The following is a 57,061-nucleotide window of genomic DNA, read 5'->3' as shown; positions in this document are numbered from 1 at the left end:
CGCTGCCTGATCCGTTACGCGCGCACGGTAAAAATCTGGCGGGCGAGACGCAGCTGGAGCAGGCGGTGATCCTGCTCGCCCATTGTCGTGCCGTGGTCAGCAACGATTCCGGTCTGATGCACATTGCAGCTGCGCTCAACCGGCCGCTGGTCGCGCTGTATGGCCCGAGCAGCCCGGACTTCACGCCGCCACTTTCCCGCCAGGCACGCGTTATCCGGTTGATCAGCGGCTATCACAAGGTGCGTAAAGGCGATGCCGCTGAAGGGTATCATCAGAGTCTGATCGACATCACGCCTGCGCGCGTGCATCAGACCCTGAGCGCGCTGCTGCAGCCGGCGCAGGAGCAGACATGCGCGTTTTAATCGTTAAAACCTCTTCGATGGGGGATGTCCTTCATACGCTGCCCGCGCTTACCGATGCGATGCAGGCACTGCCAGGCATACGCTTTGACTGGGTCGTCGAAGAAAATTTTGCTCAGATCCCCGGCTGGCATCCTGCTGTAGATAAGGTGCTGCCGGTCGCGATCCGGCGCTGGCGCAAACACTGGTTTGGCAGCCAGCAGCGCGAAGAGCGCGTCGCGTTTAAGCGCAATTTGCAGTCGCGCCAGTATGATGTGGTCATTGATGCACAGGGCTTAATTAAAAGCGCCGCACTGGTGACGCGTCTGGCAACCGGCACAAAACATGGCCTGGACAGCCGCAGCGCGCGCGAGCCTTTTGCCAGCTGGTGGTACGACAGGCGCCATGAGATCAGCAAGCAACAGCACGCCGTTGAGCGCACGCGCGAGCTGTTTGCGAAAAGTCTCGGCTATGAAAAACCCGCCACCCAGGGTGATTATGCCATTGCGGCACATTTTCTGACTCCCCGGCCCGCAACAGTACAGCCCTGGCTGGTGTTTTTACACGCCACAACCCGCGACAACAAACACTGGCCGGAAGCACACTGGCGTGAGCTGATTACGCTGCTGCAGCCGACCGGCCTGCAGATCAGGCTGCCGTGGGGCGCAATACATGAACAGCAGCGTGCGCAGCGGCTGGCGGAAGGCTTTTCCCATGTGGAAGTCTTGCCAAAACTGACGCTGGAACAGGTGGCTCAGCAGCTGGCCGGCGCGCGCGCGGTAGTCTCTGTGGACACCGGGCTCAGCCATCTGACCGCCGCACTGGACAGACCCAATATTACGCTGTTTGGTCCGACCGATCCGGGGCTGATTGGCGGCTACGGCAGAAACCAGCACGCGCTGCGCCCGGTTCAGGGTGACAGGATGGCAGATATCCAACCTGACACGGTGCTGGAGACGTTAAAGCAGGTGTTAGCATGAAGAAATTGCACATTATCAATTTAGGCAAAATGGGCGGCGTTGAACGGCTGTTTCTTCAGTACATCAATGATGTTTCTGACGGAAACGATGACGTTATCTGCATCAGTAATCAGATCGACCCGGATATTTTGCAGCAGATGCCCCGGCAGCACGTTACCTTTGCTAACCGGCTGTTTCCGCACTTTCCTTTAAAAAGCCCGCAGTTCCTGCGCAAGCATCTGCTGCAAAAACGCGTAAATGCCAGTAATGCCGATATGATTATTGTGTGGGATCTGGTTCCCCGGCTTACCGCTAAACCCCGCAAGGCGAAACTGGTTTATTACGATCACGGCTGTTCATGGCGTTATCCAAAGAACGGTAAAACGCTTGCGTTTATGGCCATGCTGGATGGGGTTATTTCAGCCTCCGGAGCGTCGTCCAGAGTAATGCAGCACCGTTTCAATCTGCCCTGCCTGCATAAAGTTGTGATTAACCGTCTGGTCACGCCTCAGGGAATCGATCCTGCAGTGCGGCAACTCCGCCAGCCGATCAGAATCGGAACCGCATCGCGTCAGGTTGGCCTGAAGGGGATCTCTGTTTCGCTTTTGATGACGAAAGAGCTGCTAACGCGCGGGCATAATGTCACGCTTGAAGTTGCCGGAAAAGGCCCCGATCGTGAAGCATTTGAAGATTTAGCGCAGCGGCTTGGCATATCAGAGCATGTCAGATTCAGCGGTTTTCAGCATAATATTGCCGACTTTTTCAATCGCGTTGATATTTATATGAGTACGCCAGTGACCGAGCCTTTTGGTCTGTCCTGTATGGAAGCCCTTTATTTTGGCGTACCTGTGATTTTCCCTTTTGTCGACGGGCAGCCTGAAGTGATTGCCGACAAAATTTGTGGCATTGGCTTATCACCCCGGGTTTCTTTAAGTGAACACCAGCAGCTTACGGGGATTGACGTTGACTTTCCTTATCAGGTATACGATCCGATAAAAGATGCCATGACTGAACCGATGCTGCTTTCTCATATCGATTGTGCCGATGCGTTTGAATTTCTGATACAAAAAGAGAACTATCAGGCATACAGTGAAAACGCTAAAAACTGGACAATGACTCACTTTGATTATGCGTATTTCAGAGATGAAATAGAAAGTTCCTTAAACGAAATTGCGAATATAAAAAATGCACATCAGTAATTACCTGGCAAGGCGCGAAGCCCCCCACGCTGCAATAAGTACCCTGATATTTTTTGGATGCGCAACGGCACTGCTCACCGCGCCCTTTGGCGGCAGCTTTGGCCGCAATGTATTTTATATAACCAGTTATATTGCTTTCATTGTCATAGCTACCCATGCCTTGTATTACGCTAAATTGCGAATAAATATCGCGTTACCTGCGGCCATGTTGCTGGTGGGCATCGCCAGTATCATCTGGACTGTGGTTTATAAGCAGCCAGGCGATTTTATCAGTCTCTATCGCCAGTATCAGTCAACGGGCCGCTTACAGATATCGGCCGCACTTATTCTCTTTTTTGTCTTAAATGATAAAAGTGACCTACGCAGCAAGGCTATTCTTGCCGCAATTCTGACTGGCCTGGCGGTTAATACCTATGCTATCTATCAGGGCGCATGGCTGCATCTGCGTCGCGTAGAGCTGAACTTTGACCGGGCGACTATGGCCGCCTATATCATCAGCGCTGTCAATTTAGTTTTCCTCAAGGCAATTTTACTGCAGAAAAATAAATTGAAGCTTTTCCTTTTTCCTGCGGCTTTTTTGTTTAGTTATCTTGCTATTATTCTGACCGGTACGCGCGCGGCAATGCTTGTTTTTCCTGTACTGGCCCTGATACTCATCTTATTTTCAAAAAATGTTATCAGCAGAAGCTATAAAGTTGCGCTTTTTGTCATTATTCCCGTACTTTTTATCGCAGGTTCGCTGATATTTAAAGACAAGATAGCTAATCGCATCGATGAGTTTCAGCAAAATATTGCGGATATGCATAAAAACCGCGGAGAAAATTCAGTTGTCTCCCGCTTAAGCATGCAGATTATCGCGCTGAAAACCGGCATACATTCCCCTGCGGGCCAGTCAGCAGAACATCGGGCTTTGCTGGCAAAACAGATTATTCAGCAACAGCCGCAGCTGTATGGCGCATTACCTTACCTGACTGTTCATATGCATAATGAAGTACTGGAAACCTTTTCGATAAAAGGGATAGCAGGCGCGCTGGCACTGGTGAACTTCTATATTATGCTGCTGGTTTATGCATTCAGACGTGGCGGAAATGCGCTTTTACTGACCCTGACGCTGGCGCTGATAGGTTATGGGCTAAGTGATGTGATTTTCTTTAGTACAGAATGTACCCTCATCTACTGTCTGACAATTATATTTGTTTTCTTCATGATGAAAGGTTCGCATCATCAGGAAAAACATCAATGACAAAATCGAGCCCGCCCGTTCTGAGCATCATTATCCCCTGCTTTAATGCAGGGGAGTTTATTCTTCCCTGCCTGCAGTCGCTGTTTACGCAGCTTGAACCTGATATTGAAGTCATCATTATTGATGATGGTTCAGAGGATAACTCAGCGGGCATAATTGGCACTTTTTTGCAGACCCAACAGCATGAAGCAGTGCTGTTTCTGCAGCAGAAAAACTGCGGCATTGCTGATACGCGTAATATCGGTCTGCAGCACGCCAGGGGAACGTTTGTCACATTTATCGATGCAGACGATATGATCAGCAGGCACTATATTGCTGTTATCAGGCCGCTGTTGCTGACTGATAATGATGATTTAATCGATTTCAACTATGCGCGTTTTGAACGACAGCCACCTGAGGAGATGGAAACCCTCGATGTGAAACGTATCGCCTATGACTTTCAGTCCTCGGGCGTGAACTGCCTTGAGCCTCTGTTTAAAAAATCGATGTGGCATTTGTGGAACCGGGTTTACCGTCGTGCTCTGCTGAGTGATGAACGTTTTGCATCGGGCAGGCGCTACGAAGATGTGATTTTTACACCTTTTATCTATTTCAAAACAGACAACATTGCGCATCTGGATAATACGCTTTATTTCTATCGCGATAATAAAAGCGGTATAACACGCAATGTCAGAAAAAGTGATATCGCCGATCTTACCTTTGCCATGCAGAAAATGCTCATCTGGGCAGAAAAGAAAGATAAAGCTCATCAGCGTCTGGCGTCATTTATGGTGCTGGACTGCTTTAATGAAATAAAGAGCATGTCGAAAATTGTCTACGGCTATTACTATTACGAGCACTCTACTCTCGCGCTTTTCCGCTCAGCGGCAGTGATTTGCCAGGGCAACTGCAGGACAAAAAAATATCTGCAGTTGCGCTTTCCTCAGGTTGATACCTTTTTCTCATACCTGAACGGCCTGTTCAGAAAGCGCCGCTCTGAAACGCATCAGCGTGCCTGACCTTTTTTATGTAAGGCATACTCGGTCAGCGTCATGCCCTGTACACGTGGCTGGAGCCAGATAAACAGCTGCTCCAGATCGCTGTACAGCCTGTCGATGTCCGCCTCAGTTTTAAATGTAGGGCTGCCGTCTGGCATGAACTCAGAAGAGTGAAGCATAAACTCGATATAATCACTGCCCTGATCGAGCGTCTGTGCGGCAACCTTTTTCATTTCATTCAGGTTGCCACCGGTCGGGCGCAGCCAGTTGACAGAAGGTCCGCGCGGCTTACCACGCAGCTGATTCCACGCCTTTTTGAACCGATTGGTCATTGGGCCATAGCGATACTGAATGCTCATGGGCAATTCAAGCAGCGGACTGTCGCCGGGCTTTGAGATATCGCTGGTGTCTATATAGTAAGCGCGATCGGGGAAGCGACTGTAGTCAGAGCCTCCGTTCCCCTGCGGGGCGCCGGATGAATGACGCCAGCTAACCCGCGGGGTGACGGAGCAGTCCACCAGATACCCGTTATCGATTAAGGCCTGAGCATACACTTCGTTAAAGGCCCAGCGGCCAGCGCGATGACTGGTCATTTTTTGCTGAAATGCCTTCTCCAGCAACGCCGTCATAAAAGCGACTTTATCGCGTAAAACGGCCTCGGGATACTCAATCAGATAGGGTTGATAACGCCAGTCGTCCTGCGTTAGTTTATATTCCGGTGGGCTATACCAGGCGTGAAGATGCATACCAATCTCCCCCTGTCCGCGGGCCAGCAAATCCCGCCCGAACTCCACATAGGCAGGGTCGCTCGCCATTTCGTAATTGGTCAGCCAGGTAGGCCTGAAGCCGTACTTTTCGCATAGCATCTGAAAGCGGGGCAGGAAACTGACGTTATGCGTTGTTACCTTTCCGCTGCGGTTGCGCCACAGGTTATCACCTTCAGTATCCAGGGTAATCAAAAAGGCAGGCTTTTCCATAACTTGTCCGGTATATTTCACTATTATCGTCACTATGTTACGCACCGTCCGTGGCAGGCGCAAACTTTTCCAGCGCAGCTGTCTGAGCCAGGGAAGAGCACTCCGGTGCTGGTTAAACCAGACCAGTCCGGATAAAAAGCAGGCTGAATTTATCTGTAGCGGCCAGCAGCACGCTGTTATGGCTGGATTTTTATATAATCCATGTGTTTTACGATAAATTGATCGTATCGGAAAGATAGCAGCGCAGTTTCATTAGCAAGCTGACAGGCAGGCAGAGGTATATAATTTGTCGAAACGCATTTTAATGGTGATCGATGGTTTGCCCGGTGGCGGCGCCGAAAAAGTCGTCTTAACGCTGGCTGAGGGTTTCGTTTCGCTGGGACACCGGGTCTCGATCTTCTCTCTGCGAAAAATTTGCGATTACCCTATTCCTGCAGGCGTGGATTATCAGGTGGTATGCGATCACAGCTCCCGTCCGTGGCGAAGAATGACAGAAACCGTGCGCCGTGCGCGGTTACTTGACGATGCGGTACGCCAGAGTGAAGCGCTGAACGGCAAATTTGATTTAATATTTTCGCATTTACATAAGACCGATCGTATTGTCAGACGGGCCCGCTCGCTGGATTCAGCGAAAACCTGGTACTGCCTGCACGGTGTTTTTTCTGCCTCCTATCTGGGCCGGAAAACAGGTTTTTCCCGCTGGCTGAAACAGATAAAAATACGTTACGTCTATCAGGGCCGACAGCTGGTGGGCGTATCGCAGCATGTTATTAATGATCTGGTAGAGAACGTCGGCGTCACACCGCGCCTGACCCGCGTTATTTTCAATCCTTTCGATTTTGAACAGCTCGACCGGCTGGCAGCTGAGCCCTGCCCGCTGGCGGGCCAGGATTATCTTGTCCACGTAGGACGTATTCATGAGGCAAAACGTCAGGACCGTTTGCTCGACGCCTATGCGCGTAGCGGCATAACGGCGCCTCTGATTTTGCTGGGACAGGGCAGCGCGAAACTCCTGGATGCGTTACGCCAGCAGGCGCGGGACTTAGGCATTTCAGAGCGCGTCCGTTTTGAAGGCTTTCAGCAAAACCCTTATCCGTGGATCCGCCATGCTCATATGCTGATTGTGAGCTCAGATAGCGAAGGGTTTGGTAATGTGCTGGTTGAAGCGTTGCATTGTGGCACGGCGGTGGTCAGTACACGCTGTCCCGGTGGCCCTGCTGAAATCCTGACCGGCCCACTGTCCCGGTGCCTGGCTGATATGAATGCCGCGTCGCTGGCAGAAAAAATGCACGATGTGTATACCAATCCCCCTGATTTGCAACATATCGATTTGAGCATTTATAGTCTGGCTAACATTTGTCAGCAATATCTGCAGCTGGATCCTGTAACAGAAAAATCATTTTCAAAGGCACGCCATGTTTCGAATTAAGACATCCCCACCGGGGTGCGGCCAGAATATGGGGATAATTGCTTGACCTACATTATTATATTTATCATTTTTTGCCCGATTAAATGGGTAATGAAGCTGTTTCAGTCGCGTAGCGGAAAAAACCTGGTGATTCAGACCGCCAAGATAGGCGATTTTATTAATATCACTCCATTGCTAACGCATCTGGGAAAAAGCGATGCGCTGCTGAGCAAGAGTGTTGCGCCGCTCGCCAGCCATGACGCCACCCTTGAACACATCTGGTATATCGAAGAGTATCGTTCCGGCCTGCTTAAAAAGCTCAAATTAGTCTGGCATTTGCTCAATCGCTACGACAATGTATATCTGCTGCACCCGACTAACCTGAATCTGTTTATTGCCGCCTGCTGCAATGCGGGTAATAAACAGTTTCTCTCCAGCTATCGCCGTAAGGGGTATCAGAATCTTTTCTATTACACTGCAAGCGGCGAGGTGCAGCATGAGAAAAATACGCTGACCCTTGAAAACTATCTGAAGTTAGCCGACCGCACTTTCACTAAAGAGAGCTACCCTAAACACGCGACGCTGCCGCTATGGCAACCTGATGCCCTGCCGGCAGAGATTACAGCGTGTGCAGGAACACGCATCGGTATCAGCGTAACCGCCGGTAATCAGGCAAAAACCATTCCGCCTGCTATCTGGCAACGCCTGTTTGACCACCTGAGCGATCTTCACTGCACCTTTTTTGCTTTCGGTGCACCGAATGAACAGTCGCGCGTTCAGGAGTTGTTCAAAATAGCGGGGCATCGCGATAACCTGATCAGTCTGGTGGGGAAAGTATCACTGGAAGCCCTGCCGGCCGTTATCAGCGAAATGGATTTCTATATCGCTTCCGATTCTGGCAATGTGTACATTGCCGATGCGCAGCGGGTACCGGTTATTCTGATTTATGGCCCCTGCTGTGTAGAGGAGCAGAGACCGCTGGGCGATGTGCTGCTGATTGGTCCCGACCATATCGCGCCCTCATCTTTTGTCTTTGATGCGCAATATGAATTCGCGCATCCGGTTGAACAGCTTTTCAGCCTGGATCAGCGTAAGCTGAGCGATATCCACGACTTTATTCGCACCCGACAGCAGCAGCGTCTGGCGCGCCGAAACAATGAAATGACCTCATGACAGCCCAGCCAGAAAATTCCGCACCATTACTCAGTCTTATCATTCCGATGTTCAATGCCGGCACTGAATTTACTGCCTGCCTTGAGGCGCTGTTAGCGCAGACGCTGACCAGCCTTGAGATTATCATTGTCGATGATGGCTCAACCGACGGTTCCGGCGAGCAGGCGGACGCTTACGCCGCACGTTATCCGCACATCCGCGTGATCCATCAGGCCAACGGTGGCGTGTCACGGGCAAGAAATGCCGGTCTGGCCATTGCACGCGGTAAGTACGTCAGCTTTCCCGATGCCGATGACACCATGGATGCGGCAATGTATCAGACGCTGGTGGAGATGGCAGAGCGCGATGAGCTGGATGCGGCGCAATGCAATGCCGAGTGGTATTTCAAAGCGAGCCAGCGTACCAGACCGCTTATTCCTCTTGAGCGCCTTACCAGCACCGCGGTGCTGAGCGGTCCTGAGTGGCTTAACACCGCGCTTAAAACGCGGCGTTACATGCACGTTGTCTGGCTGGGCATCTATCGCCGTGAGCTGATTACGCGCTGCAATCTGCTGTTTGAGCCCGGCCTGCATCATCAGGACATTCCCTGGACCACTGAATTTATGTTTAACGCAACGCGCGTGCGTTATACCGATCGCGTGCTTTATCGCTATTACATGCATGATGCCTCCATCAGCAACCGCAAACGCACCGGCCAGCGCAACGTAGAGTATCAGCGTCACTACCTGAAAATTGCCCGGATGCTGGAGGAGCTGAACCAGCGTTATCGCCGCCGTATCCGCATCTATCCGGTCTTTCACTACCAGATCACGCATGAAGCGCTTAGCGTCTGTCACGCTATCCGGCGCGAACCTGAAGCAGATGCGCGACAGGCGATGCTGGCCGATCTGTTCAGTACAGGGACGCATAAACGTATGCTGCGCAACGCGCGCGGCCTGAAGCAGTGGTATCAGCTGCTGCTGTGGCTGAGCCGTATTTACCGATGGCGCCAGAAATAAGCACCACTGCTCGCTTTAACCCCTTTCGGGTTTGCCCTACAATCGGCTCACTGAATCCTGAGATCAATAAGTATGGCAAGCCCGATTCCAGCCCGGTTCACACCACAATCTATTTTAGTGATCAAACTGCGTCATCATGGTGACATGTTGCTGACAACACCTGTCATCAATGCGCTGCGCGCGCGTTATCCTGATGCGCATATCGATGTTCTGCTCTACAAAGAAACCCGGCCGATGCTGGAAGCGCATCCGGCAATTCGGCAGCTGCATATTATCGATCGCAGCTGGAAAAAAGAGGGCAGCTTACAGAAACTGCGCCATGAACTGGCGCTACTCTCCGCCGTGCGCGCCTGCCGCTACGATCTGGTGGTCAACCTGGCCGATCAGTGGCGCAGTGCCATTATTACCGGCCTGTCGGGTGCCGCAGTGCGTATCGGCTTTGCCTACCGCAAACGTGATAACGCCTTATGGCGCTGGTGCCACAATCAGCGGGTACCTACAACGCAGCATCATCAGCTGCATACGGTCGAGCAAAATATGAGCGCGCTGGCGCCGCTCGGTATCGACGTAACGGACGCAGTTGCGTCAATGCATTTCAGCGAGGCGGATCGACAGAAAGTAGCTGCTTTGCTGGCGCAGCAGCAGATCGCCGGCCCGTTTATTGTGCTGCAGCCTACGTCGCGCTGGGTATTTAAATGCTGGGACGATGAAAAGATGGCGCAGCTGATCGCGGCGCTCTCTGATGAAGGGCACACCCTGGTACTGACTGCTGCACCGGATAAAAAAGAGCTGGCGATGATAGCGCATATTCAGTCGCTCTGTTCCACCTCACGCGTGGTGTCACTCGCAGGCCAGCTGTCACTGCCGCAGCTGGCTGCGCTGATCGACGCGGCGCAACTGTTTATTGGTGTCGACTCTGCGCCGATGCATATGGCAGCGGCTCTGGATACGCCCTGCCTGGCGCTGTTTGGGCCGACGAAGCTGCAGCACTGGCGCCCGTGGGGCAATAATAACCGGGTGATCTGGGCGGGTGATTATGCACCGCTGCCGTCGCCCGACTCGATCGATACCCGCACGGAGCAGCGCTATCTTTCCGCGATTCCGGTCGCCGATGTGCTGACCGCTGCAAGGAGCTATTTGCATGAATAAAATACGTCTGGCTATCGTCCGGCAGAAATATCGTCCGGACGGCGGGGCCGAACGCTTTATTTCACGCGCGCTGGAGGCGCTGGATAGCGAGCAGCTGGATCTCAATATCATTACCCGCAGCTGGCAGGGCACGCCCAATCCCGCCTGGCATCTGCACATCTGCAATCCGGTAAAGTTTGGCCGTATCTCCCGCGAGCGCGGCTTCGCACGTGCAGCACGCGCCTGCTGGGAGCGGGAGCAATTTGACCTTGTTCAGAGCCACGAGCGCATCGCCGGGTGCGATATTTTTCGTGCCGGTGACGGCGTACATCGGGTCTGGTTAGAGCAGCGCTCGCGCATTGTCTCCCCGTGGCAGCGTCTGAGCGCCACCCTCAGCCCTTATCATCGCTATGTGCTGCAGGCTGAAGCGGAGATGTTTAATGCTCCGTCGCTCAAAGCGGTGATCTGTAATTCAGAGATGGTGAAGCGGGATATCCTGCGCCATTTCACGCTGGATGCCGGCAACATTCATGTGATCCACAATGCTATTGACAGCAAACGCTTTCAGCCCGCGACACCCAGCCTGCGCCATGCGGCACGCCAGCAGCTGCGGCTGCCGCAGGACGCTCATGTGCTGATCTACGTCGGCTCCGGTTTTGAGCGCAAGGGGCTGAAAGCGGCGATCGAAGCTGTCGCACAAACCGATCGCTACCTGATTGTGGTAGGCCAGGATAAGCAGCTGTCGCGCTATCAGCAGCTGGCAAACCAGCTTAACTGTCTCGACCGTCTGCGCTTTGCCGGTGTCCAGCAGGATGTGCAGCCGTTCTATCACGCCGCCGATGCGCTGCTGCTGCCAACGCTGTACGACCCGTTTCCTAATGTAGTGCTGGAAGCAATGGCCTGCGGACTGGCGGTGATCACCAGCACCGGCTGCGGCGGGGCAGAGTTTATCCGCAACGGTGAAGAGGGCTTTGTCTGTGATGCGCTGGATATCCGCGCGTTGAAAGAGGCGGTGCTGGCGGTGCCTGCGCTGTCAGTCGACAACCGCATGGGTGCGGCCGCCCGCCGCCGGGTGGAACCTTACGGGCCTGAGCGGCTGGCAGCTGCGCTGACCTCACTCTATCAGCATGTGCTGAGCCAGCGCTGACGAAGTGATGTGAGCAGGCGGTGAATTTCTGATAGTATGCCGCCTTTCTCCGGTTTTTTGACGCGAATATGTCGTAACGATAACTATGACGACTCTGTATACCGCCCTGCTCTATCTGATTCAGCCATTTATCTGGCTGCGCCTGTGGCTGCGCGGTCGTAAAGCGCCGGCCTATCGTAAACGCTGGGCAGAGCGGTATGGCTACTGCACCGGCAAGGTTGAGCCGCACGGTATCGTGCTGCATTCAGTATCGGTAGGTGAAACGCTGGCTGCAGTACCGCTGGTGCGGGCGCTGCGCCATCGCTATCCGTCCCTGCCTATCACCGTGACCACCATGACGCCCACCGGCTCAGAACGCGCACAGTCCGCGTTTGGTAAAGATGTGCACCATGTTTACCTGCCTTACGATTTGCCCGGTGCCATTAACCGTTTTCTGGATACGGTCGATCCGCGCCTGGTGATCATCATGGAAACCGAGCTGTGGCCAAATATCATTCGCATCCTGCACCAGCGCGACATTCCGCTGGTTATCGCCAACGCCCGTCTCTCCGAGCGTTCCGCCCGCGGCTATAAAAAGCTGGGCGGTTTTATGCGCGATCTGCTGCAGAGCATCACCCTTATTGCGGCGCAGAATAGCGAAGATGGCGATCGCTTTCTTAGCCTGGGCCTGAAACGATCGCATCTGGCGGTCACCGGCAGCCTGAAATTTGATATCTCCGTGACGCCAGAGCTGGCGGCCAGAGCCGTTACGCTGCGGCGTCAGTGGGCATCGCGCCGCCCGGTCTGGATTGCGACCAGCACGCACGAAGGTGAAGAAGCCATTGTGCTGGATGCGCATCGCCAGCTGCTGCAGCAGTTTCCCGATCTGCTGCTGATTCTGGTCCCGCGTCACCCCGAACGTTTTAAAGATGCGTGCCATCTGACGCAAAAGCGCGGTTTTACTTTTACCCTGCGCAGCAGCGGTGCGGTTCCTTCTGCCGATACAGAAGTGGTGATTGGCGATACTATGGGTGAGCTGATGCTGCTGTATGGCATCGCCGATCTCGCCTTTGTCGGCGGTAGCCTGGTTGAACGCGGCGGTCATAACCCGCTGGAGCCTGCCGCGCATGCCATCCCGGTGCTGATGGGACCGCACACCTGGAACTTCAAAGATATCTGCGCCAAATTACAGCAGGCTGAAGGGCTGATCACAGTCAGCGATGCCGCTGCACTGGAAAAAGAGGTCGCCAACCTGCTGCAGGATGATGACTATCGTCGCTATTATGGCCGTCACGCCGTTGAAGTTTTACATCAGAATCAGGGCGCGCTGCAGCGCCTGCTGCAGCTGCTGGAGCCTCATCTGCCACCGCGAGCACACTAATTTATGTCACAACGCCAACGTCTTTCGGTCGTGATGATCGCCCGGAATGAAGCTGAACTTCTGCCTGATGCGCTGGCATCCGTTGCCTGGGCCGATGAAATTATCCTGCTTGATTCAGGCAGCAGTGACGCCACGGCAGAGATTGCCCGGGCGCAGGGTGCGCAGGTCTATGAAGCCCCGCCGTGGGCAGGCTATGGCAAACAGCGCCAGCGCGCGCAGGCCTTCGCCACCGGAGAGATGATCCTGATGCTGGATGCTGACGAGCGCGTGACCCCGGCACTGCGCCACGCCATTGAACAGGTGCTGTGCCAGCCGCCTTCTGCCACGGTCTATAGCCTCAGCCGCAGCAATTTTTTCCTCGGCCGTTTCATGCGTCACAGCGGCTGGTATCCGGATCGCGTGATGCGCCTCTATCCGCGCCATCTCAGCTATAACGACAATCTGGTGCATGAGTCGCTGGAAACGCAGGGTGCGCCTGTAGTGACGCTGCCCGGCGATCTGGCACACCTTACCTGCCGCGATCTGATAACGTTTCAGCGTAAACAGATGAACTATGCCGAAGCCTGGGCGCAGGAGCGTTTTCAGCGCGGCAAGCGCTGCGGTCTGTTCGCCATTTTCTCTCATACGCTGGGGGCTTTTGCCAAAACGCTGCTGCTGCGTGCCGGCTTTCTTGATGGTAAACAGGGCTGGATCCTGGCAGTGGTTAACGCGCAGTATACGTTCAATAAATATGCCGCGCTCTGGGCGCTGCACCATACTTCTGCACAAGGTCGCGTATGAGTACGAAAGCGATATATCCCGGCACGTTTGACCCGATGACGCTCGGACACCTTGATATCGTCACGCGCGCGGCCCGCATGTTTGATCGGCTGGTGGTGGCGATTGCCGCCAGCCCCGGTAAGAAACCGCTGTTTACGCTGGATGAACGCGTCGATTTAGCGCGTCAGGCCACTGCACATCTGACTAACGTTGAGGTGGTGGGCTTTAACGAGCTGATGGCTGATTTTGCCCGGGCGCAGCAGGCGAACGTGCTGGTACGCGGCGTGCGGGCGGTGGCTGACTTTGAGTATGAATCACAGCTGGCACAGATGAATCGTCACCTGCTGCCCGCGCTGGAGACGGTGTTTCTGCTGCCGTCGCAGGGCTTCTCGTTTGTGTCATCATCGCTGGTAAAAGAGGTGGCGCGTCACGGCGGCGACGTGCAGGCATTCCTGCCTGCCGTCATTCATCAGGCGCTGCTGACCAGACTGCAGCAGCCGTGATCAGTGCTGGCAGTGCGGACACCAGAAGGTGCTGCGCTGTCCATGCCGGCCGCTGAGGATCGGCGTGCCGCAGGCGCGGCAGGGCTCGCCGGCGCGGCCATAGACCTGCAGCTGCTGGGCAAAATAGCCTGGCTTACCGTCAGTCTGTAAAAAGTCGCGCAGCGTGGTGCCTCCCTGCTCAATGGAGCGCAGCAGCACCGCTTTTATTGTGTCCGCCAGCAGCGTGGTTTCCGCTTCACTCAGGCTTCCCGCCGCCCGATCCGGCAGTATACCGGCGGTAAACAGCGACTCACTGGCGTAAATATTGCCTACCCCGACCACAATCTTGTTGTCCATCAGCCACTGCTTGATGGCGGTACGCTTGCCGCGCGATCGGGTAAACAGATAGTCACCGCTGAAGGCGTCACTCAGCGGCTCCGGTCCGAGATGAGACAGCACGCTGCTGGCTGCCGGATCGGCGCTCCAGAGCCACGCACCAAAACGTCGGGGATCGGTATAGCGCAGCACTTTGCCGTTACTCATGACCAGATCGACGTGGTCATGCTTTTCAGCCGGCTGTTCACCGGGCAGAATGCGCAGGCTGCCGGACATGCCGAGATGAATGATGATCCAGCCATGCGGCAGCTCCAGCAGCAGATACTTTGCCCGCCGCTGCACGCTCAGCACCGGCTGATCGCTCAGAGCATGGATTTCACTGGAAACCGGCCAGCGCAGGCGCGCATTGCGCACAATAGCGTGCAGAATGGTTTCCCCCACCAGGTGAGGCTCAATACCGCGTCGGCTGGTTTCTACCTCAGGTAATTCAGGCATCGCATCTCCTCAACGTGTTGACATAGCGCACAAACAAAAAACCCGGCCGGAGCCGGGTTTTTCGCAAGAACACCAAAATTACTTAATTTTGGCTTCTTTGTAGATCACGTGCTGACGTACAACCGGATCGAACTTTTTCAGTTCCAGTTTCTCAGGTTTAGTACGCTTGTTCTTCGTGGTGGTATAGAAGTGACCTGTACCAGCAGAGGAAACCAGCTTGATCTTCTCACGAATACCTTTAGCCATGATTCAGTTCCTTAGTACTTCTCACCACGGGCGCGGATTTCGGCCAGAACCGTATCGATGCCCTTTTTATCAATAACACGCATACCTTTAGCAGATACACGCAGAGTAACGAAGCGCTTCTCGCTCTCAACCCAGAAACGGTGAGAGTGCAGGTTCGGCAGGAAACGGCGTTTCGTCGCGTTCATTGCGTGGGAACGGTTGTTACCGGTCACCGGACGCTTTCCAGTTACCTGGCAGACTCGTGACATTTCTATTCTCCAAAAATCAAATCAGCTCGAGCTTTAAAAACATAGGTTTTGGCCGCCTCGTCAGGCCTTAGCCCGCCAGGCGAGTTCCATGTGAACCCGCTAAGCTGGCCCAAACGCCAAACCCGAGATTCTCAAAGGTGGCGTAGTATACGCCGCTCAGCTCAAGTGCTCAAGTCCCGAACAGATAAAGATCCCTCTGGATCGTGCAAAAACGCCGCATTTTTGCCCGGTTGAGGCGCAAAACTATAGCCAGCCGCGCTCGGCGAATGAGGTAAACTCGCCGTGACCGATCACCAGATGGTCCAGCAGGCGGATACTCAGCAGCGCACAGGCCTGAGCAATTTTTGTGGTGATCTCGCGATCGGCACGGCTGGGATCAGCCTGTCCCGAAGGATGATTGTGCGCCAGAATCACCGCCGCAGCGTTGAGTTTCAGCGCCTCCCGCACAATTTCACGCGGATGCACCTCTACGCTGCTGATTGAGCCGGCAAACATCTTCTGCGCCTGCAGTACACGATGCTGGTTATCAAGAAACAGCACCATAAAAATTTCCCGCTTCTCATGCGCGAGCACGCTTTGCAGATAGTGACGCGTGACCTGCGGATTCTCCATCACATTTTCCCGCGCCAGCTGGCTGGCAAAAAAACGCCGTCCCAGCTCTGCTATCGCGTGCAGCTGGGTCAGCTTTGCTCTGCCAACGCCTTTAATCAGGCTCAGTTCGCGCTCGCTGGCGGTCATGATGCGGTAAAGTGAGCCAAACTCATTGAGCATCTGCCGGGCCAGCGCCATAACGCTGACGCCGCGCGTACCGGTACGCAGAAAGATGGCCAGCAGTTCAGCATCACTTAGCGCTTCTGCGCCCGCCTGTATCAGTTTTTCCCGTGGTGCCAGTTTATTCATTGCACTGCTCCCTGTGGCTGATAGTCAGGATGCGCGCCAGCGGTCAGCAATGCCAGTCCTGCATTCGTCTTTTCAGAGACGCTTCGCAAAGGGCACGGCCGGTGAACAGGCGGCCGGACGGTTTTATGATAAAGTTGCCCTGTCTGCTGCGCCGGGTGCGGCATCATGCGTTAAGTTGAGGCAAACAACATGACTGGATTAGCCGGAAAAAAAATTCTGCTGGGCGTCAGCGGCGGTATCGCTGCATATAAAGCGCCGGAGCTGGTGCGACGTCTGCGCGATCGCGGTGCCGAGGTGCGTGTCATGATGACCTCCGCAGCCCGCGCCTTTATTACTCCGCTCAGCCTGCAGGCGGTCTCCGGCTATCCGGTGTTTGATGACCTGCTCGATCCCGCTGCTGAAGCCGCGATGGGCCATATCGAGCTGGCTAAATGGGCGGACCTGATTGTACTGGCTCCCGCCTCGGCTGATTTAATCGCCCGCATAACTGCCGGTATGGCTAACGATCTGGTGACCACTGCCTGTCTCGCCAGCGACGCGCCGCTGGCGCTGGTACCCGCCATGAATCAGCAGATGTACCGTGCCGCCATTACGCAGGAGAATCTGCAGCGTCTGCAGCAGCGCGGCGTCATGATCTGGGGGCCGGATAGCGGCAGCCAGGCGTGCGGCGATACCGGGCCGGGCCGTATGCTCGATCCGCTGGCGATTGTGGCGCATGCGCTGGAGTGGGCCGAACCGGTCAGCGATCTGCAGCATCTCAGTATTATGGTTACCGCAGGTCCGACGCGCGAAGCGCTGGATCCGGTGCGCTATATCAGCAACCACAGCTCAGGCAAAATGGGCTATGCCATCGCCGCGGCCGCGGCCCGACGCGGTGCCCGCGTCACGCTGGTTTCCGGTCCGGTAACGCTGCCGGTGCCCGCCGGCGTGCAGCGTATCGACGTCACAACCGCGCTGGAGATGCAGGCGGCAGTGATGGCGCATATTAGTCAGCAGCATATCTTCATCGCCAGTGCCGCCGTGGCGGACTATCGCGCGGCAACCGTGGCAGCAGAAAAAATGAAAAAACAGGGCGACGACGATAATGTCACGCTGCAGCTGGTGAAGAACCCGGACATTGTTGCCGGCGTGGCAGCACTGCAGGAAAATCGCCCTTATGTGGTGGGATTTGCCGCCGAAACCCGGAATGTGGAAGAATACGCGCGGCAAAAACGCGTACGGAAAAATCTGGATCTGATTTGCGCTAACGATGTCGCGCAGGCGGGTCAGGGATTTAACAGCGACACCAATGCGCTTCACCTTTTCTGGCAGGAGGGCGAAAAGCGCTTACCGCTCAGCGATAAGTCGCTCCTTGGCCAACAGTTAATAGACGAGATAGTCAGCCGTTATGATGAAAAAAATAGACGTTAAAATTCTTGATGCGCGCGTAGGCAGCGACTTTCCGCTGCCCGCTTACGCCACCTCTGGTTCTGCAGGTCTCGACTTACGCGCCTGTCTTGATGAGGCGCTGGAGATTACGCCAGGCATGACCACGCTGGTACCCACCGGTTTGGCAATTCACATCGCTGACCCGACGCTGGCCGCGGTGATCCTGCCGCGCTCCGGCCTCGGCCACAAGCACGGTATCGTGCTCGGTAATCTGGTCGGCCTGATCGATTCTGACTACCAGGGACAGCTTATGGTTTCAGTCTGGAACCGCGGTCAGGAGAGCTTTACCCTGCAGCCGGGCGATCGTCTGGCGCAACTGGTGTTTGTGCCGGTGGTACAGGCGGAATTTAATCTGGTCGAGGATTTTGACGCCAGCGATCGCGGTGCAGGCGGTTTTGGCCACTCCGGCCGTCAGTAAGTTACCACTCTTCATTTAGCCATCTTGTTAACGCATGTCGCTGCAGGTAATTACCTGCGGCAGACAGGCCGGTATTGCCTGTATTTAATGAATTTCAGGGGTGTTGAAGGTCATGGCAGAGAAAAAAGTCGCGAAAAGGAACCGTCGCGAAGAGATTTTGCAGACGCTGGCGCAGATGCTGGAGTCAGGGGATGGCACCCAGCGAATTACCACCGCCAGGCTGGCCGCTAACGTAGGCGTCTCCGAGGCGGCTCTCTACCGCCACTTCCCCAGCAAGACACGGATGTTTGACAGTCTGATCGAATTTATCGAAGACAGTCTGATTACCCGCATCAATCTTATCCTGAACGATGAAAAAGAGACCACGGCACGGCTGCGTCTGATTACGCAGCTGATTCTGGGATTTGGTGAGCGTAATCCGGGGCTGACGCGTATCCTGACCGGTCACGCGCTGATGTTCGAACAGGATCGTCTGCAGGAGCGTATCAACCAGCTGTTTGAGCGCATTGAGATGCAGATGCGTCAGGTAATGCGCGAAAAGAAAATCCGCGACGGAGAGGGATTCCGGACAGATGAAGCCCTGCTGGCCAGCCAGCTGCTGGCGTTCTGCGAAGGCCTGCTGTCACGCTTTGTCCGTTCCGGATTTCGCTACAGCCCGACGGCAGAGTTTGACAGCCGCTGGCCGCTGATAGCCGCGCAGCTGATTTAATCGTCTGCCTGTCTGGCCAGGTGCGCCTGAAAGCGTCTTCTGCGGCCGCCGCGGATGGCGGCCGCAGCGCGGTTTTAAATACCGTACTCGTTGCGGTAAGCGCGCACTTTTGCCAGATGATCTGCCATCTCCGGCTTCTCTGCCAGATAATCAATCAGATCGCTCAGGGTAATAATGGCGGTGACCGTACAGTGATAATCGCGCTCCACTTCCTGAATCGCTGAAATCTCGCCGCGCCCGCGCTCCTGACGATCGAGTGAAATCAGGACGCCAGCCAGCGTGGCGTGATGCGCGCTGATAATGTCCATCGATTCGCGGATCGCCGTACCGGCGGTGATCACATCATCAACCAGCATCACTTTGCCTTCCAGCGGACTGCCTACCAGCAAACCGCCTTCACCGTGATCTTTGGCTTCTTTACGGTTAAAACAGTAGGGCACATCGCGATCGTGATGATCGGCCAGCGCCACGGCAGTGGTAGTGGCAATGGGAATACCTTTATAAGCCGGGCCAAACAGCAGGTCAAAGCTGACGCCGCCGTCAACCAGTGCCTGCGCATAGAAACGCCCCAGCAGGGCCAGGTCGCGCCCGCTGTTAAACAGGCCGGCGTTAAAAAAATAGGGGCTTTTTCGTCCGGACTTCAGGGTAAACTCACCAAATTTCAGCACCCCTTTATTCAGGGCAAATTCAATAAACTGACGCTGCCAGGCTTTCATCTCTCACTCCTCAAATAAAGAAAAGGCGACCCGGAGGTCGCCTTAGTACATCAACTGGATAGCGCAGCCTTCTGCGCCTGAATCAACTGTTCAATCCCGCCTCGCGCCAGCGCCAGCAGTGTTAACAGCTCCTCATGGCTGAACGGCTCGCCTTCTGCGGTGCCCTGCACCTCGATCATCCGGCCATCTTCCATCATTACCACGTTCATATCCGTTTCCGCTGCGGAGTCTTCAACATACTCCAGATCGCACAGCGCCTCACTGCCCACGATGCCAACAGAGATAGCGGCCACCATACCTTTCAGCGGGCTGCTCTTCAGCTTACCCGCGGCAACCAGCGCGTTCAGCGCGTCCGCCAGCGCCACGCAGGCGCCGGTGATTGACGCGGTACGCGTGCCGCCATCCGCCTGAATAACATCGCAATCCAGCGTGATGGTGTACTCACCCAGCGCAGTGAGATCGACCGCAGCACGCAGCGAGCGGGCAATCAGACGCTGGATCTCCAGCGTACGGCCACCCTGCTTGCCTTTGGCCGCTTCGCGCGCCATACGGCTGTGGGTTGAACGCGGCAGCATGCCATATTCTGCGGTCACCCAGCCCTGACCTTTACCCTTGAGAAAACGCGGCACGCCTTCCTCGACGGTCGCGGTGCAGAGCACTTTGGTTTCACCAAATTCAACCAGCACTGAGCCTTCGGCGTGTCTGGTGTAGTGACGGGTAAGGGTAACGGGACGCACTTCAGAAGTGCTACGGCCTGCAGGACGCATAAGTTCTCTCCGGCTTGCTTGAGTTTGGCTGCGCATTATACGGACTTCAGCCGCCACTGTCCCGCGTGCGTGGGACAGATCGACGATTCTCTTTGTGCTCAGCGGACAGCCGCGCAGACCAGCGTATCAATGCGGGTAGTGGTTCTGGCGTTAAAGCGCGCACGATACCGGTCGCGCGTGCGCTCAATCACGGCAGAAAAGTCCACATCCGGTGGATAGAGCAGTACCACTACCCGGCGCGCCTCTCCCTTTCCTGCGGCGTCATAGCTTGTCAGCGTATCGCCAAAGCGCGGCATCAGCTCATCGCGCAGAAAAAGCTGCCATTCCTGCTCCGGTACTGCACTCAGCCACAACGTGGTCTGCATCATCATCTCTCCGGTGCCACACAGCGCCACCGGTGCGTTGTGCTGCGGGATCGACTGCAGGCGCGCCGGCGTGGTCTGACAACCGGTCAGCAGTAACAGCACTATCAGGCTGCACCAGAATTTATACAGATTACGAAACAGATCGGACATCATAGTCGCCAGGTAATATGCTTGCTCAGAGTGAATAGACCTGTTCTAACCATAGCAGCGTTTTGCTATCCCTATCCCGCTGCACCGCACGCCGCTATAATGCGCAGAACATTCCCTGAAAGAGTACAAGCTTATGATCCGCAGTATGACCGCTTACGCCCGTCGCGAAGCCAAAGGCAGCTGGGGCAGCGCGACCTGGGAACTGCGCTCGGTGAACCAGCGCTATCTGGAAACCTACATTCGCCTGCCGGAGCAGTTCCGCGGCCTGGAGCCGGTGATCCGCGAGCGTATCCGCGCCCGCCTGACGCGCGGTAAAATTGAGTGCCATCTGCGTTTTGATGCCGACCCGGGCGCGCAGGGCGAGCTGCAATTGAATGAAGCGCTGGCAAAACAGCTGGTGCAGGCCGCTAACTGGGTAAAAATGCAGAGCGATGAGGGCGCCATTAATCCGCTGGATATTCTGCGCTGGCCAGGCGTGATGTCAGCACCGGAGCAGGATCTGGATGCGATTAATGCTGAGCTGCTGACGGCGCTTGATGGCGCGCTGGATGACTTTATCGAAGCGCGCGAAAGTGAAGGTAATGCGCTGAAGGGGATGATTGAACAGCGTCTCGCCGGCGTGTCGCAGGAAGTCAGCAAAGTGCGGGCGCAGATGCCGGACGTACTGAAATGGCAGCGCGAGCGTCTGGTGACCCGGCTGGAAGAGGCGGACGTTCAGCTGGAGAATAATCGTCTGGAGCAGGAGCTGGTTATGATGGCCCAGCGCGTTGACGTGGCTGAAGAGCTGGATCGCCTTGAGGCGCATGTTAAAGAGACCTATAACATCCTGAAGAAGAAAGAAGCAGTCGGCCGTCGCCTCGACTTTATGATGCAGGAGTTTAACCGCGAGTCGAACACCCTGGCCTCTAAATCGATTAATGCGGATATCACCGCTTCAGCGATTGAGCTGAAAGTGCTGATTGAGCAGATGCGCGAGCAGATTCAGAACATTGAGTAAGGTTTGCCTGCCATTATTAAAGGCATCTTTGCATAAGCCCGCAGCAGCGGGTTTATGCAGCCTCACTTCCGTAGACCATTTTTTATCTTTTGCAATGTAAGCATTGTGCGTGCAATGATGTACAGCTGTGTCTGCTGCTGACCTGTCCTGACATATCTGCGGTATTTTCAGCATGAATGCTGCCATTTTATCTGATTGATTTTACTGACTTAAAAGAAAAATCATCCTTCCTGCAGCCGGTAATGTCCCGGTTCCATAAATTCCATCAATCCTAAAGATACTAAAGTTAGCAGAATTCTTAAGGCACTATTTGCTAAAGTGCCGGTCGTAATTACTACAGTTGTACCGCACCAGGAACCATGGACCGACTTCTTAGCGCGTTACATTTACTCTACCTATGAAGGTGCTATGAAGAAAACCGGACAGTTTCGCTCCACACTGCTGCATCCCCGCTACTGGTTTACCTGGTTCGGTCTGGCCGTGCTCTGGCTGCTGGTGCAGCTTCCCTATCCCGTTCTGATCCGTCTCGGGGCAACCGCGGGTAAACTCTCCCGCCATTTCCTCAAGCGGCGTGAACGCATCACCCGCCGCAACATTGAACTCTGCTTCCCGCATATTAATGAAGAAGAGAAAGAGGTCATGATTGCCGGCAACTTTGAGTCGCTCGGCATGGCGCTGGCAGAAACTGGTATTGCATGGTTCTGGTCAGATGCGCGGGTCCGTCGTCTGTTTAACGTCAGCGGTATCGCTAATCTGCAGAATGCGCAGAATCAGCAGCGCGGCGTTATGGTTATCGGCGTGCACTTTATGTCACTGGAGCTGGGCGGTCGTATTACCGGTCTCTGTCAGCCAATGATGGCCATGTATCGTCCGCATAATAATCAGGCGATGGAATGGGCGCAGACCAAAGGCCGTATGCGCTCGAATAAAGCGATGATTGACCGACGCGATCTGCGCGGCATGGTGCAGGCGCTGAAACAGGGTGAAGCTGTCTGGTTTGCCCCCGATCAGGACTACGGTCCGAAAGGCAGCGTATTTGCCCCTCTGTTTGCGGTAGAGAAAGCCGCGACCACGAACGGCACCTTTGTTCTGTCTCGTCTTGCGCGGCCAGCAATGCTGACGATTGTCCTGATTCGTAATCCGGATAAAACCGGTTACCAGCTCATTATTCAGCCGGAACTGGAAGGCTATCCGCATGAAGATGAAGCAGCGGCAGCAGCCTATATGAATAAGGTAATTGAAAAAGAGATCCTGCGCGCGCCGGAGCAGTACCTGTGGCTGCATCGTCGTTTCAAAACGCGTCCGCCAGGTGAAGCCTCTCTTTACGTCTGATCTGCACGGATAACCGTCCGCCGTCGTTTCCCCTGTCGTGCGGACCCTTACTCCGGTCATAAAGCCGATCGGCCTGACAGCATCCGCTGCGGGCTGATCAACCGTCCCCTTCACACGCATTATGCTGCCCGTCAGCCGTATCACCTGCAGCATGAAGCCGATATAAGCGGCAGCATTCTGTTTCTTCTGGTTAACACGTGTATGAAACAGCCATTCTGTTGCCAGCGCGTGTGGCTGTCTGGCCCGGCTTAAGGCCCGGTAACACAGTAAAAAACCTCTGCTGCCCCACACTTTTCCTGTTGCGCCATAGGCAGCCCGGTCAGCTTCCGATAGGGTGAGATCACTCTGAATCAGGCTGCCTCAGGAGGCACCATGCTGCCCTCACAGACTCTCACGCTTACCGTGCCGCGTAACTGGCTGGATCTGTATGAAACTATCTGGCAACCCGCCTGTTTTGCAAAATGGGCAAGCGACCTGAACGGCGCAACGCTGGTGCAGGAAGGACAATACTGGCGGGCAAGGCGCGGAGAGAACTCGCTGAAACTGCGTTTTACGCCACATAATCCGTTTGGCGTTATGGACTACTGGGCAGATAACGGCAGCGGTAAAGAGCGCTATATGCCAATGCGCGTCATTGCCAACGGCCAGGGGGCTGAACTTATTGCCGTGCTCTACCGTCAGCCTTTTACTTCTGATGCGCACTTCGGGCAGGAAGTGGCGGCCCTGCGCGCCGACCTGGAAAGATTACTTTATCTTTTAACTCACTAGAATCAATTACTTACATAACGTCTGATTTCCCAGCCACAGCTGGACGCAATGGCAAAAAAAATTGCATTTTTTTTGCGCAATACTCCTTAACTGTTTCATGGTTGTTTATAACATTTCAGCGCTGCATCCCCAGGATAGCTAAAGCGTCGTTAACGGGAAAATTCCTGGTTGACGGTGCAGTGCGATCAAAGAAAAGCGTTGATATAAAAGAACATTTATATCATTTCACATTCAGTAACTGCGGCCGATAAGACAATTTCCTGAAAAGATTAATTAGTCAGAAACATCACTGCTTAACTATTTTAATGCATAGTCTGAAACCATTAATTCCTGAAGTCTGTTTATAAGAATTTTCTCATGGTGTTAAATTAAATAAAAAACTGTATAACGTATTCACACACAGCAAGACTTAATAATAAAAACAGGGAAAAACATGGATCGCTCAACTTATCCTTTGTTATCAGAAAAAGAATTTGTTGAGATTGCCAGACGGATGCTGGCCGGGGATTATAATAATACAAAAGGATTTTATAACGATCTCACGGATTTCCTCCGTATTGGAGGAGATACCGTGCGGACAAAAGAAATAATAGATGCCTGCAGTATTACACTATTTTCAGAACACCATTTGCTGCAGTGCATTCATAAATGGCAAACCCTGAAAGGTATTTCAGGGCTGCGTCAGGATGTGCTGCACTAAGGTGCAGGGCATACCCCTTCTGCTCTGTACAATTTCTTAACTGTAATGGTACATGTACCATAATGAGCATACTGTGGCGATACGTGAAAGAGAACTGTCCAGCGCCAAATGGTCGCTTCTCTCTTCAGCAAAAATTATTGGCATTGGCGTCTTACAATTGACGCTGCTGGCGCAAACTCTGCAGGCGAATGAATTAAACCTGCTGGTTATAGCCATATTGACTCTGCTGGTTATCGATACACTTGCCGATCGCGGCTTTAATAATAAAATTATTCGCAAAATAAGCTTTAATAATAGCGAACTGTCCGTTCTTTACTGGGGAAGTATTTTTACCGGCTTATTTATTTTTGCAGCATTGTTTATTGGCAGTGATATTTATAGCGCTGTAGCGCAGCAGCCGCAGCTTGCGGTTATGCTGGAGATGATGTCGGTAATATTTATTATTATCCCGCAGGGGCAGCACTACCGGGCTATCCTGCAGCGGGAAAAGCAGTTTACGCGTATCGCTTTTACCGAGATCACGTCGGTAGCAGCGGGCCTGGCGGCAACACTCTTTACGGTGTGGCTGATGCCGTCGGCGCTCTGCGCGGTCTGGGGATACCTTGCACTGGTCTCCGTCAGAATGCTGCTCTGTTGCTACTACGGTCGCGCCTGGTTTCAGCCTGCGTACCGTTTTAGCCTGAAAGAATTCGCCAGCGTGCGAGCAAGAAACGGATAATAACAACAAGTCTGTATGGTGGGCTCTGGGCATCTGTCCGATGCATTCGCGTGCTGGTTAACAGCACGCTTTTTTCTTTTCTGCGCTGCAGGCAATCCCATCATTTCTTTTCTGAAAAAACGTGCTGCTGCATCATATTTTTTTATCACTAAAAATGATGCACTCTGTTTCTTCCCTACTGCACCTGCCTTTATTGAGCCCTCACATTAACTATTCTAATCCGATAGCGTTCAGTTGAAAAAAACTCAGTAGTCTCTGAGGTATCCAGGCTATAGCCTTGCCGGCCAGACTGCTGGAGTACCTCATGCTATTAACTGTTCTCTACCTTATCGGCATCACTGCTGAAGCGATGACCGGAGCGCTGGCCGCAGGCCGGCGCAAAATGGATCTGTTTGGCGTCATTATCATCGCTTCTGTCACTGCAATCGGCGGCGGTTCGGTGCGCGATATTCTGCTGGGTCACTACCCGCTCGGCTGGGTAAAGCATCCGGAATACATCATGATCGTTGCAGCGGCGGCGGTGGTCACTACCTTTGTTGCCCCGCTGATGAACCATTTGCGCAAAGTGTTTCTGGTACTTGATGCGCTGGGACTGGTGGTGTTCTCTATTATTGGTGCTCAGGTCGCGCTGGATTCCGGCCATGCCGCGATCATTGCCGCAATTGCTGCGGTTATCACCGGCGTATTTGGTGGCGTGCTGCGCGATATGTTCTGCAACCGTATTCCACTGGTGTTCCAGAAAGAGTTGTATGCCGGTATCGCCTTCGCGTCCGGCTGGATCTACATACTGCTGCTGAAAACCTCGCTGGCGCATGAAGCGGTGGTGATTATTACCCTGCTGTTTGGTTTTACCGCCCGCCTGCTCGCCCTGCGTTTTCGTCTCGGCCTGCCGGTCTTCAACTATCCCCATCCCGAGCAGTGAGGGGGCTTCCGGAATGCCCTGCTGCTGCAGAAACGCAATAAGCTCACGCAGCTGAGGCGTCTGCAGCAGGGTGACCAGGCGCTGTGCCAGTACGTCGCCTATCCCTGGCAGCTGCTGCCAGTCAGCTTTGGTGCGCGCCAGCAGCTCATCCCACTGCGTATCCGGCAGGGACGCAAGCGCCCGGCGCGGCAGCGGCAGACCCAGCGCAGCGATCCAGCGACGCAGCGGCTGCTGACGCGTCAGCATAAAGCTGAGCCAGATACGCTGCGCCCGTGCCGGCGATATTCCCTCTGCCGCGGCAATCTGCTCTGGCGTCAGCATCAGCCATGAAAAAAGGTGCGTCAGCGCACCCTGCTGTAGCAGACGCTGCCAGCTGCTGCGCTGCATACCGGCAATATCCAGCACCGTTTTCTGGCTCAGCCCGCTCAGGCGGGAAAGAAACTGTGCGCGACAGTCTGGCGTGATGTGCAGACAGCTGGTGGCGTGAAAAGCCTCACTGGCAGGCGGCTGCGGATAGTGTCGTTCTGCTATACGCCAGATCACCCGCTCCAGACGCGGGATCCCCAGCCCGGCCAGCGTCAGCGTAACCTGATCGCCGGCGATGACGTCCAGCGCGCGCCAGCGTGCGACGGAGCCAATGCTGATACGCCGCACGGTTTTATCCTCTGCCTGAACCGGCTGCAGATGCAGCACCACTGCAATTTTTCCGGTGCGTCCAACGGAAAACGTGACGGCACGCACTTCGCTGCTGACTTCAGCAGGCTGGTATTTCCACGCGGCGGACCAGCTTCCCTGCCCTGGCTGCCAGTCGCGACCGGCAGCAGAAGGCGTAGCATGGATCACTACGCCATCAGTGGTAAACGGCAGCGCAGCGCGGAACCAGCGCGCGCGCCAGGCGGCAACCTGTTCTTCATCGCTGACCGGCTGGCTCCACTGCCGGGTAAGATCGAAGCCCCAGCGCGACAGCTGCGCGAGTTTTTCCGCCATATCGGGAGGCCCGTCTGGCCACGCCCAGATAAACAGCCCGGTGTGTTTCAGCAGCGGACTGGTTTCGCGCCGCATCATGGCTCCGGCCACCTGCGCACGGGCATTGGCGCCGCCATCGCGTGCCTGCTGATGATCGGTCATCTGCAGGAACAGCTCTCCCTGCAGTATGACTTCTGCCAGCGTGGTCTCAATCCGCTGGGGAATAGCCGGAATGTGCGCCGCTTTTTCCCGCCACTCTTCGCCGCGCAGCCCGTCGCCGCGGCTGATAAGCGACGTCAGCCTGCCGTGACGATAGACCAGCGTGACGGCCACGCCATCCACTTTGGGCTGGACCCAGAGCGCGGATTTATGCTGCATCCAGTAAGCAACCGCCAGCCTGTCGCGCAGCTTGCGTACTCCGGTATGGGCAACCGGGTGCGGTGTGCCACGGCTGGCCGGAAGTGCGGTTTCATGTAACGGCGCACCGGGTATAAAGCAGCGTTGCCACTGCTGTAACCGGGAGAGCAGACTGTCATAGTCATCATCGCTCACCGGCGATGCCCCCTGCTGGTAGTAAGCGTTATCCCAGTGACGCAGCTGTTGCTGCAGACGCGTTATCTCCTGTTGTGCCCGCATGGGTGACCAGACAGGACACAGCGCTTCTCCCCGGCTTTCTGTATTCAGCAGGCAGAGACCTAACCACAGCCATCGTTTCATTACCGCTCTCCTTTTTGCTGATTGGAGCGCGCGGCAGTGGTGATTGCCAGTAGCCTGCGCAATGCGTGGAACAGCGCTCGCGCACAAATCCGGCGTTTTACTGTCTGTTACTGCGTGGTTTGCGCCCGTTCGCAGAAAAGAATTGCTTTACCTGCGCGGCAAACGCTGCGTGGTGGCCCTGACCCGTGTATACTGTGCAGGAAATCGACTTCGCTCTTTACTCAATTCAAGATAACCATGGCTCAAGGCACGCTTTATATTGTTTCCGCCCCCAGCGGCGCGGGTAAATCCAGCCTGATTCAGGCGCTGTTAAAGACACAACCGCTCTACGACACACAGGTGTCGGTATCGCATACCACCCGCGACATGCGGCCTGGCGAAGCGCATGGTGAGCACTACTTTTTTGTATCCAAAGCTGAATTTGAAAGCATGATCGCTGAGGATGCGTTCCTCGAGCATGCCGAAGTGTTTGGCAACTATTACGGCACCTCGCGCGCCGCGATTGAGCAGGTTCTGGCCACCGGCGTGGACGTGTTTCTGGACATCGACTGGCAGGGCGCGCAGCAGATCCGCAGCAGAATGCCCGCAGCACGCAGCATTTTTGTCCTGCCGCCGTCGACCGAAGAGCTGGATCGTCGTCTGCGCGGCCGCGGGCAGGATAGCGAAGAGGTTATTGCGCGCCGCATGGCGCAGGCCGTGGCGGAAATGAGCCACTATGCTGAATACGATTACCTGATTGTTAATGATGATTTCGATCTGGCCCTGTCCGATCTGAAAACCATTATTCGCGCAGAACGCCTGCGTATGGGACGCCAGAAAGCGCGTCATGATGCTTTAATCAGCAAACTATTGGCAGTCTGAATTCAGTTTCAGTATTATGCCCAGTCATTTCTTCATCATCTGTGGAGTAGCACACCTATGGCACGCGTAACCGTTCAGGACGCAGTAGAGAAAATTGGTAACCGTTTTGACCTGGTGTTGGTCGCTGCACGTCGTGCACGTCAGATGCAGGTAGGCGGCAAAGACCCGCTGGTTCCGGAAGAGAACGATAAAGCCACCGTTATCGCCCTGCGCGAAATCGAAGAAGGCCTGATCACCAACCAGATTCTGGATGTGCGTGATCGTCAGGAACAGCAAGAGCAGGAAGCCGCTGAGTTGCAAGCCGTTACCGCTATCGCTGAAGGTCGTCGTTAACCGCACTCTGCAGGTCAACCTTGTATCTGTTTGAAAGCCTCAATCAGCTGATTGAAAAATACTTGCCTGAGGAGCAAATCAAGCGCCTCAAGCAAGCCTACCTTGTCGCACGTGATGCTCACGAGGGACAGACTCGTTCCAGCGGTGAGCCTTACATCACCCATCCTGTTGCCGTGGCCTGCATTCTGGCTGAAATGAAGCTCGACCATGAAACACTGATGGCCGCGCTGCTGCATGATGTGATCGAAGATACCCCTGCCACCTACCAGGATATGGAACAGCTGTTTGGCAAGAGCGTGGCTGAACTGGTGGAAGGCGTATCCAAGCTCGACAAGCTGAAGTTCCGCGACAAGAAAGAAGCGCAGGCAGAAAACTTCCGTAAAATGATCATGGCGATGGTGCAGGATATCCGCGTCATTCTGATCAAGCTGGCTGACCGCACGCACAACATGCGCACGCTGGGCGCGCTGCGTCCGGATAAAAAACGGCGCATTGCGCTGGAGACGCTGGAAATTTACAGCCCGCTGGCGCACCGTCTTGGTATTCATCATCTGAAAACAGAACTGGAAGAGCTGGGATTTGAAGCGCTCTATCCTAACCGTTTTCGCGTGATTAAAGAGGTGGTAAAAGCGGCGCGCGGTAACCGTAAAGAGATGATTCAGAAGATCCTGTCAGAAATTGACGGGCGTCTGCTGGAGGCGGGTATTCCCTGCCGCGTCAGCGGTCGTGAAAAGCATCTTTACTCCATCTACCGCAAAATGCATCTGAAAGAGCAGCGTTTTCACTCGATTATGGATATCTACGCGTTCCGCGTGGTAGTGAAAGATCTCGATACCTGCTATCGCGTGCTGGGTCAGATGCACAGCCTGTATAAACCGCGTCCCGGACGCGTGAAAGATTATATCGCCATCCCCAAAGCTAACGGCTATCAATCTCTGCATACCTCAATGATTGGACCGCACGGCGTGCCGGTTGAGGTGCAGATCCGTACTGAAGATATGGATCAGATGGCAGAGATGGGGGTGGCCGCCCACTGGGCCTATAAAGAAGCGGGTGAAAGCGGCACGACCGCACAGATCCGCGCTCAGCGCTGGCTGCAGAGCCTGCTGGAGCTGCAGCAAAGCGCCGGCAGCTCATTTGAATTTATCGAAAGCGTTAAATCCGATCTCTTCCCGGATGAGATCTACGTGTTTACGCCTGAAGGCCGCATCGTTGAGCTGCCAGCCGGTGCGACGCCGGTGGATTTCGCCTATGCGGTACATACCGACATTGGCCACGCCTGTGTCGGTGCGCGCGTCGATCGCCAGCCCTATCCGCTGTCACAGCCGCTCACCAGCGGACAGACCATCGAGATTATCACCGCGCCCGGCGCACGCCCGAACGCCGCCTGGCTCAACTTTGTGGTCAGCTCAAAAGCGCGCGCCAAGATCCGCCAGCTGCTGAAAAACCTCAAACGCGAAGATTCCGTTAACCTCGGGCGTCGTCTGCTGAGCCATGCGCTGGGCGGCAGTAAAAAGCTGGCTGAAATACCGGCAGAAAACGTGCAGCTGGAGCTGGAGCGTATGAAGCTCGCCAGCATGGACGATCTGCTGGCTGAAATTGGTCTGGGCAACGCCATGAGCGTGGTTGTGGCGAAAAACCTGCTGCAGTCCGCTGCAGATGCGGCGCAAAGCAGCAAGCGCAGCAAAAAACTGCCGATCAAAGGCGCCGATGGCGTACTGATCACCTTTGCCAAGTGCTGCCGTCCTATCCCCGGCGACCCGATTGTCGCGCACGTCAGTCCCGGCAAAGGCCTGGTCGTGCACCATGAATCCTGTCGTAATATCCGTGGCTACCAGAAAGAGCCCGAGAAGTTTATGGCAGTAGAGTGGGATAAAGTGACCGATCAGGAGTTCGTCGCGGAGATTAAGGTGGATATGTTTAACCACCAGGGGGCGCTGGCGAATCTCACCGCCGCCATCAACACGGCGGGGTCGAATATTCAGAGCCTGAATACTGAAGAGCGCGACGGCCGCGTTTACAGCGCCTTTATCCGTCTGACTGCTAACGACCGCGTTCATCTGGCAAACATTATGCGTAAAATTCGCGTGATGCCGGATGTAATCAAAGTCCACCGTAACCGTAATTAATGCATGAATGCTCAACGTTTTGCCCGAATTCAGGAAATGCTGGCGCTGCGCCAGCACGATCTTACCGTCTGCATGGAGCAGGTGCACAAGCCGCATAATGTCTCTGCGGTGATCCGCACGGCAGACGCGGTGGGTATTCATGAAGTTCACGCCGTCTGGCCCAGCGTGCGGATGCGCACGATGGTTTCGGCGTCCGCGGGCAGCAACAGCTGGGTAAACGTTAAAACCCATACGCACATCACTGAAGCAGTACGCCATCTGAAAGATCGCGGCATGCAGGTGCTGGCCACCAACCTCTCAGCAAAAGCGGTCGACTTTCGCGCTATTGATTACACCCGCCCGACCTGCATTCTGATGGGTCAGGAAAAAACCGGCATCACTGCCGACGCGCTGGCGCTGGCTGATCAGGATATTATTATCCCGATGGTGGGTATGGTGCAGTCGCTGAATGTCTCTGTGGCCTCCGCGCTTATCCTTTATGAAGCACAGCGCCAGCGGCAGAATGCCGGGATGTATCAGCGTAAGCACAGCCTGCTGGATGAAGCAGAGCAGCAGCGTTTGCTGTTTGAAGGCGGCTATCCGGTTCTCGCACGCGTGGCGAAGCAGAAAGGCCTGCCCTATCCGCAGATCAATATGCAGGGCGGCATTGATGCCGATGCCGGCTGGTGGTCCGCCATGCAAGCCACGGGTCGGAAATGAAAGGCCGGCTGCTGGATGCCATACCGCTCAGTACCCTGACCGGCGTCGGCGCCAGCCAGGCCGCTAAGCTGGCCAGACTTAACCTGTTTACTATCCAGGATCTGCTGCTTCACCTGCCGCTGCGCTACGAAGATCGCACTCAGCTCTATAAAATCAACGACCTGCTGCCCGGTATCTGGGCCACCATTGAAGGCGAAGTGCTGAACAGCGAGGTCACGTTTGGTCGCCGCCGCATGCTGGTGTGCCAGATTAGTGACGGCAGCGGGATTGCTACCCTGCGCTTTTTTAATTTCACTGCCGGCATGAAAAACAGCCTGGCACCCGGTCGCCGCGTTACCGCTTATGGTGAGATCAAGCGCGGGCAGCGCGGTGCCGAAATTATCCATCCTGAATATCGCCTTCAGGGCGAGCAGGGCGGCGCAGAGCTGCAGGAAACCCTGACGCCGGTCTATCCCACCACGGAAGGCATACGTCAGGCCACGCTGCGCAACCTGACTGACCAGGCGCTGACTCTGCTGGAGAGCTGTGCGATTGCTGAGCTGCTGCCGCCGGAGCTGAGCGGCGGGCTGATCAGCCTGCCTGATGCGCTGCGCACGCTGCACCGGCCGCCACCCGATCTCCGGCTCAGCGAACTGGAAACCGGCCGTCATCCGGCACAGAAACGATTAATTCTTGAAGAGCTGCTGGCGCATAACCTCAGCATGCTGGCCGTGCGCGCGGGGGCACAACGTCATCATGCGCTGCCGCTGCCCGCCTGTCATACGCTGGTGGACAGACTGCTGGCCGCGCTGCCTTTCTCTCCGACCGGCGCACAGCAGCGTGTGGTAAAGGAGATTGAGCGCGATCTGGCCAATGACTATCCGATGCTGCGTCTGGTGCAGGGTGATGTCGGCTCCGGGAAAACGCTGGTGGCGGCGCTGGCCGCGCTTAACGTGATTGCCCACGGCAAACAGGTCGCGCTGATGGCGCCGACTGAACTGCTGGCCGAGCAGCACGCGGCGAATTTCCGCCAGTGGTTTGCTCCACTCGGCATCGAAGTGGGCTGGCTGGCCGGCAAGCAGAAAGGCAAAGCGCGCGAAGCGCAGCAGGCGGCAATCGCCAGCGGCCAGGTGGCGATGGTCGTGGGCACGCACGCGCTGTTTCAGGAGCAGGTAAAATTCAGCGGCATGGCGCTGGTGATCATTGATGAGCAGCACCGCTTTGGTGTGCATCAGCGGCTGGCGCTGTGGGAAAAAGGCGAAGAGCAGGGTTTTCATCCCCATCAGCTCATCATGACCGCGACCCCCATCCCGCGTACGCTGGCGATGACCGCCTACGCCGATCTCGACACGTCAACTATTGATGAACTGCCGCCGGGCCGTACGCCGGTGACGACGGTGGCCATTCCGGATACGCGCCGCAGCGACATTATTGAACGCGTAAAAAACGCCTGTCTGGAGGGCCGTCAGGCCTACTGGGTCTGCACCCTGATTGATGAATCGGAGGTGCTGGAAGCGCAGGCTGCCGAAGCGACCTGGCAGGAGCTGCGCGTTGCGCTGCCCGATTTGCGCACAGGCCTGGTGCACGGTCGCATGAAGCCTGCAGAGAAGCAGGCAGTGATGGCCGCATTCAAAGCCAACGAGATCCAGCTGCTGATCGCCACTACCGTTATTGAGGTTGGCGTGGATGTACCCAATGCCAGCCTGATGATCATCGAAAATCCGGAGCGGCTTGGCCTGGCACAGCTGCATCAGCTGCGCGGGCGCGTCGGGCGCGGTGCCGTCGCCTCACATTGCGTGCTGCTTTATAAAGCCCCGCTGAGCAAAACGGCTCAGCGTCGCCTGCAGGTCCTGCGCGACAGCAACGATGGCTTTGTGATTGCGCAGCACGATCTCGAAATTCGCGGGCCCGGCGAGCTGCTGGGCACGCGGCAGACCGGCAATGCTGAATTCAGGGTAGCTGACCTGTTGCGCGATCAGGCCATGATCCCGGAAGTGCAGCGCGTGGCACGCCATATCCATCAATACTATCCCCAACAGGCACAGGCGCTGATTGAGCGCTGGCTGCCGGAAACTGAACGCTACAGCCACGCCTAGGTACCTGTTTCCGCCGCGCCCTGTGCGCCTGCGGAAAAATCACCCAGCGGAAGAGTGACGCCAGCTATGCAAACGATTGCTTTCAGCGGGCAACCGTTTAAAATCGCCACTTTGCTGTTACTGAGAGCCTGTCATGCCTGTTAATCGTGCCGAACCCCTTTCGCCCGCCAGTGCGTCTGCCACGACAAAAAGCGAACTGATTTATCGTCTTGAGGATCGCCCGCCGCTGCCGCAGACGCTGTTTGCCGCCTGTCAGCATCTGCTGGCGATGTTTGTTGCCGTGATCACCCCGGCGCTGCTGATCTGCCAGGCGCTGGGACTGCCGGCACAGGATACGCAGCACATCATCAGCATGTCGCTGTTTGCCTCCGGCGTGGCGTCACTGCTGCAGATCAAAACCTGGGGACCGGTTGGGTCCGGGCTGCTGTCGATTCAGGGCACCAGCTTTAACTTTGTCACCCCACTGATCATGGGCGGTATGGCGCTGAAGAATGGCGGAGCGGATGTGCCCACCATGATGGCGGCGCTGTTTGGCACGCTGATGGTCGCCTCCTGTACCGAAATGCTGCTGTCGCGCGTGCTGCATCTTGCACGCCGGATTATTACGCCGCTGGTGTCGGGCATTGTGGTAATGATTATCGGTCTCTCGCTGATTCAGGTCGGGCTGACCTCGATTGGCGGTGGTTTTGCCGCGATGAACGATCACAGCTTTGGCGCACCTGAAAACCTGCTGCTGGCAGGTGCCGTGCTGCTGGTCATTATTCTGCTTAACCGGCAGCGCAACCCCTATCTGCGCGTCGCATCGCTGGTGATCGCGATGGCGGTGGGGTATGCACTGGCGTGGGGGCTGGATATGCTGCCGGAGAGCGCGGCACCGGTACAGCAGCCGCTGCTGGCCGTGCCCTCACCGCTCTATTACGGGCTGGGCTTTGACTGGAATCTGCTGATCCCGCTGATGCTGGTCTTTATGGTTACCTCGCTGGAGACCATCGGTGATATCACCGCCACCTCTGACGTTTCAGAACAGCCGGTCAGCGGCCCGCTCTATATGAAGCGTCTGAAAGGCGGCGTGCTGGCAAACGGCCTGAACTCCTGCGTATCTGCCCTGTTTAATACCTTCCCCAACTCCTGCTTTGGACAGAACAACGGCGTGATCCAGCTGACCGGCGTAGCCAGCCGCTATGTGGGCTTTGTGGTGGCGCTGATGCTGGTGGTACTCGGGCTGTTTCCGGCGGTCAGCGGCTTTGTTCAGCATATTCCGGAACCGGTACTGGGTGGCGCCACTATTGTGATGTTTGGCACCATTGCTGCCTCCGGCGTGCGCATTGTCTCGCGCGAGCCGCTTAATCGCCGCGCCATCATGATTATTGCACTGTCGCTGGCGGTCGGGCTGGGTGTCTCTCAGCAGCCGCTGATCCTGCAGTTTGCGCCAGAGTGGCTGAAAACGCTGCTCTCTTCCGGTATTGCTGCCGGCGGTATTACGGCGATTGTGCTTAATCTTATTTTCCCGCAGGAAAAATAGCGCAGCAGGCAGGCATCAGCCTGCCTGCTATTTATTCGCATTTTTCGCCAGACAGTTGAGCTGCAACGGTAATTCAGGCATAACAACCACTGACCGGACAACGATCGCGATGGATGAATGCAATGAAATTTCTGGGCAAGTTTTTCCTTACTTTATTACTGCTGATTCTGCTGCTGCTGGTGATCGGTTATGTGCTGGTGCAGACACAGTGGGGCGCCGGCTGGTTTAGCCGTTGGGTAAGCGACAAAACAGCCTGGCATCTCTCCGTCAGTAAAATTGAGCATAACTTCTCCTCTCCTTCGCATATCGTGCTGGATAACTTCAGCTTTGGTCACGACGGCCAGCCGGCGGTTGTCGTGGCTAAACGCATCGATCTTGGCCTGGCGCTGGTGCAGTTCAGCGACTGGCTTCATTTCGACAGCATTGAAATCCATGAAGGGGAGATCAATCTCGCTAATCAGACGCCAGCGACCACGCTGCCGATTCAGGCAAACCGCCTGCAGCTGCGAAATGTACGCCTGGAGAGCCCGCGCACGGCGCTGCCGCTCTCTGCGCGCGGCATTAATGGCGGTATCATTCCATGGAAACCCACGCCCGCCGATATGCTGGGCAGTGACGCACAGTTTCAGATGAGCGCGGCGCAGCTGACGCTGAACGGAGTGGCCGGTGATAACGTGCTGCTGCAGGGCAACGTGGCGCAGCGCCGCCTGCAGCTAACCACAATCGGTGCGGATATCGCACGCGGCTCGGTAACCGGCCGGGCAGAGCGTGACGCCGGGGGTAACTGGAGCATCAATCAGCTGCGCCTGAATGATATCCGCCTGCAGACCAGCAAATCGCTGAATGAATTTCTGCGCCCGCTGCTGACGGCCCCTGCGGTCAGTATTCATCGTCTGGATCTCACCGATGCCCGGCTGCAGGGCCCCGACTGGGCCGTCACCGATCTGGATCTTACGCTGCGGGACATCACCCTGCACAACGGGGACTGGCAAAGCAAAGAGGGCTACCTGGCAATGAATGCAGGTAACTTTATCAATGGCAGCCTGGCGCTGGATGATCCCATTGTTAATGCAGAGTTCTCGCCTGAAGGTGTCAGACTCACGCAGTTCAGCTCGCGCTGGGTTAACGGTATTCTGCGCGCCAGCGGCAGCTGGACGCGCAGCAACCGGCAGCTGACGCTGGACGATCTGGCGGTGGCCGGACTGGAGTATACGTTACCGCAGAACTGGCGCGAGCGCTGGCAGGCCCCCCTGCCCGCCTGGCTTGGCAGCGTGCTGGTGAAGCACGCCACCGCTAATCGTAACCTGATCATCGATATCAACCCGGCGTTTCCTTTCCAGATGACCGCACTGGACGGCTCTGCGGACAACCTGCTGCTGGCGCGTGAACATCAGTGGGGGATCTGGTCAGGCAAAGCAGCTTTTAATGCGGCAGAAGCCACGTTTAACCGTACCGATCTGCGTCATCCCTCAATCGCACTGACGGCAGATGAGCAGCAGATCCAGATAACAGAAATGAGCGCCTTTAACGGCAACGGACTGCTGGAAGCGACAGCAACGGTGGGTCAGAGTGCCGGACGCCCGCTCACACTGAGCCTGAAAGGCCAGGCGGTGCCGGCAAACGTGCTGGAAAACTGGGGCTGGCCGGCCCTGACGCAGAGCGGTAACAGCACGCTGCAGCTGCAGCTTAAGGGTTCGCTGCGCGCCGGTACGCCACTGCGTCCGGGCATTTCAGCAGACCTTTCCGTTACCACCGACGCAGGATCGCTGCAGCAGACCATGCGTAACGGAGAGACAGAGTAATACCGGCCCACCGATCGCGTTGTTGCAAGCGCGATCGGTGCCGACACCCTTAGTTTATCAGCGCGCCAGAGCCACCCGCTTCAAGCGGACCATGCTGATCTGCAGGCAGTACAATATAAACGCCCTCAAATACTGCGCCCGGCTCCTCATTACCATACAGCTCTACTTCCAGCTGCACGCGCGCCTTACGCCCGCGCGCGAGGCGATCGAGATCGCCACTCAGCGAGCCGAGATCGGCGATGGCACCGGGCCGTCCGCTGATCGGTTTGCTGTAGCGGATGTGCGCATCCGCCAGAATAATGGTCCCGCCCAGGTGACGTTCGCGCAGCAGCAGCCAGATCAGTCCCCAGCCGGTCAGCGTGGCCAGTGAAAAGAGGCTGCCGGCAAACAGCGTATGGTGCGGGTTCTGATTGCCGGTCTCCGGCATGGTGGTAACAAATTTCTGTCCGGTATATTGCAGAATGCGCACGCCCATTTTTTCACTCAGAGGAATGTGCTCATACCACGCCTGTTGCAGCTGACCGCACCAGTCGGCGCGGTGCAGAATGTCATCCAGCGTCACCACCGGTTTAATCATCAGAAAATGACGCAGCGGCGTGGTCTGCGGTGCCGTAATTTCACCCTGATTGATAAAACCCAGCTTGGCAAAAAACTCCACGGCGTCTTCGCGCGCGCTGCAGGTTACGCGCTTGGCGCCCTCCTGGCGTGCAACGGACTCCAGCGTCATCGCCACCAGCGTACCCAGCCCCTTGCCCTGTACCGACGGGTGCACGGCCAGAAAGCGAATAGCCGCTTCGTTCTCGGCATTGATATAGAGGCGGCCTGCAGCAACCGGCTTGCCCTGCTCATCCACCACCATCTGATGATGCGCCAGCGCATCCCAGGCGTCACGTTCTGAGCCCTGTGGCTGGCGTAGCGGCTTGCGCAGCATTTCCCAGCGGAACTGGTAATACATGTCCAGCTCTTCAGCCGTCTGCGGCACTCGAAGATGATACATAAAATGGTTCTCCCGTTCGGAGCCTGCGTGGCCGATCGCCTGTCGCCCGACTGCCGATCTCACACCTGCAACCAGAAAGTGACCGGACCGTTATTTACCAGTGAAACCTGCATATCCGCCGCAAAGCGACCGCAGGCGGTGGTGATACCGCTGGCCCGGCAGCAGTCGCTAAAGACGTTATACAGTCGCTCCGCTTCGGCCGGTGCGGCTCCCCCGGAAAATGAGGGACGCATGCCCTTACGGGTATCTGCTGCCAGCGTAAACTGCGAAACCACCAGCACGCTGCCGCCAGCCTGGTGCACATTCAGATTCATTTTGTCATTTTCGTCACCGAAAACACGGTAGCCGAGCACTTTATCGCAGAGTCGCCGCGCTTTTTGATCATCATCCTCTTTCTCCACGCCCAGCAGCACCAGCAGTCCTGCGCCAATCTCACCAATGATCCGGTTGTCGACCGTCACGCTGGCGGCACTGACGCGCTGAATTAATGCAATCATGTTTCCTCACGGGATGGTTCATGTTCCTGCTGCTTTAGCTGGCGATAGTCGTTCAGGGTGACGGTGACTTCCGCTCCCAGCAAAACAATACACCACGTCCAGTAGACCCACAGAAACAGGATCGGAATAACGGCCAGTACGCCGTAAATTAACTGATACGAAGGAAACATCGTAACATAGAGCGCAAAGCCTTTTTTGCCCAGCTCAAACAGCAGACCTGCCACCACTGCCCCCGTGAGCGCATCGCGCCCCGGCACGCGGCGCGTTGGCACAACGCTGTAAAGCAGCCAGAACGCCAGAATAGAGAGCACCAGCGGGAAAATACGCAGCAGCTGGTCGATGAGGCTGGTTACGCCGGTAACATTCACCCAGCGCAGCGACAGCAAATAGGAACTGATTGCCAGACTGGCACCAGCCAGCAGCGGTCCCAGCGTCAGGATCATCCAGTAGACGGCAAACGAATAGACCATCGGACGCGGCGAATTGCTGCGCCAGATGGTGTTCAGCGCGCTGTCAACGGAGTGCATTAGCAGCAGCGCCGTCACAATCAGCCCTACAGCCCCCACTGCCGTCATTTTGTTAACGTTAGCCACAAACTGGTCGAGGTAGCGCTGGATCACGTCACCCGCTGCCGGCATGAAGTTGGTAAAAATAAAATTCTTGAGCTGTACGCTGATGTCGGAAAACACCGGGAACGCGGCGAACAGCGCGAAGATCACCGCGACCAGCGGCACCAGTGCCAGCAGGGAGACGTAGGCAAGATTACCTGCCTGCGTGGTCATGTTGTCTTCGTCGATACGCCGCCACAGCAGCTTGAGCCATAAAAAGAACGCATGCGCCCGGTGGCGCAGAGTGTTAGCCATCACATTTATCCACGCGCTGCAAACCAGTCTGGCAGGGTTTTGTGGTCCTCCACCAGCACGCTGTCTATTCCCAGCGCGCGTGCCGCATCGATATTTGCCTGATTGTCATCAAAGAAAATGGCCTGATCGGCAGTGTACCCCTCCTGCGCCAGCACATAGCTGAAAATACGGGCTTCCGGTTTACGCATGCCGAGATCCTGCGACATATAGACGCGATCGGCAGCCTGCTGCACTTCCGGATAGTGTGTTGGCCAGAACTCAAAATGCAGCTGATTCGTGTTGGAAAGGATCACCACGCGCTCGCCCCGGGCGCGTAGCTGGTTCATGATGGCCAGCGTCTCCGGGCGCACGCCGACAAACACGGCCTGCCAGCCGGCAGTGAACTGTTCATAGCTCAGGGCAATATCGAGCTGCTCGCAAAGACGTTCAGCAAATTCAGGGTCGCTGATTTCACCCCGTTCATGTTGTTCAAACGCTTCATCCATGCCGAAGCGACTCTGCAGCGTGGCCAGCGGCACGCGACCTAAATCACTCCAGACGCCCAGTACGCGATTGAAGTCGATATCAACGATCACGTTACCCAAATCAAAGATGTACAGCATGACGCCTCTCCTCTGTGCTTCCGGGATCATTCACTCTAGCGGCAAAAAGCGTAGCTGAACAGTAAGCAGCCGGGGAAAAGGCGGGCAACAAAAACAAAAAAGCCCCGCAGTGCGGGGCCTGATAACAGAAGGTATCGCTTACTCTTTACCGCCGCGAGACGCGCGTTTGCGATCGTTCTCGGTCAGGTGACGTTTACGAATACGCACTGACTGTGGCGTGACTTCAACCAGTTCATCATCATCGATGAACTCGATCGCCTGCTCCAGCGTCATTTTCTGTGGCGGAACCAGCGTGGTTGCCTCATCGGTACCTGACGCACGCATGTTGGTCAGTTTCTTACCGGTCAGGCAGTTTACTGTCAGGTCGTTAGAGCGGCTGTGAATACCGATGATCTGGCCTTCATAGACTTCTGCACCGTGACCCAGGAACAGCTTACCGCGATCCTGCAGACCAAACAGCGCAAACGCAACGGCTTTACCCTGACCGTTGGAGATCAGAACGCCGTTCTGACGCTGACCCACTTCACCCGGACGAACGTCGTCGTAGTGGCTGAAGGTAGAATAAAGCAGACCGGTACCGGAGGTCATGGTCATGAATTCGTTACGGAAGCCGATCAGACCACGGCTTGGGATCACGTAGTCGAGACGTACGCGGCCTTTGCCATCCGGATCCATATTTTTCAGGTCGCCTTTACGCTCACCCATCGCCTGCATCACCGAGCCCTGATGGGTCTCTTCGATATCGAGGGTCACGTTCTCAAATGGCTCCTGCTTGCGGCCTTCATGCTCACGGAAGATAACTTTCGGACGGGATACCGCCAGCTCGAAACCTTCACGACGCATGTTTTCGATCAGAACAGAAAGGTGCAGCTCACCACGACCTGATACGCGGAACGCGTCAGCATCGGTGGTCTCTTCAACGCGCAGCGCAACGTTGTGTACCAGTTCTTTGTTCAGGCGATCCAGGATCTGACGTGAAGTAACGTATTTACCTTCTTTACCGCAGAACGGTGAGGTATTGACGTTAAAGAACATGGTCACGGTCGGCTCATCCACGCTCAGCGCCGGCAGGGCCTGTACATTCTGCGTGTCGCAGATGGTATCGGAGATGTTCAGCTCACCCAGACCGGTAACAGCAATGATGTCGCCCGCTTCTGCCAGATCGCTGTCGATACGCTCCAGACCCAGATGCGTCAGCACTTTGCCTACTTTTGCGTTACGGGTTTTGCCTTCGCTATCAATCACCGTTACCTGCTGGTTCGGCTTGATTTTACCGCGCTTGATGCGGCCAATACCGATAACGCCCAGGTAGTTGTTGTAGTCCAGCTGTGAAATCTGCATCTGCAGCGGCGCATCAGCTTCAACCTGCGGCGGAGAAACGTGATCGACGATTGCCTGATACAGCGGGGTCATGTCCTCAGCCATATCAGTATGTTCCAGACCTGCAATACCATTCAGCGCTGACGCGTAAATGATAGGGAAGTCCAGCTGCTCATCAGTCGCGTCGAGGTTAACGAACAGGTCGAATACCTGATCTACAACCCAGTCAGGACGCGCGCCTGGACGGTCAATTTTGTTGATAACCACAATAGGTTTCAGACCGTGGGCAAAGGCTTTCTTGGTTACGAAGCGGGTTTGCGGCATAGGGCCATCCATCGCATCAACAACCAGCAGCACCGAATCCACCATGGACATGACGCGCTCTACTTCACCACCGAAGTCGGCGTGTCCCGGGGTATCAACGATGTTGATACGGTAGTCGTTCCATTTGATGGCGGTGTTTTTTGCGAGGATGGTAATTCCACGCTCTTTTTCCAAATCATTGGAATCCATCACACGTTCAGTCGCTTCGGTACGAGCGTCAAAAGTACCGGACTGTTGCAGCAGTTTGTCGACCAGGGTGGTTTTTCCATGGTCAACGTGCGCGATGATGGCGATGTTACGCAAATTTTCGATCACAGCTTTGCCTCAGGCATTATAGAAATAACGCGGTATTGTACACGGATTAAGCGGAATACTGAACATGATCACAGTTTTCCCGACAATATTCTCGCGCTGCTGATTTTTAGCACCATTAGCGGTGCAAATATCTGCATCCTGCTGGCTTTGTGCACCATTTTAGTGCTGACACCGCACGGATTTGCACCATAATAAAGCAATGCGTCTGTTCTGGTGCAGCTGCTGATGCACCGCAGCGCGCCGTACAGCGCCATTTATCGCGCTTGAAAAAAGTTGGCACAGAATTCGCTTTATCTTTTTTAAGTGCAAACGACAGTGGCCTGATGGCTGAATAGCTTGCCGGGATCTTAGTCAGGGGTGGTCAGTAGTCGTGACACATTCCAGGCATTTTGAGTTCTCTCACCACGACAACAGATGACCATTTCCAGGAGAGTTGAGTATGTCCGCTGAACACGTTCTCTCGATGATGAACGAGCATGAAGTTAAGTTCGTCGATCTGCGTTTTACCGATACCAAAGGTAAAGAACAGCACGTCACCATTCCTGCTCATCAGGTTAACGCAGACTTCTTTGAAGAAGGCAAAATGTTCGATGGTTCATCCATCGGTGGCTGGAAAGGCATTAACGAATCAGACATGGTGCTGATGCCGGATGCCACCACCGCGGTGATGGATCCGTTCTTCGAAGACCCGACTCTCATCATCCGGTGTGACATCCTTGAGCCAGGCACGCTGCAGGGTTACGATCGCGACCCGCGTTCCATTGCCAAGCGCGCCGAAGAGTACCTGCGTTCTTCCGGTATTGCTGACACGGTGCTGTTCGGGCCTGAGCCAGAATTTTTCCTGTTTGACGATATCCGTTTCGGCTCGTCGACTTCAGGTTCACATGTTGCTATCGATGATATCGAAGCGTGCTGGAACACCGGCAAAGCGTACGAAGGCGGCAACAAAGGCCATCGTCCGGGCCTGAAAGGCGGTTACTTCCCGGTGCCACCGGTTGACTCCTCTCAGGATATCCGTTCTGCCATGTGTCTGACCATGGAGCAGATGGGGCTGGTTGTAGAAGCACATCACCACGAAGTGGCAACCGCTGGTCAGAACGAAGTGGCAACCCGCTTCAATACCATGACCAAAAAAGCGGATGAAATTCAGATTTATAAGTATGTCGTGCACAACGTCGCGCACGCTTACGGCAAGACCGCAACCTTTATGCCAAAGCCAATGTTTGGTGATAACGGATCCGGTATGCACTGCCATATGTCACTCTCTAAAGGTGGCGTAAACCTGTTCTCCGGTGATAAGTACGGCGGCCTGTCTGAAACGGCACTGTTCTACATCGGCGGTGTGATCAAGCACGCTAAAGCAATTAACGCCCTGGCTAACCCCACCACCAACTCTTACAAGCGTCTGGTGCCGGGTTATGAAGCGCCGGTTATGCTCGCTTATTCTGCGCGTAACCGTTCTGCCTCTATCCGTATTCCGGTTGTTGCCAGCCCGAAAGCTCGCCGTATTGAAGCGCGCTTCCCGGATCCAGCGGCTAACCCATACCTGGCGTTTACTGCACTGCTGATGGCTGGCCTCGACGGCATCATCAACAAAATCCATCCTGGCGATGCGATGGACAAAAACCTCTACGATCTGCCGCCGGAAGAAGAAGCGGAGATCCCGAAAGTAGCCGGTTCTCTGGAAGAGGCGCTGAACGCGCTGAATGAAGATCGCGAGTTCCTGACCCGCGGCGGCGTATTCACTGACGACGCTATCGATGCTTACATCGAGCTGCGCAAGCCAGATGTTGATCGCGTTCGCATGACGCCACACCCGGTTGAATTTGAACTCTACTACAGCGTTTAAATGGCCATTCACCTCTTTTGTCCGCCAGTCCGGGCAAAAGAGGACAACGTTTTTTTGTTGCCGTGGAAACTTTAGCCCATCTCCGGATGGGTTTTTTTCACCGCAAAATTGCCGTTATCAGGGAGTTTTCCATCCCAAAACGCTATAGTGCACTAATTTGGTGCAGAGGATCGTGGTATGGTTGCTGGCTCACTGCCTGATGCAGGGCAGATTCTCAACTCCCTGATAAACAGTATTCTGCTGGTCGATGACGGGCTGGTGATCCGCTATGCCAATCCGGCTGCGCAGCAGCTGCTGGCGCAGAGTTCGCGCAAACTGTTTGGCACACCGCTGCCGGAACTGACCGGCTACTTTTCGCTGAACATTGACGTGATGCGTGAGAGCCTGGCTGCGGGCCAGGGCTTTACCGACAGCGAAGTCACGCTGGTGGTCGACGGACGTGCGCATATTATGTCGCTGACCGCGCAGCGTCTGCCAGACGGCCTGATCCTGCTGGAGATGGCCCCGATGGACAATCAGCGCCGGCTCAGCCAGGAGCAGATCCAGCATGCTCAGCAGGTTGCCGCACGCGATTTGGTACGCGGCCTGGCGCATGAGATTAAAAACCCGCTTGGCGGCCTGCGCGGCGCAGCGCAGCTGCTGTCGCGCGCGCTACCTGACCCGTCGCTGAATGAATATACCAACGTTATCATCGAGCAGGCAGACCGGCTGCGCAATCTGGTGGATCGTCTGCTGGGCCCGCAGCAGCCGGGGTTGCACGTTACGCAGAGCATTCATCAGGTGGCTGAACGCGTGGTCAAGCTGGTCTCGATGGAGCTGCCGGATAACGTCACGCTGGTGCGCGACTACGACCCCAGTCTGCCGGAACTGCCGCACGATCCTGACCAGATTGAACAGGTGCTGCTTAACGTAGTACGCAATGCGCTGCAGGCGCTGGGCGCAGAGGGCGGTACCATCGTGCTGCGTACGCGCACCGCTTTTCAGCTGACGCTGCACGGCACACGCTACCGGCTGGTGGCGCGTATTGATGTGGAAGATAACGGACCGGGTATCCCGGCACAGCTGCAGGATACGCTGTTCTATCCCATGGTCAGCGGACGCGAAGGCGGCACCGGTCTCGGGCTCTCTATCGCCCGCAGTCTGATCGATCAGCACTCAGGAAAAATTGAATTTAACAGTTGGCCAGGCCACACCGAATTTTCGGTTTACCTGCCCATTCGCCAGTGAGGTTTCTATGCAACGAGGGATAGTCTGGATCGTCGATGACGATAGCTCCATCCGCTGGGTGCTTGAACGCGCGCTCACTGGAGCCGGTTTAAGCTGCGCGACGTTTGACAGCGCCAGTGAAGTGCTGGATGCACTCGCCAGCAAAACCCCGGACGTATTATTGTCAGATATCCGCATGCCGGGCATGGATGGCCTGGCGCTACTTAAGCAGATTAAACAGCGTCATCCGATGCTGCCGGTCATCATTATGACGGCGCACTCCGATCTTGATGCCGCCGTCAGCGCCTATCAGCAGGGTGCGTTTGATTATCTGCCGAAGCCGTTTGATATTGATGAGGCGGTCGCGCTGGTCGAGCGCGCCATCAGCCACTATCAGGAGCAGCAGCAGCCGCGCAATCAGCCCGTCAGCGGCCCGACAACCGACATCATCGGCGAAGCGCCGGCGATGCAGGATGTGTTCCGTATTATTGGCCGTCTCTCCCGCTCCTCAATCAGCGTGCTGATCAACGGAGAGTCCGGAACCGGTAAAGAGCTGGTCGCGCATGCGCTGCATCGCCACAGCCCGCGGGCCAAGGCGCCTTTTATCGCGCTGAATATGGCAGCGATCCCGAAAGACCTGATTGAATCTGAGCTGTTCGGGCATGAAAAAGGGGCGTTTACCGGCGCTAACCAGATCCGCCAGGGCCGCTTTGAACAGGCGGATGGCGGCACGCTGTTTCTTGATGAGATTGGCGATATGCCGCTGGATGTGCAGACGCGTCTGCTGCGCGTGCTGGCAGACGGTCAGTTCTATCGCGTGGGCGGCTACGCGCCGGTAAAGGTGGATGTGCGCATTATTGCCGCCACGCATCAGAACCTTGAGCTGCGCGTGCAGGAGGGCAAATTCCGTGAGGATCTGTTCCACCGCCTCAACGTTATTCGTGTGCATCTGCCGCCGCTGCGTGAGCGCCGCGAAGATATTCCGCGTCTGGCACGCTACTTCCTGCAGGTCGCCGCGCGCGAGCTGGGGGTTGAGGCCAAAATCCTGCATCCGGAAACGGAAACGGCGCTGACCCGCCTGCACTGGTCAGGCAACGTGCGCCAGCTGGAGAACACCTGCCGCTGGCTGACGGTCATGGCCGCCGGTCAGGAAGTGCTGATTCAGGATCTGCCGCCGGAGCTGTTTGAATCCGTCACGCCTGACAGTCCGGTGCAATCGCTGCCGGACAGCTGGGCCACGCTGCTGGCACAGTGGGCCGATCGCGCACTGCGTTCCGGTCATCAGAACCTGTTATCCGAAGCGCAACCGGAGATGGAGCGCACCCTGCTGACGACGGCGCTGCGTCATACTCAGGGGCATAAACAGGAAGCGGCACGCCTGCTCGGCTGGGGACGCAACACACTGACGCGCAAGCTCAAAGAGCTGGGCATGGAGTAACGCTGCAGGGAGCGGCTTTCTGCTGATTTTTTGCACGCACAGGCTGTACAGACCGTTACCGATGAGTATCATATGCGCGGTAATCGGGAGAGAAGTATCATGCTGCAATCTGTCATGCTGACGATAGCGCATAACCTGGCAGCCATTGGCAGCGCGGTGGCACATTCGCCGCAGACTGCGCTGGCTGCTGTGGTATGCGCCGTTACGGCGAGCCTGTTCAGTTAATAGCAAGGGAGCGTACTGCTCCCTTTGTTATTTAAATAATCCGGGAATAGTGCTGCTGGCGGTTTTTCTGCCGCAGATAGCGATCAAAACACATGCAGACAGAGCGGATCAGCAGACGGCCGCGCCCGGTCACCGTCAGGCGCCGCGCTTCATAACGCACCAGCCCCTCCGCCACCAGCGGGGCTAACTGCGTCAAATCTTCAGCAAAATAGTCTTCAAACGCGACCGGCCACTGCGCCTCCACGGCGGCAAAATCGAGCGTGAAGTTGCAGATAAGCTGTTTAATGACCTCGCGCCGCAAACGATCATCCTCCGTCAGCGTTAATCCGCGCCACAGCGCGCTACCCTGCTGCTCCACCCCTGCATACCACTCATTCAGCACTTTCCGGTTCTGCGCATAGCTGTCGCCCAGCATGCTGATAGCAGAAACGCCCAGTCCCAGCAGATCGCTCTCACCGTGCGTGGTGTAGCCCTGAAAATTGCGGTGCAGCAGGCCGCTGCGCTGCGCGATCGCCAGGTCATCATCCGGCCGGGCAAAGTGATCCATCCCGATAAACTGGTAGCCTGCGGCGGTCAGTGTGGCAATGCTCTGCTGCAGGATCAGCAGCTTTTGCGCGGCGTCGGGTAGCTCTGCTGCTTTGATTTTGCGCTGCGCCGCAAACAGCGCGGGCATATGCGCATAGCTGAACAGGCTGAGACGGTCGGGAGCAAGCCCGATCACCCGCTGCAGTGTCCGTGCAAAGCGTTCCGCAGTCTGCAGCGGCAGACCGTAGATCAGATCGAAACTGACCGAACGAAAGCCCTGTTCGCGCGCGCGCTTTACCAGCGCACCAATTGCCGCTTCATCCTGTACCCGGTTAATGCGCGCCTGCACCGCCCGATCAAAATCCTGAATCCCTATGCTCAGGCGGTTAAATCCTTCCGCCCGCAGATGATCGATCGTGGCCGGTGCGATCTCACGCGGATCGATTTCGATCGACATTTCAGCGTCATCCGCTATATCAAAGTGATGCCGCAACAGCGCCATCAGCCGGCTTATCTGCGGTCCGTCAAGGAAGGTCGGCGTGCCGCCTCCCCAGTGCAGCTGAGTTACCCGGCGACCGGCAAACAGCGGTGCACGACAGGCGATCTCCTGTGCCAGCGCATTCAGATAGCGGTCAGCTTTATGCCGCTGACGCGTCACTATTTTATTGCAGCCGCAGAAGTAACATAGCCTGTGACAGAACGGAATATGCACGTAAAGGGAGAGCGGCCGGTGAGGATAGCGGGTAGCAGCCTGCTGAAAATCTGCGTCGCGGAAAATTTCACTGAATTCCGGCGCGGTGGGATAGGAAGTATAACGCGGGCCTGAGCCGCTGTATTTCTCAACCAGCTGCTGATCCCATTCTATCTGCTGCGCGGTCATGCTTACCTCTTTCGGTGGCGTGTGGTCCGGAAAGGTCGCGCAGAAGGGTCAGTGAAGCGGTGAAGGGAACGCCGCCGTAAACGCGATTTCAGGCGCGACAGGCGGCGTAGTTTAAACAATAACCAGAGGATATAACATGTGAGCAGCAGCGCTAAAATTGATCCAGGCCAAAACATTGTTGAATACCTGCTCAGCGCGGCATGCAGTACGGCGCATGCCGTCCGGTAACGGAATTACTGCCCTTTCAGCAGGCGCATCATATCTTCTTCAGCCTGCTCATCTTCGGCGTCATCATCCAGCGCGATCCCCAGCGTTTCCATCAGCTCATCGATGCGGTCCAGCGTCTCATCCAGCCACGCCTGGTCTTCACCGCTCAGCGTCTCGCCTTTTTCCAGGCGATCAAGCAGTGTGTCGAGACGTTCGTCGTTCTCCAGCTTCGCCAGCTCCTCTTCAGGCGTCAGGCGTACTTTCTGCGCTTTCGCTTTGGGCTGAGGTGCCGCTTTTGTCACGGGCTGCGTTTTGCCTTCAGCCACCAGCGATACCGGTTTTTTGCTGCCAATGCGGGCATCGCTGCTTTTTTTAGTCTGTGCGCTGCCGCTGCTCTGCGCCGTCGGGCTGGCACGGCTGCCCGATTTATGGCCGCTGTGCTTTTTGTCACGTTTACGATCGCGCGCTTCCTGATTCAGTTCTTCACGCGATTTGCGTTTGGCTTTAGCAGCGGGTTTGCCACGCTGGGCGGGTGCAGGTTGCTTCATGGTATCCGGTCTCAGTGATGCCTGGTGAGTTCAGTATAGAATTGCGGCGAAATCTAGCAGAAAGCAGACAAAGAAAAAAGGCGATAGCTTTTGCTATCGCCTTATTTCGCACCTTCGTACGAAGGAAACTCTGAATAAATCCTTTACGGCTCTCAACGTCCCGGTCACTCCGTCGCCATATCGCTCCTGCGAGTAATCCCTGTCCTTTCCCGATTCCTGCCTGAATCGTACTCCTGCCATGCTCGTGGTCTTCCGGACACTCCTGAGCGCATCATCCTGATGGGTGCTGCCTTGCACTGACACCAAATGTAGACGAAAGTGCAGAATCAACAAGTGAGTCCTTGCCCTTATTTAGAGAAAAGAGTGATTAAAACAACGCAAGACTTTGTATTTTAATGATAAAAAAATATTGAACTTTTTATATTTCAGCCAAAACTGGCATCATGAAACGGCGATCTCTTACACAGTCTGTCAGGGCAACAGCTGTCAGATACTTTTGCGTCATAACAGGTATAATCAGCGCATTAGTCCGTATCTATCAGCTGGAGTCTATTTTGTCTGCTTTGAATTATCACGTTACTCACTTCATGCTCAGTGCGCCAGATATCCGTCATCTGCCGTCCGACACGGGTATTGAAGTAGCCTTTGCCGGGCGCTCAAATGCAGGCAAATCCAGTGCGCTTAATACACTGACTAACCAGAAAAGTCTGGCGCGCACCAGTAAAACGCCGGGGCGTACCCAGCTTATCAACCTGTTTGAAGTGGTTGAGGGCAAACGTCTGGTGGATCTGCCCGGCTACGGCTATGCCGAAGTACCGGAAGAGATGAAACGTAAATGGCAGCGTGCGCTGGCAGAATATCTGCAAAAGCGGCAGGCGCTGAAAGGGCTGGTGGTGCTGATGGATATCCGCCACCCGCTTAAAGATCTCGATCAGCAGATGATTGAGTGGGCCGTGAGCAGCAACATTCCGGTTTTAGTGCTGCTGACCAAAGCGGACAAGCTTGCTTCTGGCGCGCGTAAAGCGCAGCTCAATATGGTGCGTGAAGCCGCGCTGGGCTTTACGGGCGACGTGCAGGTTGAGATGTTCTCTTCGCTGAAAAAGCTGGGCGTGGACAAAGTGCGTCAGAAGCTGGATACCTGGTTCAGCGAACTTGAGCCAGCCCGGGAAGGCGATGCAGATAACCTGCCAGCAGAGTAACGTCAGCGTGGCCAGGTGAAAAAAGCCCAATAAAAAACGCCCCAGTCATAACTGACTGGGGCGGCTAAATATTCAGCCAAATCCGATTACGTGAAGTAAAAGGTCTGAAAGATAGAACATCTTACCTCTGTACCCTACGCGACGAACTTTACCTGATTTTTTCTGACCGACAAAGGATTTTTTGTGATTCACTTTCAGGTTTTGACATAATTTTTACCAGCCTCGTCACACTTTTGCACAGAAGCTATAGTTTAATTCCCGAAAAAATGTTTAGCAGGCAGCAAGTTAGATCAGTGCGCCTGATCCCAGTTATCACCGACGCCGACTTCCACCAGCAGCGGCACATCCAGCGTCATGCTGCTCTCCATCAGCTGACGGATTTTTGCGCTGGCGCTCTCCACCGCGTCTTTGTGGATCTCAAACACCAGTTCATCGTGTACCTGCATGATCATCTTCACGTCATCACCGTTCTGCTGCTGCAGCCAGCCATCCACGGCAATCATTGCCCGCTTGATGATATCTGCTGCAGTTCCCTGCATCGGCGCATTGATTGCCGCACGCTCAGCCGCTTTGCGGCGGATAGCGTTACTGGATTTGATATCCGGCAGCCACAGACGACGCCCGTCCAGCGTCTCCACATAGCCTTTGGACGCCGCCTGATCGCGGGTCTTTTCCATGTAACGCAGCACGCCCGGATAGCGTTCGAAGTAGAGATCCATATATTTCTTCGCTTCACCGGCACCGATGTTCAGCTGGCGCGACAGACCAAAAGCACTCATGCCATAAATCAGGCCAAAGTTAATCGCTTTGGCGCTGCGGCGCTGCTCGGCTGAGACCTTTTCCAGCGCGGAACCAAATACTTCCGCTGCCGTGGCACGGTGGATATCCTCCCCCTGGGCAAAGGCATCCAGCAAACCTTTATCCTGTGACAGATGCGCCATGATGCGCAGCTCAATCTGGGAATAGTCCGCAGCAACAATCCGTTTATCTGTACCGGCAATAAAGGCCTGACGGATCCGGCGACCTTCTTCGTTACGGACCGGAATGTTCTGCAGGTTCGGATCGGTCGAAGAGAGACGGCCGGTCGCCGTGACGGCCTGATGATAAGAAGTGTGAACGCGTCCGGAGACCGGATTAATCATCTGCGGCAGTTTATCGGTGTAGGTAGATTTCAGCTTTGACAGCCCCCGATGCTCCAGAATGACTTTTGGCAACGGATAATCAAGCGCCAGCTCGGCCAGCACCTCTTCGCTGGTTGAAGGTGCGCCGCCCGGTGTCTTCTTCGTAGGCTTAATGCCCTGCTTTTCAAACAGGATGGTCTGCAGCTGTTTAGTTGAGGAGAGATTAAACGGCTCGCCCGCCAGTTCATGCGCCTTCAGTTCCAGTTCAGAGAGGCGGGTGGTCAGCTCCTGAGAGTGCCTGGCGAGGATATTCTGATCGATAAGCACGCCGTTACGCTCAATACGTGAAATCACCGTGACCAGGGGCATTTCGATGTCCGTAAAGACCTGTTTCGGACCCGCTTCCTGCTCCAGCTTTGGCCACATCTGCTGATGCAGCTGCAGCGTCACATCGGCATCTTCTGCCGCATAGTGTGCCGCCTGCTCCAGCGCAATCTGGTTAAACGTGAGCTGATTTTTGCCTTTGCCGGCGATCTCCGTGAACGTGACCGTCTTGTGATTCAGCCAGCGCGCCGAGAGGCTGTCCATATCATGCTTGCCGCCAATGCTGTTCAGACAGTATGACTCCAGCATGGTGTCAAACCGGATGCCGCGCAGTTCGATACCGTAATTTTTCAGCACGCCGCGATCGTACTTCAGGTTCTGCCCGACTTTCGCCGCGCGTTCATCTTCCAGCAGCGGTTTTAATTTCGCCAGCACGTCGGTGCGATCGAGCTGATCGGGTGCGTCCAGATAGTCGTGCGCCACCGGCAGGTAGGCGGCCTCACCGGGCGCGACGGCAAAGGCGATACCCACAATGGTCGCGCTGAGCGTATCGAGTGAATCAGTTTCAAGGTCGAAGGCAAACACGTCAGCCTGCTTCAGTTTATCGAGCCAGGCGCTAAAGGTTGCCTCATCAAGGATAGTGACATACCCGTCTGCTGAGAGCACGCTGGTGGCTTCCGCGGCCTCGGGCTCATCAGCCAGCACGCTCTGCGCCTGCACATTGCTCTTTTTGCCCTGCAGCCACTTACCTTCCTGCAGATCGGCCTGCCAGCGCCGGAATTCAAAGCGGGCAAACAGCGTCTGCAGCGTCTCAACGTCAGGCTGGTTCACCGTCAGCTGATCGTAACTCACCTCCAGCGGCACATCCGTTTTAATGGTCGCCAGCTGGTAGGAGAGAAAGGCCACATCGCGGTTCTGTTCGAGTTTGGCCGCCATGGTTTTCGCGCCACGGAATGCCAGACCGGCTACTTTGTCGAGATTTTCATAAATGGCATGCATGCCACCCAGTCCCTGCAGCAGCGCCTGCGCGGTCTTCTCACCTACGCCCGGCACGCCGGGAATGTTATCGGAACTGTCGCCCATCATCGCCAGAAAATCGATGATCAGTGCAGGCGGCACACCATATTTCTCTTCAACCTCTTCCGGTCCCAGTACGGTATTGCTCATGGTATTGATCAGCGTGATCTCTGGCGTCACCAGCTGCGCCATATCTTTATCACCGGTGCTGATCAGCACGCTGCGCCCCTGTTTACCCGCTTCCAGCGCCAGCGTACCGATAACATCGTCCGCTTCCACGCCCGATACGGCCAGCAGCGGCAGCCCCATCGCTTTTACCATTTCATGCAGCGGTGCGATCTGCGCACGCAGATCGTCAGGCATCGGCGGGCGATGAGACTTGTAGTGTTCGAACAGTTCGTCACGGAAGGTTTTTCCTTTCGCATCGAAGACCACAGCCACATGGCTGGGCTGATACTGCATCAGCAGGCTTTTCAGCATGTTGAGCACACCATACATCGCGCCGGTGGGTTCACCCGCGCTGTTGGTCAGTGGCGGAAAGGCATGATATGCACGGTAGAGATAAGAGGATCCGTCTACCAGAATCAGGGGATTTTCTGCGATTTTCGCCATAGTGTTAAGGTTTCTTCGTTGCGAGATTCAGGCTTATAAGGATGCCACAACCTGAGAAAAATGTTGAATGAACACGGGAGAGAGGCACTTTTTTTCACGGTTATCAAACGCGGATCGCAGCGATCTTTCTGTGGATAACTTTGTGCGCAAATTTTACAGGGCGCTAATTTTTCAGGATGAGAAAAAAAAAGAGCAGATAATAACTATTTATTTACAGTAAGTTAATAAGTTTCCGTGACACAGAGCGCGATTTCGGGGACGCGATCGTCCATGTGGATATCACTGCGGAGGATCCGCGGAAAAAAGAATAAATGAGGGAGAAAGAAATAAAAAACGCTGGCATTGCCAGCGTTTAAGCGTATTACGTTACTGCTTTTCAGCCAGGAACTTAACCACGTTGGCATAATCGGCGACAAAATTCTCCATAGAGCTGGTGTCCAGACCGCCGTTATTGACCATATATTTGCCGTTAACAAAAATAGCCGGCACGCCCTGCAGATTGACGTCAGAAGCGGCTTTCTGCTGCTGCGCAACCAGCGCCTTGACCGCAAAGCTGTTCCAGGCAGCATCATAATCGCCAGCTGAGATCCCTGCTGCTTTGATAAAGGTCTCTTTCAGGCTGGCCGGATCGGTGATGGTTTGTGTCTTCTGAATGCCATCAAAAATTGGTGCGGTAACTTTGCTTTCCACGCCGAGTGCCATAGCCACTGCCCAGGCGTGCGTTACAACCGGCCCTAAGTCACCGCCGAGAAAATCGACGTGATATTTTGTCACTTTGGTCTCAGCCGGCAGGTTCTTCTTCACTGCCTCGCTGACGTGGTAAACACGTTCAAACTGATAGCAGTGCGGGCAGAAAAACGAGAAGAATTCCATGACCTGAGGTTCACCTGCCACCGGCTTCTGCAGCGTGACATACTGTTTACCGTCGGTGAACTGCGCCGCTGATACGCTAAATGCCAGCAACATTCCCGCCAGCGCAAGCCAGATTTTTTTCATTGTTAACCTATCTCCTGAGTACGTTATTAAAATTGCGGACCAAGCCGTAATGGGGGTTCGTGCAACAGTCGCTCCTGCTCAATCAGGAGTGCAATCTGCCGGCGCCAGAAATCCTCGTCAGTCATCCAGGGGAACGCACGCGGAAAAGCGGGATCCTGCCAGCGGCGTACGACCCAGGCCAGATAATAAACCATGCGCATGGCGCGTAAAGACTCAATCAGTGTCAATTCATGTAAATCGAAATCACCGAACTCGTTATACGCCTCTATCAGAATATCCCACTGAATGCGCTGTTCCTGTCGATCGCCGTTTATCAGCATCCAGAGATCCTGCACGGCCGGGCCGGTGCGCGCATCATCCAGATCAACAAACATCGGGCCGTCACGCCATAAAATATTGCCCGGATGACAGTCGCCGTGCAGGCGCAGCGGCTGCCACTGCGTGTGCCAGCTCTGCTGCAGCGTGCTGAAGAGACGCTCTATAGCCTTCAGCAAGCTCTCTTTAAGCCTTGCCGGTACCAGCTCGCTGTGGGCCAGCGTCTGCTGTGGCTGCCGGATATACTCTTCAAGCCCCAGCTCCGGACGCCGGACGAAAGGTTTACGACGTCCGGTCTGATGCATGCGGCCGAGGAAGCGGCCCACCCACTCCATCTGTTCCTCATTGTCCGTTTCATACTGACGACCGCCGACGCTGGGGAACACGGCAAACATAAATCCGGCATGCTGGTTAAGCGTGCTGTCCTGTAGCGTAAGCGGTGCCGCTACCGGCACGTCGTCATTCAGCAGATCCAGCGCCAGCGCATGCTCTTCAAGGATCTGTTCCCGGCTCCAGCGCTGCGGACGATAAAACTTAGCGACGTAGCGCCGGTTTTCATCATCGCTGAACTGGTAAACGCGGTTTTCATAGCTGTTCAGCGCCGTTAAGCCTGACTCCACCCGCAGGCCGGTATCCCATAAAGCGTCGAGAATGGCATCCGGATCCAGCGTATGAAAATTAAAGGCAGCGTCGTTCATTGTCGGCCCTGTATGTTACCTTTGCAGTAGATGCGCAAGGATAGCACTACTCGTCAGCCTTGATCACACCGCGTGCGCGTAACAGTGCTGTTTTAAAGTCTGCTTCGTAATCTTTTCTGATACCGGGTATTTCTGTGGTGCTATCGGTATCACGCATTTTGAGATGGTAAATCAATATGTCGTCGCTTAATTCACTTAACGGGCCATGAAAGCCCGCCTCCTGCGCCAGCTTGTGTAAAAAAGCCAGCAGGTTACATTCAGGCTCCTGCTGCCAGGCAGGCTGCAGGAGCGCAATCAGTTCGTTAAGACGATGGGTTTTCATAGCCGATCCCTCGTTACACTGCGCGGGTTTATAAAAGGAGATAACCATGCCCGTATTTACCGGCGTTATTCTGGCGGGTGGCCAGGGCAGCCGTATGGGAGGTCGTGATAAGGGGCTGGTGCGGCTGCATAATCAGCCTCTTTATCAGCATGTGCTGCAGCGACTGCAGCCACAGGTAGAGAGTGTGCTGATCAGCGCTAACCGGCACCTTGATCAATATCAGTTAAGCGGCTGTAAAGTGATAACAGACACATTACCTGACTGGCCCGGTCCGCTGGCGGGTATGCTGAGCGGATTACGCCATAGCCAGAGCGAATGGGTTGTTTTCTGCGCCTGTGATACGCCCTATATTCCTCAGGATTTTGTCCTGCGGCTATGGCAACAGCGCGCAGAGGCGCCGGCGGTCTGGGTCAGATCGGTCATGCGCGATCATCCGGTACTGGCTCTGCTTAACCGGGCGCTGGCTGATGAACTGGCCATGTATCTCTCACGCGGCGAACGGCGTCTGATGCAGTTTCTGCGCGCCAGCGGCGGCCATGCAGTGCTGTTTGATGAGGATGAGACAGTATTCCGTAATATCAATACCGCAGACGATCTGGCACAGGAGGAAGGAGAATAATGGACGCCCCTTTACTCGCCATTGCCGCGTGGAGCGGTACCGGCAAGACTACGCTGCTTAAATCGCTGATACCGCTGTTAAAACAGCGCGGTGTCCGGACCGGGCTAATCAAGCATTCTCATCATCAGCTGGAGATCGATACGCCAGGTAAAGACAGCTACGTTTTACGTAAAGCGGGCGCCGACCAGGTGATGGTTGCCAGTGAACGGCGCTGGGCGCTGATGTGTGAAACGCCAGATGAACCCGCATCTCTGCAGCATCTGGCAGCACAGATGAACAGCGCAGCGCTGGATCTGATACTGGTTGAAGGATTCAGGGATGAAAAGGTGGCAAAAATTGCGCTGTGGCGGCGTGGTGTTAAAGGCGGGGCAGAAGAGTTGCTGGATGAATATGTGATTGCCATAGCCAGCGATGAAGCCCTGGCGCTTGATCTGCCGCTGCTGGATATCAACCAGCCTGACCGCATCGCTGACTTTATCGCCAGCTGGCTGAAAAAAGCTTAAATTTTACTCATTTCTGCGTTTTCTGCAGACGTAAAAAAGCCCTGAACAGACGTTCAGGGCTCTTTTACTTGA

General features: G+C 55.5%; 55 protein-coding genes and 1 pseudogene (1 of these 56 cut by a window edge). 36 read left to right on the top strand and 20 right to left on the bottom strand.

The features are described 5' to 3' along the window. The 5 genes in view from rfaF to B3041_RS11565 are tightly spaced (each overlapping or abutting the next) and all read left to right on the top strand, a layout consistent with a single transcriptional unit that may run on beyond the window. On the top strand, positions 1-362 hold the final stretch of the coding sequence (gene rfaF, locus B3041_RS11585) for an ADP-heptose--LPS heptosyltransferase RfaF (protein ID WP_292974258.1). 697 nt of this gene lie to the left of the window's left edge; 362 of the gene's 1,059 nt are visible here — the last part of the coding sequence; its start codon lies beyond the left edge, outside the window; its stop codon occupies positions 360-362. Further along, positions 350-1,318, top strand: coding sequence for a lipopolysaccharide heptosyltransferase RfaC (gene rfaC, locus B3041_RS11580; RefSeq protein WP_065648425.1), 969 nt, complete (start codon positions 350-352; stop codon positions 1,316-1,318). Before rfaF ends, rfaC begins: the two co-directional genes overlap by 13 nt. After that, positions 1,315-2,496 carry a glycosyltransferase gene (locus B3041_RS11575; RefSeq protein WP_292974256.1) on the top strand — a complete coding sequence of 394 codons (1,182 nt, stop codon included), beginning with the start codon at positions 1,315-1,317 and terminating at the stop codon, positions 2,494-2,496. The genes rfaC and B3041_RS11575 overlap by 4 nt, the downstream gene beginning before the upstream one ends. Beyond that, entirely contained in the window at positions 2,483-3,739 is a 1,257-nt protein-coding gene (locus B3041_RS11570) for an O-antigen ligase family protein (protein WP_292974254.1), read from the top strand. The genes B3041_RS11575 and B3041_RS11570 overlap by 14 nt, the downstream gene beginning before the upstream one ends. Beyond that, positions 3,736-4,737 carry a glycosyltransferase family 2 protein gene (locus B3041_RS11565; protein WP_292974252.1) on the top strand — a complete coding sequence of 334 codons (1,002 nt, stop codon included), beginning with the start codon at positions 3,736-3,738 and terminating at the stop codon, positions 4,735-4,737. Before B3041_RS11570 ends, B3041_RS11565 begins: the two co-directional genes overlap by 4 nt. On the opposite strand, the gene B3041_RS11560 is transcribed toward B3041_RS11565, so the two are convergent. After that, positions 4,725-5,693: a deacetylase gene (locus B3041_RS11560; RefSeq protein WP_292974250.1), complete on the bottom strand. Its 969-nt coding sequence runs from the start codon at positions 5,691-5,693 to the stop codon at positions 4,725-4,727. The two genes, B3041_RS11565 and B3041_RS11560, sit on opposite strands and share 13 nt — an antisense overlap. Before the next feature lie 304 nt (positions 5,694-5,997). Between B3041_RS11560 and B3041_RS11555 the strand changes: the two genes are divergently transcribed. From B3041_RS11555 to coaD, 8 genes are all read left to right on the top strand, one after another. Beyond that, positions 5,998-7,122: a glycosyltransferase gene (locus tag B3041_RS11555; protein WP_065648420.1), complete on the top strand. Its 1,125-nt coding sequence runs from the start codon at positions 5,998-6,000 to the stop codon at positions 7,120-7,122. A gap of 42 nt (positions 7,123-7,164) precedes the next feature. Beyond that, positions 7,165-8,274, top strand: coding sequence for a glycosyltransferase family 9 protein (locus B3041_RS11550; RefSeq protein WP_065648419.1), 1,110 nt, complete (start codon positions 7,165-7,167; stop codon positions 8,272-8,274). Then, on the top strand, positions 8,271-9,272 hold the full coding sequence (locus B3041_RS11545) for a glycosyltransferase (RefSeq protein WP_075050716.1): 1,002 nt from the start codon (positions 8,271-8,273) through the stop codon (positions 9,270-9,272). The genes B3041_RS11550 and B3041_RS11545 overlap by 4 nt, the downstream gene beginning before the upstream one ends. Positions 9,273-9,344: 72 nt before the next feature. Next, complete coding sequence (gene rfaQ, locus B3041_RS11540) at positions 9,345-10,421, top strand: putative lipopolysaccharide heptosyltransferase III (RefSeq protein WP_065648418.1); 1,077 nt, start codon at positions 9,345-9,347, stop codon at positions 10,419-10,421. Further along, the gene (locus B3041_RS11535; protein ID WP_292974246.1) at positions 10,414-11,547 is read left to right on the top strand and encodes a glycosyltransferase family 4 protein; all 1,134 of its coding nucleotides are present in this window, start codon (positions 10,414-10,416) and stop codon (positions 11,545-11,547) included. Before rfaQ ends, B3041_RS11535 begins: the two co-directional genes overlap by 8 nt. 85 nt (positions 11,548-11,632) lie before the next feature. Then, positions 11,633-12,907 carry a lipid IV(A) 3-deoxy-D-manno-octulosonic acid transferase gene (gene waaA, locus B3041_RS11530; protein ID WP_065648416.1) on the top strand — a complete coding sequence of 425 codons (1,275 nt, stop codon included), beginning with the start codon at positions 11,633-11,635 and terminating at the stop codon, positions 12,905-12,907. Between the two features lie 3 nt (positions 12,908-12,910). Continuing rightward, positions 12,911-13,687, top strand: coding sequence for a glycosyltransferase family 2 protein (locus tag B3041_RS11525; protein ID WP_292974244.1), 777 nt, complete (start codon positions 12,911-12,913; stop codon positions 13,685-13,687). Then, positions 13,684-14,169: a pantetheine-phosphate adenylyltransferase gene (gene coaD / locus B3041_RS11520; protein ID WP_065648414.1), complete on the top strand. Its 486-nt coding sequence runs from the start codon at positions 13,684-13,686 to the stop codon at positions 14,167-14,169. The genes B3041_RS11525 and coaD overlap by 4 nt, the downstream gene beginning before the upstream one ends. On the opposite strand, the gene mutM is transcribed toward coaD, so the two are convergent. From mutM to radC, 4 genes are all read right to left on the bottom strand, one after another. Next, positions 14,170-14,979 (bottom strand): bifunctional DNA-formamidopyrimidine glycosylase/DNA-(apurinic or apyrimidinic site) lyase, encoded by an 810-nt coding sequence (gene mutM, locus B3041_RS11515; RefSeq protein ID WP_292974242.1) that lies wholly within the window; start codon positions 14,977-14,979, stop codon positions 14,170-14,172. Between the two features lie 78 nt (positions 14,980-15,057). Then, positions 15,058-15,225, bottom strand: coding sequence for a 50S ribosomal protein L33 (gene rpmG, locus B3041_RS11510; protein ID WP_001051798.1), 168 nt, complete (start codon positions 15,223-15,225; stop codon positions 15,058-15,060). 11 nt (positions 15,226-15,236) lie between these two features. Further along, positions 15,237-15,473, bottom strand: a complete 237-nt coding sequence (rpmB, locus tag B3041_RS11505) for a 50S ribosomal protein L28 (protein ID WP_010616494.1) — start codon at positions 15,471-15,473, stop codon at positions 15,237-15,239. A 243-nt stretch (positions 15,474-15,716) separates the two neighbouring features. Further along, the gene (radC, locus tag B3041_RS11500) at positions 15,717-16,373 is read right to left on the bottom strand and encodes a RadC family protein (protein ID WP_065648412.1); all 657 of its coding nucleotides are present in this window, start codon (positions 16,371-16,373) and stop codon (positions 15,717-15,719) included. A 189-nt stretch (positions 16,374-16,562) separates the two neighbouring features. Here radC and coaBC point away from each other — a divergent pair, with 189 nt between their 5' ends. From coaBC to slmA, 3 genes are all read left to right on the top strand, one after another. After that, positions 16,563-17,783, top strand: coding sequence for a bifunctional phosphopantothenoylcysteine decarboxylase/phosphopantothenate--cysteine ligase CoaBC (coaBC, locus tag B3041_RS11495; protein ID WP_065648411.1), 1,221 nt, complete (start codon positions 16,563-16,565; stop codon positions 17,781-17,783). Then, the gene (dut, locus tag B3041_RS11490; protein ID WP_065648410.1) at positions 17,761-18,219 is read left to right on the top strand and encodes a dUTP diphosphatase; all 459 of its coding nucleotides are present in this window, start codon (positions 17,761-17,763) and stop codon (positions 18,217-18,219) included. The genes coaBC and dut overlap by 23 nt, the downstream gene beginning before the upstream one ends. A 112-nt stretch (positions 18,220-18,331) precedes the next feature. Then, entirely contained in the window at positions 18,332-18,928 is a 597-nt protein-coding gene (slmA, locus tag B3041_RS11485; RefSeq protein WP_292972734.1) for a nucleoid occlusion factor SlmA, read from the top strand. A gap of 74 nt (positions 18,929-19,002) precedes the next feature. Here the strand turns inward: slmA and pyrE are convergent, their stop codons facing one another. The 3 genes from pyrE to B3041_RS11470 form a co-directional block, all read right to left on the bottom strand. Beyond that, positions 19,003-19,644: an orotate phosphoribosyltransferase gene (pyrE, locus tag B3041_RS11480; protein ID WP_039381285.1), complete on the bottom strand. Its 642-nt coding sequence runs from the start codon at positions 19,642-19,644 to the stop codon at positions 19,003-19,005. 50 nt (positions 19,645-19,694) lie between these two features. Continuing rightward, positions 19,695-20,411 (bottom strand): ribonuclease PH, encoded by a 717-nt coding sequence (rph, locus tag B3041_RS11475; protein WP_065648408.1) that lies wholly within the window; start codon positions 20,409-20,411, stop codon positions 19,695-19,697. Between the two features lie 98 nt (positions 20,412-20,509). Further along, the gene (locus B3041_RS11470; protein WP_292972728.1) at positions 20,510-20,926 is read right to left on the bottom strand and encodes a DUF3574 domain-containing protein; all 417 of its coding nucleotides are present in this window, start codon (positions 20,924-20,926) and stop codon (positions 20,510-20,512) included. 133 nt (positions 20,927-21,059) lie between these two features. On the opposite strand from B3041_RS11470, the gene B3041_RS11465 reads away from it, so the two are divergent. The 6 genes from B3041_RS11465 to B3041_RS11440 all read left to right on the top strand — a co-directional run bounded on the left by B3041_RS11465 (position 21,060) and on the right by B3041_RS11440 (position 26,363). Further along, complete coding sequence (locus tag B3041_RS11465) at positions 21,060-21,923, top strand: YicC/YloC family endoribonuclease (RefSeq protein WP_065648406.1); 864 nt, start codon at positions 21,060-21,062, stop codon at positions 21,921-21,923. A gap of 408 nt (positions 21,924-22,331) precedes the next feature. Continuing rightward, a complete protein-coding gene (gene lpxP / locus B3041_RS11460) occupies positions 22,332-23,255 on the top strand; it encodes a kdo(2)-lipid IV(A) palmitoleoyltransferase (protein WP_065648405.1) in 924 nt (307 codons plus the stop codon). A gap of 372 nt (positions 23,256-23,627) precedes the next feature. Continuing rightward, on the top strand, positions 23,628-24,023 hold the full coding sequence (locus tag B3041_RS11455; RefSeq protein ID WP_065648404.1) for a polyketide cyclase: 396 nt from the start codon (positions 23,628-23,630) through the stop codon (positions 24,021-24,023). Positions 24,024-24,456: 433 nt separating this feature from the next. Beyond that, positions 24,457-24,723 carry a hypothetical protein gene (locus B3041_RS11450; protein ID WP_065648403.1) on the top strand — a complete coding sequence of 89 codons (267 nt, stop codon included), beginning with the start codon at positions 24,457-24,459 and terminating at the stop codon, positions 24,721-24,723. Between the two features lie 73 nt (positions 24,724-24,796). Beyond that, the gene (locus B3041_RS11445; protein WP_167350664.1) at positions 24,797-25,441 is read left to right on the top strand and encodes an oligosaccharide flippase family protein; all 645 of its coding nucleotides are present in this window, start codon (positions 24,797-24,799) and stop codon (positions 25,439-25,441) included. A 304-nt stretch (positions 25,442-25,745) separates the two neighbouring features. Beyond that, positions 25,746-26,363 (top strand): trimeric intracellular cation channel family protein, encoded by a 618-nt coding sequence (locus B3041_RS11440; protein WP_075050760.1) that lies wholly within the window; start codon positions 25,746-25,748, stop codon positions 26,361-26,363. Here B3041_RS11440 and ligB read toward each other — a convergent pair. Then, positions 26,310-28,046, bottom strand: a pseudogene (ligB, locus tag B3041_RS11435) (NAD-dependent DNA ligase LigB); the annotation flags it as partial. The gene B3041_RS11440 and the pseudogene ligB overlap by 54 nt on opposite strands. 237 nt (positions 28,047-28,283) lie before the next feature. Here ligB and gmk point away from each other — a divergent pair. The 7 genes from gmk (at position 28,284) to B3041_RS11400 (ending at position 37,467) form a co-directional block, all read left to right on the top strand. Continuing rightward, positions 28,284-28,907, top strand: coding sequence for a guanylate kinase (gene gmk / locus B3041_RS11430; protein ID WP_065648400.1), 624 nt, complete (start codon positions 28,284-28,286; stop codon positions 28,905-28,907). 57 nt (positions 28,908-28,964) lie between these two features. Beyond that, a complete protein-coding gene (gene rpoZ, locus B3041_RS11425) occupies positions 28,965-29,240 on the top strand; it encodes a DNA-directed RNA polymerase subunit omega (RefSeq protein WP_013511051.1) in 276 nt (91 codons plus the stop codon). A 20-nt stretch (positions 29,241-29,260) separates the two neighbouring features. Continuing rightward, on the top strand, positions 29,261-31,369 hold the full coding sequence (gene spoT, locus B3041_RS11420; protein ID WP_039381317.1) for a bifunctional GTP diphosphokinase/guanosine-3',5'-bis pyrophosphate 3'-pyrophosphohydrolase: 2,109 nt from the start codon (positions 29,261-29,263) through the stop codon (positions 31,367-31,369). Positions 31,370-31,372: 3 nt separating this feature from the next. Then, positions 31,373-32,068 carry a tRNA (guanosine(18)-2'-O)-methyltransferase TrmH gene (gene trmH / locus B3041_RS11415; RefSeq protein WP_065648399.1) on the top strand — a complete coding sequence of 232 codons (696 nt, stop codon included), beginning with the start codon at positions 31,373-31,375 and terminating at the stop codon, positions 32,066-32,068. After that, positions 32,065-34,143 carry an ATP-dependent DNA helicase RecG gene (gene recG / locus B3041_RS11410; protein WP_065648398.1) on the top strand — a complete coding sequence of 693 codons (2,079 nt, stop codon included), beginning with the start codon at positions 32,065-32,067 and terminating at the stop codon, positions 34,141-34,143. Before trmH ends, recG begins: the two co-directional genes overlap by 4 nt. Positions 34,144-34,276: 133 nt before the next feature. Then, positions 34,277-35,665, top strand: coding sequence for a nucleobase:cation symporter-2 family protein (locus B3041_RS11405; protein WP_065648397.1), 1,389 nt, complete (start codon positions 34,277-34,279; stop codon positions 35,663-35,665). Positions 35,666-35,787: 122 nt separating this feature from the next. After that, the gene (locus B3041_RS11400) at positions 35,788-37,467 is read left to right on the top strand and encodes an AsmA family protein (RefSeq protein WP_065650415.1); all 1,680 of its coding nucleotides are present in this window, start codon (positions 35,788-35,790) and stop codon (positions 37,465-37,467) included. A 49-nt stretch (positions 37,468-37,516) separates the two neighbouring features. Here the strand turns inward: B3041_RS11400 and fabY are convergent, their stop codons facing one another. The 5 genes from fabY to typA form a co-directional block, all read right to left on the bottom strand. Then, entirely contained in the window at positions 37,517-38,464 is a 948-nt protein-coding gene (gene fabY / locus B3041_RS11395) for a fatty acid biosynthesis protein FabY (protein WP_065648396.1), read from the bottom strand. A 59-nt stretch (positions 38,465-38,523) separates the two neighbouring features. Further along, positions 38,524-38,961 (bottom strand): D-aminoacyl-tRNA deacylase, encoded by a 438-nt coding sequence (dtd, locus tag B3041_RS11390; RefSeq protein WP_292972694.1) that lies wholly within the window; start codon positions 38,959-38,961, stop codon positions 38,524-38,526. Beyond that, positions 38,958-39,824: a virulence factor BrkB family protein gene (locus B3041_RS11385; protein WP_065648394.1), complete on the bottom strand. Its 867-nt coding sequence runs from the start codon at positions 39,822-39,824 to the stop codon at positions 38,958-38,960. The genes dtd and B3041_RS11385 overlap by 4 nt, the downstream gene beginning before the upstream one ends. A 5-nt stretch (positions 39,825-39,829) precedes the next feature. Then, on the bottom strand, positions 39,830-40,426 hold the full coding sequence (yihX, locus tag B3041_RS11380; RefSeq protein WP_065648393.1) for a glucose-1-phosphatase: 597 nt from the start codon (positions 40,424-40,426) through the stop codon (positions 39,830-39,832). Between the two features lie 138 nt (positions 40,427-40,564). Then, a complete protein-coding gene (gene typA, locus B3041_RS11375; protein WP_065648392.1) occupies positions 40,565-42,385 on the bottom strand; it encodes a ribosome-dependent GTPase TypA in 1,821 nt (606 codons plus the stop codon). 439 nt (positions 42,386-42,824) lie between these two features. Between typA and glnA the strand changes: the two genes are divergently transcribed. From glnA to B3041_RS11355, 4 genes are all read left to right on the top strand, one after another. Then, positions 42,825-44,234, top strand: coding sequence for a glutamate--ammonia ligase (gene glnA / locus B3041_RS11370; RefSeq protein ID WP_065648391.1), 1,410 nt, complete (start codon positions 42,825-42,827; stop codon positions 44,232-44,234). Positions 44,235-44,411: 177 nt separating this feature from the next. Continuing rightward, on the top strand, positions 44,412-45,461 hold the full coding sequence (gene glnL / locus B3041_RS11365) for a nitrogen regulation protein NR(II) (RefSeq protein WP_065648390.1): 1,050 nt from the start codon (positions 44,412-44,414) through the stop codon (positions 45,459-45,461). A gap of 7 nt (positions 45,462-45,468) precedes the next feature. Further along, the gene (gene glnG / locus B3041_RS11360; protein WP_065648389.1) at positions 45,469-46,878 is read left to right on the top strand and encodes a nitrogen regulation protein NR(I); all 1,410 of its coding nucleotides are present in this window, start codon (positions 45,469-45,471) and stop codon (positions 46,876-46,878) included. A gap of 99 nt (positions 46,879-46,977) precedes the next feature. Beyond that, positions 46,978-47,103, top strand: coding sequence for a YshB family small membrane protein (locus B3041_RS11355; RefSeq protein ID WP_292972685.1), 126 nt, complete (start codon positions 46,978-46,980; stop codon positions 47,101-47,103). Between the two features lie 31 nt (positions 47,104-47,134). On the opposite strand, the gene hemN is transcribed toward B3041_RS11355, so the two are convergent. Both hemN and yihI read right to left on the bottom strand, forming a co-directional pair. Continuing rightward, entirely contained in the window at positions 47,135-48,508 is a 1,374-nt protein-coding gene (gene hemN / locus B3041_RS11350; protein ID WP_292972682.1) for an oxygen-independent coproporphyrinogen III oxidase, read from the bottom strand. 233 nt (positions 48,509-48,741) lie between these two features. Then, entirely contained in the window at positions 48,742-49,263 is a 522-nt protein-coding gene (gene yihI, locus B3041_RS11345; protein WP_065648386.1) for a Der GTPase-activating protein YihI, read from the bottom strand. Between the two features lie 554 nt (positions 49,264-49,817). Here yihI and yihA point away from each other — a divergent pair. Then, entirely contained in the window at positions 49,818-50,462 is a 645-nt protein-coding gene (gene yihA / locus B3041_RS11340) for a ribosome biogenesis GTP-binding protein YihA/YsxC (protein ID WP_065648385.1), read from the top strand. A gap of 290 nt (positions 50,463-50,752) precedes the next feature. On the opposite strand, the gene polA is transcribed toward yihA, so the two are convergent. The 4 genes from polA to B3041_RS11320 form a co-directional block, all read right to left on the bottom strand. Next, on the bottom strand, positions 50,753-53,536 hold the full coding sequence (gene polA / locus B3041_RS11335; RefSeq protein WP_292972678.1) for a DNA polymerase I: 2,784 nt from the start codon (positions 53,534-53,536) through the stop codon (positions 50,753-50,755). A gap of 366 nt (positions 53,537-53,902) precedes the next feature. After that, positions 53,903-54,532, bottom strand: coding sequence for a thiol:disulfide interchange protein DsbA (dsbA, locus tag B3041_RS11330; RefSeq protein WP_065648383.1), 630 nt, complete (start codon positions 54,530-54,532; stop codon positions 53,903-53,905). Between the two features lie 26 nt (positions 54,533-54,558). After that, entirely contained in the window at positions 54,559-55,545 is a 987-nt protein-coding gene (locus B3041_RS11325; protein WP_292972673.1) for a serine/threonine protein kinase, read from the bottom strand. 46 nt (positions 55,546-55,591) lie between these two features. Then, the gene (locus tag B3041_RS11320; RefSeq protein WP_292972670.1) at positions 55,592-55,867 is read right to left on the bottom strand and encodes a YihD family protein; all 276 of its coding nucleotides are present in this window, start codon (positions 55,865-55,867) and stop codon (positions 55,592-55,594) included. 46 nt (positions 55,868-55,913) lie between these two features. Between B3041_RS11320 and mobA the strand changes: the two genes are divergently transcribed. Further along, the gene (mobA, locus tag B3041_RS11315; protein WP_292972667.1) at positions 55,914-56,486 is read left to right on the top strand and encodes a molybdenum cofactor guanylyltransferase MobA; all 573 of its coding nucleotides are present in this window, start codon (positions 55,914-55,916) and stop codon (positions 56,484-56,486) included. Continuing rightward, complete coding sequence (mobB, locus tag B3041_RS11310) at positions 56,486-56,989, top strand: molybdopterin-guanine dinucleotide biosynthesis protein MobB (protein ID WP_292972664.1); 504 nt, start codon at positions 56,486-56,488, stop codon at positions 56,987-56,989. The genes mobA and mobB overlap by 1 nt, the downstream gene beginning before the upstream one ends. The last annotated feature ends 72 nt before the right edge of the window (positions 56,990-57,061 follow it).

The organism is Pantoea sp. UBA4549 (assembly GCF_002387285.1).
Lineage (GTDB): Bacteria > Pseudomonadota > Gammaproteobacteria > Enterobacterales > Enterobacteriaceae > Pantoea > Pantoea borealis.
The sequence above is the reverse complement of the archived record's forward strand: the minus strand, read 5'-3'. Positions and strand labels throughout refer to the sequence as shown.

Coding starts and splice junctions, on each gene's coding strand:
- rfaC (WP_065648425.1), top strand. CDS start 350: ATGCGCGTTTTAATCGTTAAAACCTCTTCGATGGGGGATGTCCTTCAT.
- B3041_RS11575 (WP_292974256.1), top strand. CDS start 1,315: ATGAAGAAATTGCACATTATCAATTTAGGCAAAATGGGCGGCGTTGAA.
- B3041_RS11570 (WP_292974254.1), top strand. CDS start 2,483: ATGCACATCAGTAATTACCTGGCAAGGCGCGAAGCCCCCCACGCTGCA.
- B3041_RS11565 (WP_292974252.1), top strand. CDS start 3,736: ATGACAAAATCGAGCCCGCCCGTTCTGAGCATCATTATCCCCTGCTTT.
- B3041_RS11560 (WP_292974250.1), bottom strand. CDS start 5,693: ATGGAAAAGCCTGCCTTTTTGATTACCCTGGATACTGAAGGTGATAAC.
- B3041_RS11555 (WP_065648420.1), top strand. CDS start 5,998: ATGGTGATCGATGGTTTGCCCGGTGGCGGCGCCGAAAAAGTCGTCTTA.
- B3041_RS11545 (WP_075050716.1), top strand. CDS start 8,271: ATGACAGCCCAGCCAGAAAATTCCGCACCATTACTCAGTCTTATCATT.
- rfaQ (WP_065648418.1), top strand. CDS start 9,345: ATGGCAAGCCCGATTCCAGCCCGGTTCACACCACAATCTATTTTAGTG.
- B3041_RS11535 (WP_292974246.1), top strand. CDS start 10,414: ATGAATAAAATACGTCTGGCTATCGTCCGGCAGAAATATCGTCCGGAC.
- waaA (WP_065648416.1), top strand. CDS start 11,633: ATGACGACTCTGTATACCGCCCTGCTCTATCTGATTCAGCCATTTATC.
- B3041_RS11525 (WP_292974244.1), top strand. CDS start 12,911: ATGTCACAACGCCAACGTCTTTCGGTCGTGATGATCGCCCGGAATGAA.
- coaD (WP_065648414.1), top strand. CDS start 13,684: ATGAGTACGAAAGCGATATATCCCGGCACGTTTGACCCGATGACGCTC.
- mutM (WP_292974242.1), bottom strand. CDS start 14,979: ATGCCTGAATTACCTGAGGTAGAAACCAGCCGACGCGGTATTGAGCCT.
- rpmG (WP_001051798.1), bottom strand. CDS start 15,225: ATGGCTAAAGGTATTCGTGAGAAGATCAAGCTGGTTTCCTCTGCTGGT.
- rpmB (WP_010616494.1), bottom strand. CDS start 15,473: ATGTCACGAGTCTGCCAGGTAACTGGAAAGCGTCCGGTGACCGGTAAC.
- radC (WP_065648412.1), bottom strand. CDS start 16,373: ATGAATAAACTGGCACCACGGGAAAAACTGATACAGGCGGGCGCAGAA.
- coaBC (WP_065648411.1), top strand. CDS start 16,563: ATGACTGGATTAGCCGGAAAAAAAATTCTGCTGGGCGTCAGCGGCGGT.
- dut (WP_065648410.1), top strand. CDS start 17,761: ATGATGAAAAAAATAGACGTTAAAATTCTTGATGCGCGCGTAGGCAGC.
- slmA (WP_292972734.1), top strand. CDS start 18,332: ATGGCAGAGAAAAAAGTCGCGAAAAGGAACCGTCGCGAAGAGATTTTG.
- pyrE (WP_039381285.1), bottom strand. CDS start 19,644: ATGAAAGCCTGGCAGCGTCAGTTTATTGAATTTGCCCTGAATAAAGGG.
- rph (WP_065648408.1), bottom strand. CDS start 20,411: ATGCGTCCTGCAGGCCGTAGCACTTCTGAAGTGCGTCCCGTTACCCTT.
- B3041_RS11470 (WP_292972728.1), bottom strand. CDS start 20,926: ATGTCCGATCTGTTTCGTAATCTGTATAAATTCTGGTGCAGCCTGATA.
- B3041_RS11465 (WP_065648406.1), top strand. CDS start 21,060: ATGATCCGCAGTATGACCGCTTACGCCCGTCGCGAAGCCAAAGGCAGC.
- lpxP (WP_065648405.1), top strand. CDS start 22,332: ATGAAGAAAACCGGACAGTTTCGCTCCACACTGCTGCATCCCCGCTAC.
- B3041_RS11455 (WP_065648404.1), top strand. CDS start 23,628: ATGCTGCCCTCACAGACTCTCACGCTTACCGTGCCGCGTAACTGGCTG.
- B3041_RS11450 (WP_065648403.1), top strand. CDS start 24,457: ATGGATCGCTCAACTTATCCTTTGTTATCAGAAAAAGAATTTGTTGAG.
- B3041_RS11440 (WP_075050760.1), top strand. CDS start 25,746: ATGCTATTAACTGTTCTCTACCTTATCGGCATCACTGCTGAAGCGATG.
- gmk (WP_065648400.1), top strand. CDS start 28,284: ATGGCTCAAGGCACGCTTTATATTGTTTCCGCCCCCAGCGGCGCGGGT.
- rpoZ (WP_013511051.1), top strand. CDS start 28,965: ATGGCACGCGTAACCGTTCAGGACGCAGTAGAGAAAATTGGTAACCGT.
- trmH (WP_065648399.1), top strand. CDS start 31,373: ATGAATGCTCAACGTTTTGCCCGAATTCAGGAAATGCTGGCGCTGCGC.
- recG (WP_065648398.1), top strand. CDS start 32,065: ATGAAAGGCCGGCTGCTGGATGCCATACCGCTCAGTACCCTGACCGGC.
- B3041_RS11405 (WP_065648397.1), top strand. CDS start 34,277: ATGCCTGTTAATCGTGCCGAACCCCTTTCGCCCGCCAGTGCGTCTGCC.
- B3041_RS11400 (WP_065650415.1), top strand. CDS start 35,788: ATGAAATTTCTGGGCAAGTTTTTCCTTACTTTATTACTGCTGATTCTG.
- fabY (WP_065648396.1), bottom strand. CDS start 38,464: ATGTATCATCTTCGAGTGCCGCAGACGGCTGAAGAGCTGGACATGTAT.
- dtd (WP_292972694.1), bottom strand. CDS start 38,961: ATGATTGCATTAATTCAGCGCGTCAGTGCCGCCAGCGTGACGGTCGAC.
- B3041_RS11385 (WP_065648394.1), bottom strand. CDS start 39,824: ATGGCTAACACTCTGCGCCACCGGGCGCATGCGTTCTTTTTATGGCTC.
- yihX (WP_065648393.1), bottom strand. CDS start 40,426: ATGCTGTACATCTTTGATTTGGGTAACGTGATCGTTGATATCGACTTC.
- glnA (WP_065648391.1), top strand. CDS start 42,825: ATGTCCGCTGAACACGTTCTCTCGATGATGAACGAGCATGAAGTTAAG.
- glnL (WP_065648390.1), top strand. CDS start 44,412: ATGGTTGCTGGCTCACTGCCTGATGCAGGGCAGATTCTCAACTCCCTG.
- glnG (WP_065648389.1), top strand. CDS start 45,469: ATGCAACGAGGGATAGTCTGGATCGTCGATGACGATAGCTCCATCCGC.
- B3041_RS11355 (WP_292972685.1), top strand. CDS start 46,978: ATGCTGCAATCTGTCATGCTGACGATAGCGCATAACCTGGCAGCCATT.
- hemN (WP_292972682.1), bottom strand. CDS start 48,508: ATGACCGCGCAGCAGATAGAATGGGATCAGCAGCTGGTTGAGAAATAC.
- yihI (WP_065648386.1), bottom strand. CDS start 49,263: ATGAAGCAACCTGCACCCGCCCAGCGTGGCAAACCCGCTGCTAAAGCC.
- polA (WP_292972678.1), bottom strand. CDS start 53,536: ATGGCGAAAATCGCAGAAAATCCCCTGATTCTGGTAGACGGATCCTCT.
- dsbA (WP_065648383.1), bottom strand. CDS start 54,532: ATGAAAAAAATCTGGCTTGCGCTGGCGGGAATGTTGCTGGCATTTAGC.
- B3041_RS11325 (WP_292972673.1), bottom strand. CDS start 55,545: ATGAACGACGCTGCCTTTAATTTTCATACGCTGGATCCGGATGCCATT.
- B3041_RS11320 (WP_292972670.1), bottom strand. CDS start 55,867: ATGAAAACCCATCGTCTTAACGAACTGATTGCGCTCCTGCAGCCTGCC.
- mobA (WP_292972667.1), top strand. CDS start 55,914: ATGCCCGTATTTACCGGCGTTATTCTGGCGGGTGGCCAGGGCAGCCGT.
- mobB (WP_292972664.1), top strand. CDS start 56,486: ATGGACGCCCCTTTACTCGCCATTGCCGCGTGGAGCGGTACCGGCAAG.